Source organism: Aquimarina aggregata, from assembly GCF_001632745.1.
In the GTDB taxonomy this organism is placed as follows: domain Bacteria; phylum Bacteroidota; class Bacteroidia; order Flavobacteriales; family Flavobacteriaceae; genus Aquimarina; species Aquimarina aggregata.
In genome coordinates, this window is the sequence record NZ_LQRT01000035.1 from 173,015 (window position 1) to 230,685 (window position 57,671).

At 31.2% G+C, this 57,671-nt stretch carries 52 protein-coding genes, 1 pseudogene and 1 riboswitch (2 of these 54 running past the window's edge); of the genes and pseudogenes, 24 read left to right on the top strand and 29 right to left on the bottom strand.

Features of this window, described 5'->3' with window-relative positions; all coding sequences use genetic code 11:
- From AWE51_RS19045 to AWE51_RS19080, 8 genes are all read right to left on the bottom strand, one after another.
- On the bottom strand, nucleotides 1-1,055 hold the 5' portion of the coding sequence (locus AWE51_RS19045) for an NAD(P)/FAD-dependent oxidoreductase (RefSeq protein WP_066316844.1). Its footprint begins 1 nt before the window's first position; 1,055 of the gene's 1,056 nt are visible here — the first part of the coding sequence; the start codon lies at nucleotides 1,053-1,055; the stop codon is cut by the window's left edge — 2 of its three bases fall inside, at nucleotides 1-2.
- Entirely contained in the window at nucleotides 1,048-1,644 is a 597-nt protein-coding gene (locus tag AWE51_RS19050; RefSeq protein WP_066316851.1) for a precorrin-2 dehydrogenase/sirohydrochlorin ferrochelatase family protein, read from the bottom strand. The genes AWE51_RS19045 and AWE51_RS19050 overlap by 8 nt, the downstream gene beginning before the upstream one ends.
- A gap of 21 nt (nucleotides 1,645-1,665) precedes the next feature.
- On the bottom strand, nucleotides 1,666-2,439 hold the full coding sequence (gene cobA, locus AWE51_RS19055; protein ID WP_066316853.1) for a uroporphyrinogen-III C-methyltransferase: 774 nt from the start codon (nucleotides 2,437-2,439) through the stop codon (nucleotides 1,666-1,668).
- A 54-nt stretch (nucleotides 2,440-2,493) separates the two neighbouring features.
- The gene (locus AWE51_RS19060; RefSeq protein WP_066316855.1) at nucleotides 2,494-4,584 is read right to left on the bottom strand and encodes a HEPN domain-containing protein; all 2,091 of its coding nucleotides are present in this window, start codon (nucleotides 4,582-4,584) and stop codon (nucleotides 2,494-2,496) included.
- Nucleotides 4,585-4,692: 108 nt separating this feature from the next.
- Nucleotides 4,693-5,940, bottom strand: a complete 1,248-nt coding sequence (locus AWE51_RS19065) for a sulfate adenylyltransferase subunit 1 (RefSeq protein ID WP_066316857.1) — start codon at nucleotides 5,938-5,940, stop codon at nucleotides 4,693-4,695.
- A 100-nt stretch (nucleotides 5,941-6,040) separates the two neighbouring features.
- Nucleotides 6,041-6,979 (bottom strand): sulfate adenylyltransferase subunit CysD, encoded by a 939-nt coding sequence (gene cysD / locus AWE51_RS19070; RefSeq protein WP_066316864.1) that lies wholly within the window; start codon nucleotides 6,977-6,979, stop codon nucleotides 6,041-6,043.
- Nucleotides 6,980-7,023: 44 nt separating this feature from the next.
- Entirely contained in the window at nucleotides 7,024-7,650 is a 627-nt protein-coding gene (locus tag AWE51_RS19075; RefSeq protein WP_066316867.1) for a phosphoadenosine phosphosulfate reductase domain-containing protein, read from the bottom strand.
- A gap of 28 nt (nucleotides 7,651-7,678) precedes the next feature.
- Nucleotides 7,679-7,945, bottom strand: coding sequence for a DUF2061 domain-containing protein (locus AWE51_RS19080; protein ID WP_198403850.1), 267 nt, complete (start codon nucleotides 7,943-7,945; stop codon nucleotides 7,679-7,681).
- Nucleotides 7,946-8,275: 330 nt separating this feature from the next.
- On the opposite strand from AWE51_RS19080, the gene AWE51_RS19085 reads away from it, so the two are divergent.
- Nucleotides 8,276-8,827 (top strand): hypothetical protein, encoded by a 552-nt coding sequence (locus AWE51_RS19085; protein WP_066316869.1) that lies wholly within the window; start codon nucleotides 8,276-8,278, stop codon nucleotides 8,825-8,827.
- Nucleotides 8,828-8,881: 54 nt separating this feature from the next.
- On the opposite strand, the gene AWE51_RS19090 is transcribed toward AWE51_RS19085, so the two are convergent.
- From AWE51_RS19090 to AWE51_RS19115, 6 genes are all read right to left on the bottom strand, one after another.
- On the bottom strand, nucleotides 8,882-10,060 hold the full coding sequence (locus AWE51_RS19090; RefSeq protein ID WP_066316871.1) for a trans-sulfuration enzyme family protein: 1,179 nt from the start codon (nucleotides 10,058-10,060) through the stop codon (nucleotides 8,882-8,884).
- A complete protein-coding gene (locus AWE51_RS19095) occupies nucleotides 10,057-10,482 on the bottom strand; it encodes an OsmC family protein (RefSeq protein ID WP_066316873.1) in 426 nt (141 codons plus the stop codon). Before AWE51_RS19095 ends, AWE51_RS19090 begins: the two co-directional genes overlap by 4 nt.
- Nucleotides 10,483-10,516: 34 nt before the next feature.
- On the bottom strand, nucleotides 10,517-11,698 hold the full coding sequence (locus AWE51_RS19100; protein ID WP_066316874.1) for a cytochrome-c peroxidase: 1,182 nt from the start codon (nucleotides 11,696-11,698) through the stop codon (nucleotides 10,517-10,519).
- A gap of 32 nt (nucleotides 11,699-11,730) precedes the next feature.
- A complete protein-coding gene (thrA, locus tag AWE51_RS19105; protein ID WP_066316876.1) occupies nucleotides 11,731-14,145 on the bottom strand; it encodes a bifunctional aspartate kinase/homoserine dehydrogenase I in 2,415 nt (804 codons plus the stop codon).
- A 12-nt stretch (nucleotides 14,146-14,157) separates the two neighbouring features.
- Nucleotides 14,158-15,120, bottom strand: coding sequence for an alpha/beta fold hydrolase (locus AWE51_RS27045; protein ID WP_066316879.1), 963 nt, complete (start codon nucleotides 15,118-15,120; stop codon nucleotides 14,158-14,160).
- 77 nt (nucleotides 15,121-15,197) lie between these two features.
- A complete protein-coding gene (locus tag AWE51_RS19115; RefSeq protein WP_066316880.1) occupies nucleotides 15,198-16,487 on the bottom strand; it encodes an O-acetylhomoserine aminocarboxypropyltransferase/cysteine synthase family protein in 1,290 nt (429 codons plus the stop codon).
- Between the two features lie 122 nt (nucleotides 16,488-16,609).
- A riboswitch (SAM riboswitch) is annotated at nucleotides 16,610-16,716 on the bottom strand.
- A 337-nt stretch (nucleotides 16,717-17,053) separates the two neighbouring features.
- On the opposite strand from AWE51_RS19115, the gene metK reads away from it, so the two are divergent.
- The 3 genes from metK to AWE51_RS19130 all read left to right on the top strand — a co-directional run bounded on the left by metK (nucleotide 17,054) and on the right by AWE51_RS19130 (nucleotide 19,470).
- The gene (metK, locus tag AWE51_RS19120) at nucleotides 17,054-18,310 is read left to right on the top strand and encodes a methionine adenosyltransferase (RefSeq protein ID WP_066316881.1); all 1,257 of its coding nucleotides are present in this window, start codon (nucleotides 17,054-17,056) and stop codon (nucleotides 18,308-18,310) included.
- Nucleotides 18,311-18,492: 182 nt separating this feature from the next.
- Entirely contained in the window at nucleotides 18,493-18,864 is a 372-nt protein-coding gene (locus AWE51_RS19125) for a hypothetical protein (RefSeq protein WP_066316882.1), read from the top strand.
- A gap of 312 nt (nucleotides 18,865-19,176) precedes the next feature.
- Nucleotides 19,177-19,470 carry a hypothetical protein gene (locus AWE51_RS19130; RefSeq protein WP_066316883.1) on the top strand — a complete coding sequence of 98 codons (294 nt, stop codon included), beginning with the start codon at nucleotides 19,177-19,179 and terminating at the stop codon, nucleotides 19,468-19,470.
- A 37-nt stretch (nucleotides 19,471-19,507) separates the two neighbouring features.
- Here AWE51_RS19130 and AWE51_RS19135 read toward each other — a convergent pair whose 3' ends face one another.
- Nucleotides 19,508-19,930, bottom strand: a complete 423-nt coding sequence (locus AWE51_RS19135) for a DoxX family protein (RefSeq protein ID WP_066317795.1) — start codon at nucleotides 19,928-19,930, stop codon at nucleotides 19,508-19,510.
- An 81-nt stretch (nucleotides 19,931-20,011) separates the two neighbouring features.
- Nucleotides 20,012-21,199: a heparan-alpha-glucosaminide N-acetyltransferase domain-containing protein gene (locus AWE51_RS19140; protein WP_066316888.1), complete on the bottom strand. Its 1,188-nt coding sequence runs from the start codon at nucleotides 21,197-21,199 to the stop codon at nucleotides 20,012-20,014.
- Nucleotides 21,200-21,472: 273 nt separating this feature from the next.
- Here AWE51_RS19140 and AWE51_RS19145 point away from each other — a divergent pair, with 273 nt between their 5' ends.
- Nucleotides 21,473-21,814, top strand: a complete 342-nt coding sequence (locus AWE51_RS19145) for a hypothetical protein (protein ID WP_066316890.1) — start codon at nucleotides 21,473-21,475, stop codon at nucleotides 21,812-21,814.
- A gap of 9 nt (nucleotides 21,815-21,823) precedes the next feature.
- Here AWE51_RS19145 and AWE51_RS27135 read toward each other — a convergent pair.
- The 3 genes and pseudogenes from AWE51_RS27135 to AWE51_RS19160 form a co-directional block, all read right to left on the bottom strand.
- Nucleotides 21,824-22,345 (bottom strand): annotated as a pseudogene (locus tag AWE51_RS27135) (DUF302 domain-containing protein).
- Nucleotides 22,346-22,387: 42 nt separating this feature from the next.
- Entirely contained in the window at nucleotides 22,388-25,132 is a 2,745-nt protein-coding gene (locus tag AWE51_RS19155; RefSeq protein ID WP_066316896.1) for a carboxypeptidase regulatory-like domain-containing protein, read from the bottom strand.
- A 118-nt stretch (nucleotides 25,133-25,250) separates the two neighbouring features.
- Entirely contained in the window at nucleotides 25,251-26,072 is an 822-nt protein-coding gene (locus tag AWE51_RS19160) for a GLPGLI family protein (RefSeq protein WP_066316899.1), read from the bottom strand.
- A 124-nt stretch (nucleotides 26,073-26,196) separates the two neighbouring features.
- Here AWE51_RS19160 and AWE51_RS19165 point away from each other — a divergent pair, with 124 nt between their 5' ends.
- The 4 genes from AWE51_RS19165 to AWE51_RS19180 all read left to right on the top strand — a co-directional run bounded on the left by AWE51_RS19165 (nucleotide 26,197) and on the right by AWE51_RS19180 (nucleotide 29,833).
- A complete protein-coding gene (locus AWE51_RS19165) occupies nucleotides 26,197-27,717 on the top strand; it encodes a sensor histidine kinase (protein WP_066316902.1) in 1,521 nt (506 codons plus the stop codon).
- The gene (locus AWE51_RS19170; RefSeq protein ID WP_066316905.1) at nucleotides 27,710-28,390 is read left to right on the top strand and encodes a response regulator transcription factor; all 681 of its coding nucleotides are present in this window, start codon (nucleotides 27,710-27,712) and stop codon (nucleotides 28,388-28,390) included. Before AWE51_RS19165 ends, AWE51_RS19170 begins: the two co-directional genes overlap by 8 nt.
- A 158-nt stretch (nucleotides 28,391-28,548) precedes the next feature.
- Complete coding sequence (locus AWE51_RS19175) at nucleotides 28,549-29,163, top strand: deoxynucleoside kinase (RefSeq protein WP_066316907.1); 615 nt, start codon at nucleotides 28,549-28,551, stop codon at nucleotides 29,161-29,163.
- A 13-nt stretch (nucleotides 29,164-29,176) separates the two neighbouring features.
- The gene (locus AWE51_RS19180) at nucleotides 29,177-29,833 is read left to right on the top strand and encodes a DUF2461 domain-containing protein (RefSeq protein WP_066316909.1); all 657 of its coding nucleotides are present in this window, start codon (nucleotides 29,177-29,179) and stop codon (nucleotides 29,831-29,833) included.
- 101 nt (nucleotides 29,834-29,934) lie between these two features.
- Here the strand turns inward: AWE51_RS19180 and AWE51_RS19185 are convergent, their stop codons facing one another.
- Together AWE51_RS19185 and AWE51_RS19190 are read right to left on the bottom strand one after the other, a co-directional pair.
- Complete coding sequence (locus AWE51_RS19185) at nucleotides 29,935-30,804, bottom strand: hypothetical protein (protein WP_066316912.1); 870 nt, start codon at nucleotides 30,802-30,804, stop codon at nucleotides 29,935-29,937.
- A 352-nt stretch (nucleotides 30,805-31,156) separates the two neighbouring features.
- Nucleotides 31,157-32,401 carry a 3-deoxy-D-manno-octulosonic acid transferase gene (locus tag AWE51_RS19190; protein WP_066316915.1) on the bottom strand — a complete coding sequence of 415 codons (1,245 nt, stop codon included), beginning with the start codon at nucleotides 32,399-32,401 and terminating at the stop codon, nucleotides 31,157-31,159.
- 191 nt (nucleotides 32,402-32,592) lie between these two features.
- Between AWE51_RS19190 and AWE51_RS19195 the strand changes: the two genes are divergently transcribed.
- Nucleotides 32,593-34,395 (top strand): alpha/beta hydrolase, encoded by a 1,803-nt coding sequence (locus tag AWE51_RS19195; protein WP_066316918.1) that lies wholly within the window; start codon nucleotides 32,593-32,595, stop codon nucleotides 34,393-34,395.
- Between the two features lie 259 nt (nucleotides 34,396-34,654).
- On the opposite strand, the gene AWE51_RS19200 is transcribed toward AWE51_RS19195, so the two are convergent.
- On the bottom strand, nucleotides 34,655-34,957 hold the full coding sequence (locus AWE51_RS19200; protein ID WP_066316920.1) for a hypothetical protein: 303 nt from the start codon (nucleotides 34,955-34,957) through the stop codon (nucleotides 34,655-34,657).
- A 284-nt stretch (nucleotides 34,958-35,241) separates the two neighbouring features.
- On the opposite strand from AWE51_RS19200, the gene AWE51_RS19205 reads away from it, so the two are divergent.
- The 10 genes from AWE51_RS19205 (at nucleotide 35,242) to AWE51_RS19250 (ending at nucleotide 45,857) form a co-directional block, all read left to right on the top strand.
- Nucleotides 35,242-36,408, top strand: coding sequence for a DegT/DnrJ/EryC1/StrS family aminotransferase (locus AWE51_RS19205; RefSeq protein ID WP_066316922.1), 1,167 nt, complete (start codon nucleotides 35,242-35,244; stop codon nucleotides 36,406-36,408).
- A gap of 92 nt (nucleotides 36,409-36,500) precedes the next feature.
- Nucleotides 36,501-39,398 carry a DEAD/DEAH box helicase gene (locus AWE51_RS19210; protein WP_066316924.1) on the top strand — a complete coding sequence of 966 codons (2,898 nt, stop codon included), beginning with the start codon at nucleotides 36,501-36,503 and terminating at the stop codon, nucleotides 39,396-39,398.
- A 79-nt stretch (nucleotides 39,399-39,477) separates the two neighbouring features.
- Complete coding sequence (locus AWE51_RS19215) at nucleotides 39,478-40,755, top strand: metal-dependent hydrolase family protein (protein ID WP_066316926.1); 1,278 nt, start codon at nucleotides 39,478-39,480, stop codon at nucleotides 40,753-40,755.
- A 63-nt stretch (nucleotides 40,756-40,818) separates the two neighbouring features.
- Nucleotides 40,819-41,214 (top strand): RidA family protein, encoded by a 396-nt coding sequence (locus AWE51_RS19220; protein WP_066316929.1) that lies wholly within the window; start codon nucleotides 40,819-40,821, stop codon nucleotides 41,212-41,214.
- A gap of 69 nt (nucleotides 41,215-41,283) precedes the next feature.
- The gene (locus AWE51_RS19225) at nucleotides 41,284-41,739 is read left to right on the top strand and encodes a hypothetical protein (RefSeq protein WP_066316932.1); all 456 of its coding nucleotides are present in this window, start codon (nucleotides 41,284-41,286) and stop codon (nucleotides 41,737-41,739) included.
- A gap of 18 nt (nucleotides 41,740-41,757) precedes the next feature.
- Nucleotides 41,758-42,141, top strand: coding sequence for a VOC family protein (locus AWE51_RS19230; protein ID WP_066316935.1), 384 nt, complete (start codon nucleotides 41,758-41,760; stop codon nucleotides 42,139-42,141).
- Nucleotides 42,142-42,233: 92 nt separating this feature from the next.
- Nucleotides 42,234-43,694 (top strand): serine hydrolase, encoded by a 1,461-nt coding sequence (locus AWE51_RS19235; RefSeq protein ID WP_066316937.1) that lies wholly within the window; start codon nucleotides 42,234-42,236, stop codon nucleotides 43,692-43,694.
- Between the two features lie 90 nt (nucleotides 43,695-43,784).
- Nucleotides 43,785-44,369 carry a GDP-mannose pyrophosphatase NudK gene (gene nudK, locus AWE51_RS19240; protein ID WP_066316938.1) on the top strand — a complete coding sequence of 195 codons (585 nt, stop codon included), beginning with the start codon at nucleotides 43,785-43,787 and terminating at the stop codon, nucleotides 44,367-44,369.
- Between the two features lie 13 nt (nucleotides 44,370-44,382).
- Nucleotides 44,383-44,907 carry an endonuclease V gene (locus tag AWE51_RS19245; protein ID WP_066316939.1) on the top strand — a complete coding sequence of 175 codons (525 nt, stop codon included), beginning with the start codon at nucleotides 44,383-44,385 and terminating at the stop codon, nucleotides 44,905-44,907.
- Nucleotides 44,908-44,969: 62 nt separating this feature from the next.
- Nucleotides 44,970-45,857, top strand: a complete 888-nt coding sequence (locus AWE51_RS19250) for a haloalkane dehalogenase (RefSeq protein WP_066316940.1) — start codon at nucleotides 44,970-44,972, stop codon at nucleotides 45,855-45,857.
- Nucleotides 45,858-46,463: 606 nt separating this feature from the next.
- Here the strand turns inward: AWE51_RS19250 and fabD are convergent.
- From fabD to AWE51_RS26210, 3 genes are all read right to left on the bottom strand, one after another.
- Nucleotides 46,464-47,345: an ACP S-malonyltransferase gene (gene fabD, locus AWE51_RS19255; protein WP_066316945.1), complete on the bottom strand. Its 882-nt coding sequence runs from the start codon at nucleotides 47,343-47,345 to the stop codon at nucleotides 46,464-46,466.
- Between the two features lie 74 nt (nucleotides 47,346-47,419).
- Nucleotides 47,420-48,271, bottom strand: a complete 852-nt coding sequence (locus AWE51_RS19260) for a fructosamine kinase family protein (protein ID WP_082832517.1) — start codon at nucleotides 48,269-48,271, stop codon at nucleotides 47,420-47,422.
- Complete coding sequence (locus AWE51_RS26210; protein WP_082832518.1) at nucleotides 48,271-49,209, bottom strand: dihydrofolate reductase; 939 nt, start codon at nucleotides 49,207-49,209, stop codon at nucleotides 48,271-48,273. The genes AWE51_RS19260 and AWE51_RS26210 overlap by 1 nt, the downstream gene beginning before the upstream one ends.
- Before the next feature lie 65 nt (nucleotides 49,210-49,274).
- On the opposite strand from AWE51_RS26210, the gene AWE51_RS19270 reads away from it, so the two are divergent.
- The 4 genes from AWE51_RS19270 to AWE51_RS19285 all read left to right on the top strand — a co-directional run bounded on the left by AWE51_RS19270 (nucleotide 49,275) and on the right by AWE51_RS19285 (nucleotide 53,834).
- On the top strand, nucleotides 49,275-50,345 hold the full coding sequence (locus AWE51_RS19270; protein WP_066316947.1) for an aminotransferase class V-fold PLP-dependent enzyme: 1,071 nt from the start codon (nucleotides 49,275-49,277) through the stop codon (nucleotides 50,343-50,345).
- Nucleotides 50,346-50,712: 367 nt separating this feature from the next.
- A complete protein-coding gene (locus AWE51_RS19275; protein ID WP_066316950.1) occupies nucleotides 50,713-51,009 on the top strand; it encodes an isoamylase early set domain-containing protein in 297 nt (98 codons plus the stop codon).
- Between the two features lie 916 nt (nucleotides 51,010-51,925).
- The gene (locus AWE51_RS19280; protein ID WP_066316952.1) at nucleotides 51,926-53,200 is read left to right on the top strand and encodes a hypothetical protein; all 1,275 of its coding nucleotides are present in this window, start codon (nucleotides 51,926-51,928) and stop codon (nucleotides 53,198-53,200) included.
- A 232-nt stretch (nucleotides 53,201-53,432) separates the two neighbouring features.
- Entirely contained in the window at nucleotides 53,433-53,834 is a 402-nt protein-coding gene (locus AWE51_RS19285; protein ID WP_066316955.1) for a response regulator, read from the top strand.
- 379 nt (nucleotides 53,835-54,213) lie between these two features.
- Here AWE51_RS19285 and AWE51_RS19290 read toward each other — a convergent pair whose 3' ends face one another.
- The 4 genes from AWE51_RS19290 to AWE51_RS19305 form a co-directional block, all read right to left on the bottom strand.
- Nucleotides 54,214-55,761, bottom strand: coding sequence for a hybrid sensor histidine kinase/response regulator (locus AWE51_RS19290; protein ID WP_066316957.1), 1,548 nt, complete (start codon nucleotides 55,759-55,761; stop codon nucleotides 54,214-54,216).
- Nucleotides 55,762-56,221: 460 nt separating this feature from the next.
- A complete protein-coding gene (locus tag AWE51_RS19295; protein ID WP_066316959.1) occupies nucleotides 56,222-56,626 on the bottom strand; it encodes a response regulator in 405 nt (134 codons plus the stop codon).
- Nucleotides 56,627-57,336: 710 nt separating this feature from the next.
- Nucleotides 57,337-57,618: a DUF427 domain-containing protein gene (locus AWE51_RS19300; RefSeq protein ID WP_066316961.1), complete on the bottom strand. Its 282-nt coding sequence runs from the start codon at nucleotides 57,616-57,618 to the stop codon at nucleotides 57,337-57,339.
- Nucleotides 57,619-57,651: 33 nt separating this feature from the next.
- On the bottom strand, nucleotides 57,652-57,671 hold the end of the coding sequence (locus tag AWE51_RS19305; protein ID WP_066316964.1) for an L-histidine N(alpha)-methyltransferase. 955 nt of this gene lie beyond the right edge of the window; 20 of the gene's 975 nt are visible here — the last part of the coding sequence; its start codon lies off the right edge, out of view; its stop codon occupies nucleotides 57,652-57,654.

Consider the following 57,671-nt stretch of genomic DNA (forward strand, 5'->3'; position numbering starts at 1 on the left):
TATACTATTGCTTTTACTACTTCTTTTTTAGCTTCTTTTTTACTTCCATCAAATCCTTCAACACCACCAACAGTAGTATACTTCATAACGTACTTTTTGTCCGGAAAAATTCTTTGGTATGCACTCTGACACATAATTGCGGCTTCATGAAAACCAGAAAGAATTAATTTAAGCTTTCCTTTATATGTATTCACATCTCCTATTGCATATATCCCTGGGATATTCGTTTGGTAATCGTAAGAGTTATCTACTTTAATTGCATTTTTTTCGATCTCTAGTCCCCAATTTCCTATAGGTCCTAATTTTGGTGATAGACCAAATAAAGGAATAAAGTAATCTGTATCAACATGAATATCACCTTCTGTTTTATGTTTAATCCCAACTCCGGTAACGTGATCATCTCCTTTTAGCTCTTTTACTTCGGCTTCTGTAATTAAGTTTACTTTTCCTAGTTTAGTAAGCTCTGCCACCCGTTCTACAGAATCTAAAGCTCCTCTGAACTCATTTCTTCTGTGCACTAAGGTTACCTCACTAGCTACATCGGCTAAAAATATTGTCCAATCTAGCGCAGAATCACCACCACCAGCTATTACAACTCGTTTATCTCTATAAACTTCAGGATCTCGAATAATATATGCTACTCCTTTATCTTCAAAATCAATAATATTTGGAATAGGCGGTTTACGAGGTTCGAAAGATCCTAATCCACCGGCAATAGCTACTACAGGAGCATTATGCTTAGTACCTTTATTTGTTGTTACTAAAAATGTATCATCTTCAAGTTTTTCGATAGTTTCTGCACGTTCTCCTAAAGTAAAACCAGGTTCAAAAGGCTTAATTTGTTCCATTAAATTATTCACTAAATCTCCAGCTAAAATCTCTGGAAAACCAGGGATATCATAAATTGGTTTTTTAGGATATATTTCAGAACACTGTCCTCCAGGTTGCGGTAAAGCATCTATTAGATGTGTTTTTAACTTGAGTAATCCTGCTTCAAAAACAGTAAATAATCCTGTTGGTCCTGCTCCGATTATTAAAATATCAGTCTTAATCATTTTCAACTTCTTTTTTTCCTATTAATCCTTTAGTAAATTCGTTAAGTGTCTCCACTTTTTCTTCGAAATCACCTTTAATTGTTTTTCTATATTCGTTTAAATTTTTAACTAAATCATCAATATTTTCAGGAACTACTTCCTCAAAAAACTGACGTAGTCTTTTGGCTGTTGTTGGCGACTTTCCGTTAGTCGAAATAGCCACTTTGACATTACCTTTGGTTACAATTCCGCCCATATAAAAATCACAATACGGTGGATTGTCTGCTACATTAACCAGTTTACTTCTTTTCCTGCAGTCTTTATAAACTTTTACATTCACCTCAGGTATATCAGTAGTAGCTATCACAATATGTTTTCCTTTCAAAAAACGTCTATGATACTTCTTTTTAATCATTACAACTCCAAATTTATCTGCTAAAGCGATTGTATCTTTTCTGAACATAGGTGAAACTATGGTCACTTTGGCATCTGGACTTGATTTTAATAAGAACGTAAGTTTTTCTTCTGCGACATTACCCCCTCCTACAATTAGGATTTCAAGGTTTTTGACTTTTAAAAAAACCGGATATAAATTATTTCTCTCTTCCATCTTTATAGCTATCCTGAACTATCAAGATACAATTTCTTCTTTTACTTCTTTGTAAATCGAAGCTAATTTTACTCTTTGCTTCACTACTTCACCTATAACAATTATAGCCGGGGATGATAGTTTTTTCTCTAAAACTACTTTCTCAATAGTCTTTATCGTACCAAATCCAAATTGCTCATTATCTTTGGTTCCGTTTTGTATAATTGCGACTGGAATATCTTCTTTATTTTCGGCTGCAAATATACTAACTATTTCAGATAACTTACTCATTCCCATTAAAATAACCACAGTTGCATTTGATTTAGCTGCCAGGCAAACATCCTGTGATAGTTTATGAGCTTTGGTAGTTCCTGTAATCACCCAAAAACTTTCTGAAAATCCTCTTTTAGTTAATGGTATCCCTTGATATGCAGGTACTGCATAAGAAGATGATATCCCCGGAACCATATATGTTTTTATTCCAAATTCTTGTACATAATCAATTTCTTCTGCTCCTCGTCCAAAAATAAACGGGTCACCGCCTTTTAACCTTACAACGTGTCCATGACTTTTAGCCCTGTTAACTATAAGATCATTGATTTGTTCTTGTTGATAGGCATAACATCCTTTTCGTTTGCCCACAAATATTTTCTCTGCATTAGGAGCATATTGCAGCAATGATTCATTAATGAGCGCATCATACAATACCACATCTGCAGATTCTAAAGCTTTAATTGCCTTTAACGTAATTAAGTCTGGATCTCCTGGTCCAGCTCCAACTACTGTCAATTTAGGTATTTTAATATTTGTTCTCATTCTTTAATCTATCTATTACTCGTTACCTGAAAACTATTCAAGTTGATAAAGATATTACACATTTTCTACTTCAAGAGCTCTAAACGCTTGCACTTTTTGTAAAAATTGCTCTGCTTTTTTGATATAATCTACTGCAAAGTCCTTGCTTGGTGCATTTTTCTGAAGTTGATATATCAAATCAGCAAATGTTCCTTCTAACTTTATTTTACCACTTGCTACAAATTCTTCATCAAACTGACTTATAATTCCTGCATGCGTATTTGTTTTCTTATTTTCTGCAAGTAATAATGCTTTTGCCGAGTTTACAAGAGAGCTATAGGCATGATATATAGCATCAGAATAAATCTCGTTTTCAAAAGAATACTTTGCGTTAGCAATTTTTTCTTCACTTTCTAAAAATAAAGTTGCGATTAAATCAATCACCACTCCAGCACATTCTCCTATTCCTATTGCTTTTACGTATTCTTCTTCTGTACCCCAATCGATAAAGTCTTCTTGAGTCAAGTTTTCTACATTTGATAAATCGGTAAGAAAATCATAAAAATATTTCTCTCCTTTATCTTCATAATACTCTACAAAAGTTTTATCATTTGCATTTGCTTCAAAATCATTTAAAATTCTACGCAATGCTTCAGGTCCTCTTCTACTTGGTATTTTTACAACTTTATCTGCAAAACGTCCTTTACCATCTCCTAAGTTTCCACCTCCTAATAACACTTGTAATGCTGGGGCTACTAATTTATCTTTAGTACGAACAGACATTCCTTGAAAACCGATATTAGCCATATTATGTTGCCCGCAAGCATTCATACATCCACTAATTTTGATTACCAAATCTTCTTTTTCTAAGTATTGAGGGTATTCTGTTTTGATCACGCGTTCTAGTTCTTCTGCAATACCAGTACTACTTGCTATTCCTAAATTACAAGTATCTGTTCCTGGACAAGCTGTGATATCTACTGCTTTGTTATATCCTGCTTCTACAAATCCTAATTTTTCTAATTCTTGATAGAAAAGTGGTACTAAATCTTCTTTTACAAAAGGAATTAAAATATTTTGTCGTAACGATAATCTAATTTCTCCTGCCGCATATTTATCTACGAGATCAGCTAATAACCTAGCTTTATCCGTATAGAAATCTCCTAGTAAAACTTTAATTCCTATCGCTACATACCCTTCTTGTTTCTGTGGAATTACATTTGTGGTTTTCCAGAGGTCAAAAGATTGTTGATTTTTAATTTTTACTACTGGCGCCTCTACAGATACTGGCTTAGAAACTTTATACGCTTCTGCATCTATGGCAACTGTCTTTTGTGCAATTGCTTTTTGCTCTGCTTCTACTAATTCTTTAAATGCTTCTACTCCTATATCTTTTACTAAGAATTTCATTCTTGCCTTAGCTCTACTTTTACGTTCGCCATGACGATCAAACACTCTTAATACTCCTTCCATTAAAGGAATAATTTTATCTGTAGGTAAAAAGCTATACAATTCATCTGCATGTCTTGGTTGTGAACCTAAACCTCCTGCCAGCATTACTTTAAAACCTCTAACTCCATTTTCGATTTTAGCAATAAAGCCTAAATCATGCATATAAGATAAGCCTGTATCTTCTTCGGTTCCTGAAAAGGAAACCTTGAATTTACGTCCCATTTCTTGGGATATAGGATTTCTTAAAAAGAAACGAAATAATGCATCTGCATATGGTGACACATCAAATGGTTCTTTTGGATCTATACCTGCAGTTTCTGAAGCTGTCACATTACGCACCGTATTACCGCAAGCTTCTCTTAAAGTAATATCATCTCTTTCTAATTCTGCCCAAAGTTCTGGAGTTCTATTTAGATCAACATAATGAATCTGAATATCCTGACGTGTTGTGATGTGTAATCTTCCTCTCGAATACTCATCAGACACCTCACTAATTCGTCTCAATTGATTACTTAACACTTTACCATAAGGTAATTTGATACGAATCATTTGTACACCTTCTTGTCGCTGTCCGTAAACACCACGTGCCAGACGAAGACTACGAAATTTCTCTTCATCAATCTTACCCTTATGAAATTGCTCAATTTTATTCGCTAATTCTATAATGTCTTTTTGGACAATTGGGTTTTCTATTTCTGTTCTAAAACTTTGCATCTTTTTTCGTATTTCATTACTTTAAAAAAGCCCATAATTATGACTTTTGTGTAAAGATTTTTTTATTCTAAAATTCCTGTTTTTCTTCCTCTCGACAAAAGACTTTTATCACTCAATAAAGCCCACTCCCGAAGTGTTATTTGTTTGAGAATCTATCAATATAAACGAGCCTGAAGCTTTATTCTTACTATAAGAATCGATAGCTAAAGGTTTGCTTAACTGTATTTGTACTTTTCCTATTTCGTTTAAACTCAATGAATTTTTATCGGTATCCTCTCCAGAAAAATCGGTAGCCACAGTACCACTTATATTTTTAACTTTTGCTAGTATTCGACTACTACCACTTTGGATAAAATAATTTGTCCCTGGATTTAGATTTTTACTATCCATCCAACATACTGTAGCGGTTAATTGTTTTTCTACTCTTGGTTTTTCTGAAGATTTCACAATCATATCTCCTCTACTTACATTTACATCATCTTCTAGAGTTACGGTACATGAACTTCCTCTACCTGCGGTATCAAATTTTTGATCAAAAAAGAAAATCTCTTTTACTTTTGATGTAGTTAATGATGGTAATACTGTCACCTCATCACCTACTGATAAATCTCCTCCATACAATTTACCTGCATACCCTCTAAAGTCATGAAACTCATCTTTCTTAGGTCGTATTACAGTTTGAATTGGAAAACGCACTTCTGCTTTCTCATATACATCTTGTGCATCTAGTTTTTCTAAATGTTCAAGCAATGTCTGCCCTTTATACCAAGGAGTATTTTGAGAAGCATCTACGACATTATCTCCTTGTAAAGCACTTACTGGTATAAATGTTATATTTTGTTCTTTATAATCACTTTTCTCTATTAATTTTTCAAAATCAGCTTTTATAGCTTCATACTTTTCTTGAGAAAAGTCTACTAAATCCATCTTGTTAACTGCAACAATTACATCTTTTACTCGAAGTAAATTATTGATAAAAAAGTGGCGGTATGTCTGTTCTATTACCCCTTTACGTGCATCGACTAAAATAATCGAAGCTTGTGATGTAGAAGCACCGGTAACCATATTTCTTGTATACTCGATATGCCCTGGAGTATCAGCAATTATATAACTTTTTGTTCGCGTTGAAAAGTAGATATGGGCAACATCAATAGTAATACCTTGTTCTCTTTCTGCAACTAATCCATCTGTTGCTAATGAAAAATCAAGATAATCAAAACCATTAGCTTTACTTCTAGTTTCTATCGCCTCTAATTTATCTGTCGTTAATGACTTTGTATCATATAAGATACGACCAATTAAAGTACTTTTTCCGTCATCTACACTTCCTGCAGTTGCTATTTTTAATACGTCCATAGCTATTATTATTTCTCCTTTTGGGAGTAGTATTCTTTATTATTTTTTATCACTATTCTGTATTTCAGTTTTTACTGAAATCAAAAAGAGTATTTTTTTTTTAAAAATATCCTTGTTGTTTACGCTTTTCCATAGCAGCCTCAGATCGTTTATCATCTATACGTGCTCCTCTTTCTGAAATTGTAGATTCTCTAATTTCTTCTACAACTTTGTCGATTGTAATAGCGTCAGAAAGAACAGCTGCTGTACAAGACATATCTCCTACGGTACGAAAACGCACCATTTTTTCTTCTACTACCTCATCATCTTCACGATATACCACATCATCCTCGGCAGACCAAATCATACCATCTCTTACAAAAATCTTACGCTTATGCGCGAAATAGATTGAAGGAATTTCGATATTTTCTTTTTCGATATAACTCCAAACATCTAATTCTGTCCAGTTACTAATTGGAAACACTCTTACGTTTTGTCCTAAATCAATTTTACCATTAAGGTGATCAAACAACTCTGGTCGTTGGTTTTTTTCATCCCATTGTCCAAAATCATCTCTTACAGAAAAAATACGTTCTTTGGCTCTTGCCTTTTCTTCATCTCTTCTGGCTCCACCTATAGCTGCATCAAATTTAAATTCTTCTAATGCATCAAGAAGTGTTGTTGTCTGAAGACTATTTCTACTAGCATATTTTCCTTTTTCTTCTATTACTTTTCCTTGATCTATAGAATCTTGCACATTACGCACTATAAGTTCTACACCTAATTCTTTAGCTAGTCTATCTCTAAATTCTATTGTTTCAGGGAAATTATGACCTGTATCTATATGTAATAATGGAAATGGTATTTTACCCGGATAGAAAGCTTTTTGTGCTAACCTAACCAAAGTAATAGAATCTTTTCCTCCAGAAAAAAGCAATACTGGTTTCTCAAATTGTGCTACTACTTCTCTAAAAATATAAATTGCTTCACTCTCTAAAGGATTTACCGTTAGCTTTTTTATATCTGTCACTTGTTCTTTTATATTTTCTATCACTTCCATGTAACTTCTTTTCTATTGCGTTTTTTGATACTATTTTTTCTTAATTAACTAGTGTGCAATCCACACTCTCTATTTTCTAAGACTTTAGTTGGATCAAAATATTTAAATTCATTAGGTAGTTTATTTTCTTCTAAATAAACGTCTAATTCTGCATCACTATAATAATAGAAAGGACTAACTTTTAAAACCCCATCTTTACCCATACTCAAAATATCCAATGAATCCCTAAGAGCAGTTTGCCCCTTTCTTAAATTTGTAAACCAAACATCTGGTTTGAAATCATTCATAGCTCTCTTGAAAGGTTCTAGTTTTACTTGTTCAGTAAAAACTTTATGTTGAGGATCATCTATATCAGGAATACCCATAACTACATCTCTATGTGCTGTTGTTTGTTTAGGCACATACAGTTGTACATTTAAACTCAACAACTCAATTACTTCCTCAGCATGTCTATATGTATTAGGAGTATTATATCCAGAATCGCACCATATCACAGGCATATCTGACAATCCTTTGGCACAAACATTAAGTATAGCAGCTTCATAAGGTCTGAAATTAGTGGTCACAACAGGATTTTTAGCATTACTAACGGCCCATTGTACAATTTCTAAAGGAGTTTTATCCTTTAGTGTTTTATTTAAGTCTTTTATTGTATTTTCTGTCAAACTCATAATCAAAATTACTTTTCTTTTTAAGCAATTACTTTCCCCATTTTATGCGATTCCATATTCTCTCATGGAAAAAGTACAGAATCATTTTAGTTACAAAATCAATAGACGCAATTGAAGTTGCCAGAGCAATCTCACCAGTAAGAATATATGATACAATTAATGTATCTAATGTTCCTATTACTCTCCAGCTTATCGCCTTAACAATACTACGCAATGGTTTCTCTGAGGATTTATCATCACTGTACGTTGTTTTTCGCGTAGCTACTTTATCTAATATCATTTGATCTACAATCATTTTTTTTAAAAATTCTATTACCCTATCGGAATAGTAGATTATTAAACAAATATATACATATTATCCGTTTATTAGTCCTAAAAAAATCAGAATCTTACTCAATTTGAAAGAATTATGATATTATTAATAAAAACCCTACTTAATTAGTAGATTAATAAGTCATATACGAAAATCATTATTATTATTTAACTTTTAAACAGGATGTAAATCTTAAAAAAACTTTAAAAACAATGTCATATATTTACCAAAACCACTTAGCTGTACGCTATTTAAAACAATATGCTTCTCTTTAGACCGTTGATTTAACATAACCCTAATTATAAAATTATCATGAAAAAATTAGCCCTTTATTTATTCCTTGCCGGTACAATTCCCGCATTGTTTGTTTCATGTAGTAGTGATGATGACAATCCTATAGAAATTAATGAATCCTTTATTCCTGGTGAATGGGACTTAACAGAAACCAAATCTGAAAATGGTAAAGTAACTGGTACTTTTCAAGGTATTCCTGTTAGTGGGGATTATAGTGTAACAGGTAAAGATTATACTGCAAAGGTAAATTTTACTGAATCTACAGTTGCAAACGAACCTAATACACTTACTGGCTCTGGAGGTTTTACACTAGTTGCAGAAGTAACTATACCCACTCAAGATCCTATCTCGGTAGAAAGAAATGTTCCAGAATTTATAGGAGGAGGCGAATGGACTATTGAAAACAACAACCTTAATGTTACTGTTCAAGGAGAAACAGTATCTTATGAAATTACAGCCCTTAGTGCACAGTCTATGACACTTAAAGCAACATTAGATCAAGACGAAACTATAGAAGGAACTACTTTTAGAATAACAGGAGATCAGTTTTTTGTACTAACGAAACAATAACAAAAACTCCGTAAACAATTAAAAAGCAGCAAATATAATTTGCTGCTTTTTTGTTTATAACCGCTCTAAAGCCTGTTCTATATCATGTACAATATCTTCTATATGCTCTAACCCTACAGAGCATCTTACCATCCCATCGGTAATACCCACTACTAATTTGTCCTCTTTAGCTAATTTACTATGAGTTGTAGAAGCAGGATGCGTAACTATGGTTCGAGTATCTCCTAAATTAGCAGATAGTGAGCACATTTTTATGTTATCAAAAAAGTTCTTGCCCCCTTTTACTCCTCCTTTAACCTCAAAAGCCACAATATTTCCTCCTAATTTCATTTGTTTTTTAGCAACGTCATATTGTGGATGAGACTTCAAAAATGGGTACTTTACCCAATTTATCTTAGGGTGCGCTTCTAAAAATTCTGCTAATTTTAATGCATTCTCACAATGCTTATCTACACGTACTGCTAAAGTCTCTAAACTCTTTGATAATGTCCATGCATTAAAAGGTGATAGTGCAGGACCGGTATTCCTAGAAAATAAATAAATCTCTCTAACTAATTCTTTTTTACCGACCGTAACACCTCCTAAAACTCTACCTTGCCCATCAATCAATTTTGTGGCAGAATGAATTACCAAATCTGCTCCAAATTTTATTGGATTCTGTAAATATGGTGTCGCAAAACAATTGTCTATTATTAAAAGAAGATTATGTTTTTTAGCAATTTTACCAAGCAACTCTAGATCTAATACATCTACCCCTGGATTAGTAGGAGATTCTGCATAAATAATCTTGGTATTTGGTTGAATTAAGCTTTCTACCGTATCTATTTCGTCTATTTTAAAATAACTTGTTTCAATATTCCATTTTGGAAAATACTTTGTAAACAATGTATGTGTAGAACCAAACACAGACCTTGCAGAAACAATATGATCACCAGCATCTAATAATGCCGCAAATGTTGAAAAGACTGCTGCCATTCCTGTAGCAAAAGCATAACCGTCTTCTGCTCCTTCTAAAGCGCAAATCTTATCTACAAATTCTGTTGTATTTGGATTACTAAAGCGACTGTAAAGATTTCTATCCTTTTCTTCGGCAAAGGCTGCACGCATCTCTTCCGAATCTTCAAAAACAAATCCTGAAGTTAGGTACATCGGTGTAGAATGCTCTAAAAATTGAGTTTTGTCCGTTTGTGTTCTTACCGCTTGAGTTTCAAAGTTTGCATATTTCTTACTCATAATTCTTTATTATTCAATACCACTTTATATTCTATGGTAGCTGTGGGTTCTAATGTTTTAGAAACAGAACAATATTTTTCGAATGATAGTTGCGCCGCTCTTTTTGCCTTATCTGGTGCTATTTCACCTTCTAGAAACACGGTTACAGCAATACTCTTAAATGGTGTAGCTCCATCAATTTTTTCGCGTGTGCCATCTACTTCTGCTCTATAGTCGGTAATCTCTTGTCTTTGTTTTTTTAGGATAGAAATAACATCAATTGCACTACATCCTGCCACTCCCATAAGAACATACTCCATAGGACTAGGCGCTAAATCATGACCTCCTACTTCTGCTTTACTATCTATATGTGTAATATGCCCTCTCTCATTTTTTAATTCAAAATGATAATCGTTATCTATTCTTTTGAGTTGTACTTTCATTTTTTATTTAATTTTATCGACTATAATTTATTAATTATTGAATATTACCTCCTACCGACAATCCACTAGGAACGCTATCGACTATTTTCTTGTCAAAATCAGTTTCGTTCAAAGTGTTCAAAAAGGAAATGATAGGTGCCATATCCTTCACTTTTATTGTTATTTTTTTCACCAAAGAATCTAATTGATGATCTTCTATATTTGTATTTTGAGATTTACCAAAAGCTATATCTTCATAAAACTCCATTACTTTTTGAAGATTTTCCATACGTCCGTTATGCATATAGGGCGCTGTGAATCTTAAATTTCTTAAACTCGGTGTTCTAAAAGAGAATTGCCTATTAAATCCACTATCTATCTTTTTCAGCTTGTTGTTTTCTTCTAATCCCAATACATGCATTTTATAATCTGAAAACATAGGGCCGCTATGACAGTTAGCACATCCCACTCGTTTGAAGGTTTCGAAACCTTCTTTTTCTGCCATCGAAATCGCATTTTTATTACCTGAGATATATTGATCAAAACGGGAATTATTAGTTACTAATGTTCTTTCAAAAACCGCAATTGCTTTGGATAAGTTAACACTATTAATCGCATTCTTTTCCTCGAAAGCCGTCTCAAACAACTCTTGATACTTTGGTATATTTTTTAATCTATTAATGACTTCCTCCAGGATATCTTCTTCAGAATGCTGAAGACCTCGCATTTCTTCAAGAGCCTTAATTGGCTCTAAAGCTTGTTTTTCTAAACTCGTAACCCGATTGTCCCAAAACATTGGAGCATTTTCAGGATCATAACCATTATTCTCATCAATACCATTATACGCTGTGTTTAGAATCGTATGTGCATTTCTTTTAACAAAAGGAATAGCATTAGGCTTCTTAAAAACACGTTTACTACCAAATCCTTTTCCATTTACACCAATAGACAGATCTCTAAACTCTGCATAGCCATTATTTGGATGATGACACGTTGCGCAGGCAACATCTCTATTACCCGATAATATAGGATCAAAAAACAGTAATTTCCCTAAATAAGCTTTTTCAGGAGTACTTGGATTATCTTTGGGTGATTTTATTGTTTTAGGTAATGCAGAATATGTAAACAATTCCTCTACTTTACCATTATCTACATAATCTACCTTTTCTGCATTAAAACAACTCACAATCAATGTTGTGGCAATACCGAATAAAAAACGAATGTATTTTTTTTGCAAAACGTTGGTATTAGTTCTTTGTATTACTTGAGTTATCTTTTTTCTGTTAAGCGTAAAATATCACCAAATACTCCTCTTGCTGTAACTGCAGAACCTGCACCTGCTCCTTGAATAACTATAGGTTGATCTCCATATGATTCTGTATAAATTTCAAATATAGAGTCGGATCCTTTTACTTGTCCTAACGCACTACTTTGAGGAACTGATATCAATTTTACATCAAGGGTACCTTTTTCTTGCGATAAATCTCCCCAAAGATCGCCAATATATCTTAATACATGATTGGGTTTTTGTTGTTCTTTAACTTTTTGATATACGCTATCTAAAGCTGATAAACTATTTAAGAACTCGGTAGCCTCTCCTTTTCTAAGATTTTCTGGAATAAGATTATGTATATTAACATCAACAAACTCATTACTTAAATCTAATTCTCTTGCAAGTATCAGTAATTTCCTACCTACATCATTACCACATAAATCCTCTCTAGGGTCGGGTTCTGTGAACCCTTTGTCTATAGCCTCCTGTAACACTTCGCTAAACAACCTATCTTCTTGAGAAAAAGTATTAAACAAATAGCTCAAAGAACCTGAAAAAACTCCTTTGATTCTGGTTATATTTTCTCCTGATAAGTGCAATAACTTTATCGTGTCTATTAACGGAAGGCCGGCTCCTACATTGGTTTCATATAAATATTGCTTTTGATTTTGTTCTAAAGCACTTCTTAACTGTTTATAAAAATCAAAACTTAATGTATTAGCTACTTTATTAGACGAAACTAAATCAAATCCATGAGCAATCAAATCAAGATAGTTATTCGTAAAATCCTGACTTGCCGTATTATCAACAGCAATTAAATTTTCGAGATGATTATCATTGGCATAATTAACAATATCTTTTAATTGATATGGCTCGCCCACTTCTTTAACTTTATTTTCCCAATCTACATCTATTCCATTTTTTTCTAAGAGCACTTTTTTCGAATTTGCAACTGCAAAAACGTTAAGTTTTATTTTCTTTCTTTTTTCAATTTGTTTTGCAGACTTTAAAATCTGATCAATTAATGTACCTCCTACCAGACCATGTCCAAATACGGCAAGGTTTATCTTTTTTGAAATTTCAAAAATCTCGCCATGAATAACATTTAAAGCTCTATGCAACTGTGCTTTTTGGACTACCAGACTAACATTTTTACCTGTTACCGTATTATTAAATAATAAAGGGATTATTTGATTTTTGATTAAAGCATTATAAGGCTTATGAAATGTACTAAGGTCCTGCCCGATAATAGAGATTACAGACACTTCTTTTTCAATTGAAATAACGCTAACATCCTGTTTATGAAAATCCGCTTCAAACTCTTGTTCAAGTACTAATTTTGCTTCTTTTGCCTGATCTGCATCAACGATAAATCCAATACCACGTTCTGATGATCCTTGTGAAATAATACTAACACTAATATTTTTATGTGCTAAGGCTCTAAATATTCTTGCATCTACCCCTGCTTTTCCAAGAAGTCCTCTTCCTTCTAAATTTATTAAAGCAACATTTTCTAATACAGACAATGATTTTATCCCCTTTTCACTTGACTTTGAGGTAATCAACGTACCGTCATTCTTATGATCAAATGTATTAAGAATTCGTAATGGAATACCTTTCTCTATTAGTGGAATAATAGTTTTTGCATGTAAAATATTTGCTCCAAAGTATGCCAATTCATTAGCTTCAGAAAATGACAATTTCTCTATTTTTATGGCATCTTGAACTAAATCTGGATTTGCTGTATAAATTCCATCGACATGTGTGAAATTTTGTAATTCATCTGCTTCAAGATAATTTGCCAACAATGATGCAGTATAATTACTACCATTTCTTCCTAAAGTAGTGGTTTCATTCTTAGCGTTTGCAGCAATAAATCCAGTGACTATATTTACAGTAGTACCATTGTGTTTTTTAAAATGATCAATCACATTGTCTTTTGATAACTTATCAAGTGGCTGTGCATCACCAAATTGTGCATCTGTAATAATTAATGATCGGCTATCTGTAAAATTAGCATTGATATTTTTTTCTTGCAAAAGTTGTGTTATCAATTTTGCAGAAAGGACCTCTCCTTGAGACAACACCTGATCCTTTATTCTCTTACTATAATCACCTAAAAGCGAAACACCTTCAAAAAGTTTATCTAAGGTTTCAAATTCATTAACAAAATCAACGTTAACAAAGTCTGATACCTGATACTTCTTAAATGCTTCTAATTGCTCAACATAACTTAAATTATCTTTTGCATTCTCTAGTATATTTTCTAACTCGTCGGTTGTATTACCACGAGCAGAAAGTACTACTGCAATCTGCTCTCCTTTCTTAACCTTATCTTCGATTATATCTACAACTGTAAGAATCCCTTTACCATTAGCAAGTGATTTTCCTCCAAATTTTAAAACCTTCATCTTTCTATACTTTTAAAAAACATCTTTAAGTAACTTACTCAATTGTTCAAATTCTATTAAAAACGCATCATGTCCGTGGACTGAATCAATTATACTATGGGTACTATTTTCTTTTACTTTTTTTAACTCTTGAAATGTTAATGTGTCTTCTGCTGCCGTAAAAAACATATCAGAATTAACGCTTACGATATGTATATTAGATTCTATATTGCGTACCACATCTAAAAAGTCACCTCTTCCTAAAGTAATATCAATATTTGCCAGAATATGATTTAACTCTTTATATGCGGCAATTGTAAACCGTTTTTTGAGTTTCTCTCCATGGTGAAACAACCAACTTTCTATATTAAACATATCTTTTTCATCATTATAACTTCGATTAAACTTTTGTTGAAATGATGATGGTGATCTATAAATTAACATAGCATGTAATCTAGCATCATGAATAGGGTTGTTAGAATTTAGCAAAATTTGTTCCTGAACAAGACAATTAGCTTTTAACCAATCGGTAGATTTCCAATCTGTTGCTATTGGTATTAAATTTTCAATCAAACTAGGCTTAAGGGCTGCCATTTCCCAGGCGATTCCTCCACCTACAGAGCCGCCTATCACGGCATATAAACGTTCTATATTTAATATTTCTAAACCTATTGAAAAAATAGTAGCAATATCTCTAGCATTAAATATTTGATGATTCTGGATCAGATTATCTTCTAAACCGTCATATCCATTTCCTGGAATATTAAACGATAAAACAGTATATCTACTGGTATCAATAAGTTTTTCTTTTCCTATTAAACCATTCCACCAACCGTCTTTTCCACAAACTGTAGAATTACCTGTAAGAGCATGATTTACTAAAACAATTGGAGCACTGTATAATGGTTTCCCAAAAACTTCATACGTTAAAGGAATAGAATTAATTAACTCCCCTCCAGCAGTAGTATAATTTGATATAATAACTTTTTGTAACATAAACGCAGTTAACTAGCAGCTAAAATTCTTGATTAAACTCCTAAATTTCGTCAGAAACCTAAACATCTTAACTTTAATTATTTTACGGTTTCATTGATTTTAGCAAAGGCTTCTTTTAGATCTGTTTTCAAATCTTCAATATCTTCAAGTCCTACAGATAACCTAATCAGGTCTCTATTAACTCCTGTTGATTCTTGCTGTTTTTCATCAAGTTGTTGATGTGTAGTACTTGCCGGATGTATAATTAGCGATTTAGAATCACCAATATTTGCTAATAATGAAAAAATCTTTGTTTCATCTGCGATAGTCTTTGCAGAGTCAAAACCACCTTTAACCCCAAAGGTGATGATACCACTTTGTCCCTTAGGCAAATATTCTTTTGCCAACTCATAGTACTTATTATTCTCTAAGCCTGGATAGTTTATCCAAGTTACCTCATCCTGTTGTTGTAACCACTTTGCTAAGGCAAGAGCATTTTCACTGTGCTTCTTAATTCTAATATCCAGTGTTTCTAATCCTTGCAAAATCTGAAATGCATTAAAGGGGCTTAGTGCAGCACCATGATCTCGCAATCCTTCAATTCTTGCTTTTGCAATAAATGCTGCAGGTCCTAAAGCTTCATGATAAACTAATCCATGGTATCCAGGTGAAGGTTCTGTAAATTCTGGAAATTTACCACTAGACCAATCAAAAGTACCTGCATCAATAATTACCCCTCCTAAAGACGTACCATTACCGCTTATATATTTAGTCAAGGAATGAATTACGATATTAGCTCCGTATTGAATTGGGTTCAATAATGCCGGGGTTGCTACAGTATTATCAACAACCAAAGGTACTTTATAAGCTTTTGCCTGAACAGAAATCGCTTTAAGGTCTAAAACATCAAGTTTTGGATTTCCTAGAGATTCTACAAAGAATACTCGAGTGTTTTCTTTTACCGCATTTGCAAAACCATCTGTATCAGAGGGATCTACAAAAGTTGTTGTAATACCAAATCTTGGAAGAGTAACATTTAAGAGGTTATACGTTCCACCATATAAACTACTTGAAGCAACAATATGGTCGCCTGCTTTTAAAAGAGTAAGCAATGTAGTATTTATAGCGGCAGTTCCCGAAGCGGTTACAACACCACCAATACCTCCTTCTAATGACGCTAAGCGCTGTTCTAAGATATCGTTAGTAGGATTATTTAGTCTTGTATAAATGTATCCAGATTCTGATAAGTTAAAAACATTGGCAGCATGATCTGCATTTTTAAACACATAGGATGTTGTTTGGTAAATAGGGACTGCTCTTGTTCCTGCATTATTTTCTACATTATGTCCCGCATGTAATGCTTCTGTTGCAAATTTTTGAGTACTCATAATTTTCTAATTTAAATTTTAAAACAAAATAAAATTCAAATACATCAATCACTTCATAAGCGAATGGATATAGAAAATTAAAAAGAAAGGAAAACGACAATTACAAAAACTGTAATTGTATCGAGTTATCTTTTCCCGAACAATCGGGTTAGAATTTAGCACCTTCTTTATAAATAAAGGGTTGCTAAGGTTTCACAGGGTCTATTCCCTCCACCTTTCTTAATAACTATCTAAAATATGTATAAGAAACGTTGGAGCAAATCTAATAATTATTTTTAATTCCCACAGCATTTACTCATAAAATTGTGTTTTTCAAAAAAACTATGATTTAATTGCCCTAATCATTGAAAAAAATTAATCATACGTTAAATACTTTTGAATATTCCCTTTTTTTTTACCTTTGCCGAAATATTTTCAGGGAAAGATTTGACTGATTGCAACCCTCAAGCTTCATTATATGTATTTATTATAATGTTTAAAAATGCTAAAGCAGTTCGATTATTTTTTTTTATCGAAAGCTTATTATAGTAATCTCGTCTTACTTCTTCTAGATAAAACAATAAAGAATGGCATATTTATTTACTTCGGAAAGTGTTTCTGAAGGACACCCAGATAAAGTAGCAGATCAAATTAGTGATGCTTTATTAGATAATTTTTTAGCTTTTGACCCTAACTCTAAAGTGGCTTGTGAAACTTTGGTAACTACTGGTCAAGTAGTTTTGGCAGGAGAAGTTAAATCTAAGACCTATCTTGATGTACAGCATATAGCAAGAGATGTGATCAATAAAATAGGATATACTAAAGGTGCTTACCAATTTAGTGGTGATTCTTGTGGTGTAATTTCTTTAATTCATGAGCAATCTCAAGACATTAATCAAGGAGTAGATCGAGAGACAAAAGAAGAACAAGGAGCAGGTGATCAAGGTATGATGTTTGGATATGCAACCAAAGAGACATCAAACTATATGCCTCTTGCGCTTGATATTTCTCATAAAATATTAATAGAATTAGCGAAATTAAGACGTGAAGGTAACGAAATCCCTTACCTACGTCCAGATTCTAAAAGTCAAGTTACTATAGAATATAGTGATGACAATATCCCACAACGAATTGTAGCTATAGTTGTTTCAACACAACATGATGATTTTGATGACAATGATGATGTGATGCTCTCTAAAATTAAGAATGATATTGTTTCTATTTTAATACCGAGAGTAATTGCTCAATTACCAAAATATATTCAAGAATTATTTAATGATGATATTACATATCACATTAATCCTACTGGAAAATTTGTGATTGGTGGTCCTCATGGAGATACAGGCTTAACAGGAAGAAAAATCATTGTTGATACCTATGGTGGTAAAGGTGCTCATGGTGGTGGTGCATTTTCGGGTAAAGATCCGAGTAAAGTTGACCGTTCTGCTGCATATGCTTCAAGACATATTGCAAAAAATATCGTAGCCGCTGGTGTTGCAAGTGAAGCTCTTGTACAAGTATCTTATGCAATAGGCGTTGTAGAACCTACATCTATCTTTGTAGACACTTATGGGACTAGTAATTTAGGATTAACCGATGGTGAAATTGCAGAAAAAGTAGCAGAAATTTTCGATATGCGACCGGCTGCTATTGAAGAACGTCTGAAGCTTAGAAATCCTATTTATGAAGAAACCGCAGCCTATGGCCATATGGGTAAGGAGCCCAAAACGGTAACTAAGGTTTTTGAAAGTCCGTATTCTGGTAAAGTTAAAAAAGAAGTTGAACTTTTTACCTGGGAAAAACTTGATTATGTCGATATTGTAAAAAAAGTGTTTAAAATCTGATTTTTCATTAATTTACCGTAATTTTACAGTCTCAAATTTAAAGATATTCATCTAATTGTTATTTACAAAAATGCAATTAATCGAATACTACAAGAAAGCCTGCGAATACTAAAACGTTAACATTATTATTGCTATTAATAATATCTTTAAAAGCAATAGTTAACTAATAAAAAATTGTAAAAATGAAATTAAAGGTTTTAATAATTATCTTATTACTTTGTTTTTGTAGTGTTTCGTTTGGTCAGGATTATAAAAGTAATCTAACATCGGTTAAAACTATTGATGACCAACTCCTAGAAGAAAAATATGATGCAAATGAAGAAGTAGCTGTTGCTGATAGGTTAGTACTAAAAACTTCTGTCGAAAAGATTTCTGAGAAAGACAAACAATTCTTCTCTAGAAAAGAATGGAGAAAAATTAAAAAACAACTCTTAAAAAACAAAAAAAGAATTTCTAAATCTAAAGAAGCTATTCATACAACCAAAATTATGGATACTGTTTTCATAGAAATCCCAATTAAAAATAATCTTAGATCTAGTTTATCTGGATGGTAAAATAAAATAAGGCAATAAAAACAAAAATCTCTTAAAGCTTTTTAAGAGATTTTTTGTTTTAAAAAACTATCTACACTAGTATAATTGCACTGTACCTATATAATTAGGGTAACATTAGGGGAAAAAACCCCATCACGATTTGGGGCTTTTTAGTAAGAAAATAACCAAAAATCCTTATTACTTTAGCAACTGATTAACAAACACTTAATCTCTAGAATACAAATCTAAAAAAGTAACTCATTGCATTGTCAAAAATTTTAAAAATGTTTCGTTCATTCTAATTAACGACCAGAAGGTCAAAAATCAAAAATTATGAAAATTACTATGACTTTTACATTATTACTGTTGGTTTCATTTTTATCAACCGGACAAAACTATTCTAATGACAATGTAGAAAAAGTACAATCTGAAGAAACCAATTCAAACATCTCCTCTGAAGAACTTTCTTCTACTGATAAAGAATGGGATAAGATCCAAATTCAAATTCAAAAAAACAAAAGAAAATACAGTAAGTCTAAAAACCTTGTGTACGCCAAAATAATGATGGATACTATACATGTTGACGTAACCATATTTAAAGAAAAATCGTCTTTATCAGAATGGTAGAAAAATAATCATTTTTTTTCTTAGATAATGATAATACTTATTGTTCCATTTTTAGATAATAATCTACAGAATGTTTTCCTGAACCATAGAACAAGAAGAAAACACAAATAAGAAAAATAATACTTGCTATAACAAGGTTAGCCGTGTTCATTACACCAATAAAATTAATCAGCACGGCACCAAATAGTAATGGCAATTGTGCCATTACTGACCATCTGGTCAATAATCCAAAAGCGATAAGTATTCCTCCTATTAAATGTGCTGGAGCTACATAGTGAATTATGATCATTGAGCCAGCCAAATTCTGCACTGGTTTGATTAAATCAACTAGTATTTGGCTATTACTTATGAAATTAATTCCTTTTATGAATAAAAACACCCCTAAACTGATTCTTAACAAGTCTAATGGGTAATAGGTATGAGCATTTGCCCATTTATTTAATGATTTTATAGTAGGCATAACATATAAGTATTGATTAAACATCTATAAGATACTGATTTTTAGCATAATAAGAAAAAAAATCAAGAAAAACAAATAGACTTACCTCTTATTATATCTTATTTTTTTATAGCTGCGTACCATGTTATCTTTAATTGTTGCCGAAATATTCGAGAAATTAATAGACGTTTTCTTATAAAAAACTTCTAGCAAATTGTGCAAAAGCAATTTTAACTCTGACTGATACTTAAAATAGCACAACACCAAAGCGCATATACCAATAACAAATAACAGAGCACCCACTAATGCTTCTGTTGGTGCTAAAGCTCGATTAAAAAAGCGATTAAGACCAAATTCGAACCAACTACCATAAAGGATGAAAAAATGCAGAATATAAATTGACAATGTTTTTCCTCCTACTTTAGTAACAACAGGATGCGAAACAAGATTTCTAAGTATTATAAAAACAGCAAAAAGCACACACACATTTCCAAGTCTTATAAATAGAAAATTATTATAGGCTACAGATTTGAAGATCTCTAAGGATGTAATATCATGTAAAGACATTAATAAACTAGACGAAAAATACATCAATACAAAACCGGCAAGAAGATAAACCATTATCGCATATCGATAAAAGTCTTTTTGTTTTAAGTACTTCAAAAATAAAGATGCCATAAAACCACCAAAACACACATATCCAAACCAAGGAAAAATTGTAAAAATAGATCCATTGGTATGTGTAAAATAATTAGCTATAGTTTTTGGTAAAAATTCTAAAATACAAGCTTCATACATAGGCTGTAAAAGAAAAATTACCGTACCAATGACTAAGATCGTATTTTGAAAAAAAACGACTCCATATTTACTAGCAATAAGATAAATTCCAATTAACAATAACAAAGATGTACCAATACACTGAAGTACATCTACATAATAAAATGATGGGTTTACACCACCAGCATATAGAGCGTAAAGACTCAAACGAAGTAAGTACCCCCATAAAATAACTTTAATGGCACGTTTTACACCTTTTAAAACTCGCGGATTATCAATACCTATCGTACCTTGTTTTAATAATAGAAACGTAAAGATGAAGCCCGTTATAGTAAAAAAAGTAGGAGCTGTCATCCCTCTAAAATATTCCCATATATTAAAAATAGTATTATTTGTATCTCGATATTCATCTGCTAAAAGCGTATATACAAAATGTCCTTGAAGCATCATTATAATCGCGAATGCTCTAATTGCATCTAGAAAATGTAATCTGTTATTGGGACTAGTTATCATTTGGGGCCAGTTAGTTATACTATCTCAAAAAACGTTTTTCAGATAATATTATTGCTTAAAAAAAGCGCAAAAATAATCTTTTTAATCTGATTTTAAGTCATTTATACTAATATATTGTTTTTAAAAATCATATCTTATAAAAAACACATAGAGTATTTTATACACAGTTTCGAAAAAGAATAAGTGTATATATAAAAAACAACCTCTAAAAAAGAGGTTGTTTGCTTTGGCATCTTTATTGGTGCCTAAACTGTAAACTTTAAATTATATATTATGAAAAGTGATAGTTATACCAAATTAATTCTAACAGTTATTGCATTATGCCTTGTTATTATTGTCGTTAGGGATATTGACATTATTCCAAAGGCTCATGCAAACGAAGTTTCAAATACAAAATATGGAGTACTTCCTATTAACGAAGATGGATCTATTACCGTTAGACTAAGTAATTCTGATCAAATCGATGTAAATATTAAAAACATAGATACCTATGATAAACTTCGAGTAGATTTAAATGATATAAGTACCCAAGATGAATTGGATATAAATATTGACGAAATAGGTGGACGCTTTGTTTCTAATGGTGGGCCCATCAAAGTAACGTTACAAAACTAAAAAGGCTTGTTATTGCGGATTTATAGCCTTGTTAGTCAAACCATCTAAAGCGCCTTTTATTTTTTGTAATATTTCGTCTTTTCCTTCAACACCATGTCTTTCTTGGAGGTATGTAGGATCGTTATATGAAACTTTTACAACATCATTGTCTTGCCAAACTAAGATTTTTTGTGGTAAATCCAACCCAATAGACTGTGTATTTTACATTAAAGGAGTTCCTAACTTAGGATTTCCGAACATTATTATTCTTGTTGGGTTTAACTCTAATCCAACAGATGCAGCATTTGCCTGATGATTTAACTCTGCAATTATTTTTAGATTAGGATTGTTTGTAATAACCTCAACCAAGGTGTTATATGTTTCTTCAAAACTCTTAGAACTTGTCTTTGTTACGATTCCTTGTCCTTTAGTTACTTCCATTTTATGATTTGAATTTAGTTTTTCAATCTTAGACGTATCTTTTTTGTTTTGATTACACGATGAAATAGTTAACATTATCAAAAGAAATCCAAATACTTTATATATGGCCATATCTATTATTTTATCTGTTTGTCGTAAAAACTAAGATAATAATTACAAATTATATTTTACACTTAATATCCAATATCTGGGCTGAACTGTATACCTAGAAGTGCTATTATATAGCTCATTAAAATTATCTCTATTGATACTATTTGTGTTTAACGCATTTGAGACCGAAAATTTATATTCCCAATTTTTACCTGATTTTTGATAACGTAAATCTAAATCTAAAAAGCTATATTCATTTAGTGTTCTTTGCCCATTACTGTAGTTGTAAAAGCTGTATGAAGATTTTAGCAACAGCCCCTTGGCCATGAGCCAATCTACCCGAGCGAATGGCCTACTTGTATAAAATGTAGTCTCTAATCCATTATTATCATAATCATTCACAGAAATACTATATCCTAAATCAAAGTTTGGTCCTTTCTTAAAATTCGATGACCATTCTGTGCTATATACCTGAGTAAAGCTCACACTCTCACTTGGTCTAGTATTTACAATACTATTAAAACTAGACCAATTTAAATTCACATTAAACTCTCCATTTACTTTTCCTAATGATCGACTAAATTTCCCGTTGATAGAGAATACTTGATCTGCAAAATTTGAATTAACTGATGTACTTACTGTATTAATACCATTAACAGCACTTGTACTTTTAATTGGGTTACGCCTATTAACGTAATTAACACTTGCAAAAATATTGGTATAATTAAATCTATTGAAACTAAAATAATTCAAGGTATAACTATCAAACAAAGCATTTTCTAGGTTACGATTTCCTTGTGTTAATGTATTGTAAGTATTAAAAACATAACCTGACGCTAATCTTTTAATATCTGTATAATCTGCTGTTATTGAATAATTCAATCGTAAACTTGAACTACTCTTCAGTTGAGCCAAAATAAAAAGATCTGGTAATATTTGCCATTCGTTTTGTTCAATTACGGCGCCTAATTGCCTATCTTTTAAATCATAATTATGAAGACTCACCCCTGGATTAATCGTAAAAATTCCTTTAATAAATTTATAATGTAGACTTGTATAAATATCCCTAAAATTATATTTTACATCGTTATTAAATAAATTTGACTCAAAATCATTTCTGTTTGCAGTATCTAAGATTTGAAAAATGTTTGAATCAAAATTTTGATTACTTCTTGTGATCCCGAGTGTAAAATTAAGATTATTCTTTTTGTTTAAGACATAATAATAATCTAATCTTGTATCTAATTTGTTTGTTTTTATACTTCTATCCTGATTAACATTATATCTATCTGATCTCTGTAGCGGATCGAAAACATCTGTATCTGGAGTTAAAGGGTCATTAATCTGGGTAAAGACACCTCTGAAAGGAATTTGATTTCTTATAGCATTATAAAAAGGAGTTTCTTGTTGGAAAAGGTGTTGTATTTCTAAAGAAAAAACATTTTTAGAATTATGCGTGTAATAAGCATTTACATTTTGTTGTAGAGAAAATGGAGTGTTTTCTAAATTTTCATTAATATCTTCTGAAACCCCAGCTCTTGTAGAAAGAAAAATGTTTCTCTGTTCTTGTCTAGAAAGCTTTCCAAAAATATCATAATCTAACCTAAATTTATTATTCGGTTTATAACTAGCACTTAATTTTAACAATCCTAAAGTGTTTCTCTGTTGGGTATTTTCTGAAGTTTCTTCAATAGTATTATCCGTTTCATCTAAAGTATCATCGATATATACTCTGTTTGTATTTGTTACTAAATCAACCTTAGTATCGCTTATGATACTATAACCACTAAGATCTAAAACTTTACTAGCTGTAAGACTAAAATTAGCAGCTCCAAATTTAGTATTAATCTCATTTGCTCGATTATTTTGCAATGTAGTAAAAGCAAGATCATCACCTGAAATAGAAAAGGAGGTTCCTGCTCTTCCAAAATTTCTAAAACCACCAGTAAACCTAAAATAGTCTCTTCTTGTAAACGGAACTTCACCAATATCATTAAAATCGGTAAGAACATTGATACTATAAGACGGGCTATAATAAAATAATTTAGGTTTAACTATATATCGTTCTGTTTCTCCTATTCCTGAGCCTACCGAAATATCGCCAAACCAAAAGTTCTTTTTCCCTTCTTTAAGCTTTATATTAATTGCTATTTGATCCTGAGAATTACTAAGACCTTTCATTTGACTTACATCTTCATAGTTACGAAGTACTTCTACTTTATCCAGCGCATCGGCCGGAATATTATTGGTTGCCAATTTTGAATCTCCATCAAAAAAATCTTTTCCTTCGATCATTACTTTAGAAACCGCCTTACCTTCTACTTCAATTTCTCCTTCATCATTTACTACGATCCCGGGTAGTTTTTTAAGCACATCTCCCAATTTTTTTTCAGTGCCGTTTACAAATGAATCTGTATTATAAACCAAAGTATCACCTTTTATCACAACTGGAATTTCATATACAATCTCTACTTCATCCAAATCATTTTCCTGAGGTTTCATTTCAAAATCAGCAATTATATCTCCGGTTTTCACTTCTATAGACTTAGCTTCTGCATAAAGTCCTATATAACTAACTTTAAGAACATAATTCTTATATTCTGGTACTGAAATTTTATACCTTCCATCAGAATTTGTAATCCCATACCCTACCATCGTATTATCAGATTTTAGATATGCGATTACATTTGCCATCTCTATCAAATTTCCTGTAGAATCTTTAACAACTCCTGAAATCTGTACTTTTTGAGCATTGATGATCTGGGCCATTCCGATAAGGAATACCAGTAGTTGTATTTTCTGATTCATATTTCTGATTGATTCTCTCTACTTTAGAGAGTACTTTAACAGTACTACTGTAGAGGCTTTGAATACTAATTATTTATTCTTGAACACACTATAACTGTATGTGTTTTTGATTTTATAATCACCCTCCTATTCGTATTCTAATACCATCTCCACCACCTCTTCTAGACATATGACTTTCCATTTCTCTAATTTTTTTCTCCATAATACGCTCAAACTCTTGTTCTTTAATTATTTTTCCTTTAGTAGGTTCTTTAATTTCAATTTCTTTCTTGGGATTAAGGACTATTTTAGAACATAATATGTTTTCTTCTCCATCATTGACTTCGAGTATTAAACCTGGTAATCCCCCATAGTTTCCTGGACCATTAGATATTGGAATTTCAGGAGTATACCAGGCAGTAATTGTAACCTCCTCTTCTTTAGGTTCTCCCTTTTCTTCCTCACTTTTCATAGTGCTTAACGTATTTTGAATTCGTCTCATACGTTTTGCAGTTGCCTTATAACACTGGTAAGCACCTATTTTTTTCATTTCATCTTCTAATTTCCAATCTAATTTTTCCAGATCATCCTTTATTAAAAACAGTTTACCCATCATATCTCTTTTATTAGCATATCTTTTCTCTTTTATATTTTTATATAAAACATCAGAAATACCTGATCCAGCCATAATAATAGTCATACCACCCGAAGACTTAGGTGTTTCCAGATTTTGCACCTCTTTATAAACAGATTCAGAGTTCGTAAAACTCAAAGAATATTCTCGCTGAAATTGTTTTTTAAGCATTTCCTGAATTTGTTTTTGCATATCTGCATTCATTTTAGAATCATCTGCATTAAAATCTATCTTGCGATTTGTTTTATATGTTACCACGCCCTGAAAATTTTGAGAACATAAACTCTTACATGTAAATAAGAATATCAATATTAAAACTCGTATCATAACTTTTGTTTTTTTGATTTATACAGTACAAATATGTGAAGTCAATATCAATCTATGAGTTAACCAGTGTTAACGTGTGTTAACCGATTCGTTTTATATAGGATAAGAATCTTACTTTTGGATTATGCGAAAAGGAAGTTACCAGAGTATTATCTATTTTATTGCTAGCGTGATTATGATCACATTAGCAATTCAAGTTTACTGGAATTATAAAAATTATAGAACAGGAAAACAGCAATTAATAAATGAAGTACAAATCAGTCTAGACAATGCTGTTGATGAATACTTCACAGAGCTCGCCAAAGAAAGTACCGTTTTTATAATGACTGATCGTATGTTATCAGAAACGGTAAAGCGTGAAGAAGCTTTTAAAAATCGAAGAATTGCCTTTCAAAACTTTACACGTATAGATTCTTTTGACCTAAATAAAGATGTAAAGATTTCGGTTGTAAAGGACTCGGCAACACAGAACATTCATATCTTAAAAGGTCCTAATTTATCAAAAGAAGAAATCATAAAATGCCAATCCGACCTTATGTCGCATCTTGTAAAACATGAGGAAGATAACAAGTCGTATAATAAAGATAGTATAAATGACGTATTTAAAAGTCTTGCCTCAAAAGCCATTATATCTATTGCACAAGACTCTCTAAATCTTTCAAGAATAGACACATTGGTTTTTAGAGAATTATCTCGAAAAAACATCAATATTGATTATGGTCTTAAGTATACCAACTCCCTTAGAGAAAAAAAAGAGATTAATACACGTATTGTTAAATCTGCGGTTTTACAAACCACATCAAAATCGTCATTTTTACCAGAAATAAGTACATTAGAATTGTTTTTTGTCAATGAAAAATTGACAATTTTTAAGAAGAACTTAGTCGGAATTCTACTATCATTTATATTATTAAGTGCAGTAATCGCAAGCTTATTATTTTTATTACGAATCATAAATAAGCAAAAACAATTGGCAGAATTAAAAAATGACTTGATCAGCAATATAACGCATGAATTTAAAACTCCTATTGCAACCATAAATGCCGCTCTAGAAGGAATTCAAAATTTCAATCCAGAAAATGATCCTGAAAAAACAAAAAAATATGTAGAGATGTCTTCTAATCAACTTTATAAGTTAAACATTATGGTTGAAAAAATTTTAGAAACAGCTACCCTAGATAGTGATAAACTACAATTAGATCTTGAAGATGTGGATATCATATCCTTGATAAAGAGTATCTCACAAAAACACAAAAATAATACACCAAATAAAAGTATAACGTTTACCTCTTCTCACTCAAACATGGTGACGAGTTTAGATGTTTTTCATTTTGAAAACGCTATAAATAATATTATCGATAATGCCATAAAATATGGAGGTAGTATCATAGGCATATCCATAAAAAAGACCAGTAACCACATTACTATAGAAATTACAGATAATGGATCAGAACTTACTAAAGCACATAAAGATAGAATATTCGAAAAATTCTATCGCGTTCCGAAAGGTAATACTCATAACATCAAAGGTTTTGGAATAGGCTTGTTTTATACTAAAATCATTGTTGAAAAACACAAAGGCGTCGTACAACTTATACTAGACAAAGGGCTAACAAACTTCAAAATTACCTTGCCGAATGAATAAAACAATAGAAATAATAGTAGCCGAAGACGAACCATCTTTAGGTCAAATTATTAAAGAAAGTTTAGAGACTAGAAATTTTAACGTTCATCTTGCACAAGATGGTGAAGAAGCATATACGCTTTATAAAACAAAAAGCGCTAAACTTATTGTACTTGACGTTATGATGCCCAAAAAAGACGGTTTCACATTAGCCAAAGAAATTAGAAAAGAAGATGATACAATACCGATTATTTTCTTGACAGCAAAGTCACAAACACATGATGTTGTTGAAGGTTTCATGATAGGGGGGAATGATTATCTCAAAAAACCTTTTAGTATGGAAGAACTAATTGTGAGAATAAATAACCTACTTCATCGTAGCGCCCTGCAAAAAAAGACAGAAATCATTTCTATTGGAATATACACCTTTGACTTTACAAAACAACTACTCTGCCATGATCAACAAACCCAACAATTAACTCATAGAGAAGCTCATTTACTATTTCACTTAGTAAAAAACAAAAATCAAGTATTAGACAGGTCTATGATACTTAAAAAATTGTGGGGTGACGACGATTTTTTTAATGGAAGAAGTATGGATGTTTTCATAAGTAAACTTCGTAAAAAACTAAAACAGGATGACACTATAAAAATTATAAATGTTAGAGGCTATGGTTATAAATTAGTATATTAAATACCTCTATTCGCTTTTAAAACCCTAAATAACTTCTATATATAACACATATCTTATAGAAATTCTTTTCTATCCTTTTTACGTTACTCATAAAATCCACTATATTTACCCCATACTTTAGTATTTAGTTTACAACAGCCCAAGAAAAATAATCGAATATGCATATAGCTATAGCTGGAAACATCGGTGCCGGAAAAACAACTTTGACCCGATTGCTTGCTAAACATTACAGATGGGAAGCTCATTTTGAAGATGTATTAGAAAATCCATATTTAGAAGATTTCTATAATAAAATGGAACGATGGTCCTTCAATCTTCAAATTTACTTTCTAAACAGTCGTTTTAGACAAATCCTTGATATTCGAGAAAGCGGAAAAGATATCATTCAAGATAGAACCATATATGAAGATGCCTATATTTTTGCACCAAATCTTCATGCTATGGGACTGATGACAAATCGTGATTTTGAAAATTATAGATCTCTCTTTGATCTTATGGAAAACGTAGTAGAAGGTCCTGATCTGCTTATATATCTTAGAAGTAGTATTCCTAATCTAGTTGCTCAAATCCATAAACGCGGACGAGAGTATGAAAACACGATTAGTATCGATTATCTAAGTCGATTAAATGAACGTTATGAAGCGTGGGCACACGATTATGATAAAGGCAATCTTCTTATTGTAGATGTTGATAATCTTAATTTTGTAGATAACCCTGAAGATTTAGGTAACATTATTAATCGAATAGATGCAGAGTTAAATGGATTATTCTAAGCTGTAACCTTGTATGGATTTTAATATCTTGTTTGAGTTTCTTCACGATCTTCAAAATAATAACCATAAAGATTGGATGGATGCCAATCGAAAGCAATATCATTCGGTTAGAAATTCATTCGTGAAATGGCTAGACCAAGTAGACGGTAAACTAACGACAATAGACCCAGAGTACTACCCTACCCCTGGCAAAAAGGGTATTAATCGTATAAATAATAATTTACTCTTTCACCCTAACAAACCTGTTTATAAGGATCATTTTGGTGCAGGATTAGATCAACGTACAAAACAAGGAGATTTTTATATACATATTGGCCTATCAGAATGCTTAATAGCTGGTGGCTACTGGAAACCCGACAACAAAATTTTAAATAGTATACGAGAGGCAATAGACTATGATGGAGAAAAATTAATCAATATTCTTAATAAGAAAAGTTTTAAAAATGTATTTGGTGGCTTGTTACCAGATGAAGACAAATTAAAAACAGCTCCTAAAGGCTATTCTTCTGATCATCAACATATAGATTTGTTGCGACATAAAACTTTTGCGGTTATTCACCCTTTAAATAGAGAAGACATTCTCAAAGATGATTTTATGGATAGAGTACTTACTGTTTACAAAGAAATGCTTCCGTTTAGAAGGTATTTGAATCAGGCCGTTACCGTTTAATTTCTGAATAAGATTGCAACATAAACTATTGAAAAAGCGAAAGGCATATGAGTAATACCCTTCGCTTATTATTGGCATCTATACAACCACATCAAAAAGGATTAGTGAAATCTAGTATACGATCTATATGACCCGTTTGATGAAATTCTGGTTCGTACTACTTTTCTTTCTGTATTTGTTGATGTCAAATAATTTGCCCACCATATTCCGTTATCAAAGTCTACTTGATACTTAAGAAACCATTTATAGTCAGACCATGGCCATATCCCATCTTTTTCCCAAGCGTAAAACTGTACACGAACTCTACCACAAATTACATTTGTCCAAGTACGCGTATCATCTAATTCTCTCCAAGCTCCTCCAAAATATGAGCTTCTAGTAAGTGGTGAAGTTCTTGCCCCTTCATCACAAAATTCTATATTCGAAGGCGTAGAAGATACCGGTGCATTACAATACGTATTTCTAAAATTCGTAGCACCAACATTATAACAAGCAGCTTTTTCTGTTAATTCAGCATAGGCATCATCTAGTATTTCAAGATATTCCTCTGACTTTAATACCTGTCGACCAGAAGATTTTAACACATCTTTGTTTGCCGTCATAGCAATTCGATTGGGCACCAATACATTTTGCGCTGTGACTTGAGCAAAAACATCAAAAGCAGTCATCTCTTTATCATTGATCAATCCTTTTTCCTGATTAATCAAGGCTTCTCCGTATAATCGTTCTACGACTACCATCTCATCCTCTTGTCCTAAAGCGATGAAATTAAATTCATGTCCGTCTTTTTGCACTTTGGCTATCGAGCGAAAATCTTGAGAAACTTCTGTAGGAAGTACAGCATCTTTAGTTGGTTCTTCATTAAGTTCTGCTTTTGAATCTCCCTCTATTACTTCTTCCTTTTCACAAGCAATAAACCCTATACTTAGGATAATTGCCATCATCGTCATTTTTAAAAATTGTTTTTTCATAATTAATTTAGTTTTAAAAGTTTGTTTGCCCCCTATGATATTTGGTTGTATCAGATACAACTAATTTTCAAGAGCAAATCTAGACGGCATGCACATAAAGATCAAGGAACAAATCTCCTATTTTAAAAAGGAAAAAACCCTTGATAATGAGGGGTTTAAATTTCAAAAAAAATACCTAAAAGACTATTTAGCAGTACGGTAAAACCGTTTTCTATTCCTTTAAAACATAATATGTTTTGAAATAAGAATTAGTTTTTTATAAAAAAATCGAAAGTATATTCTTTTAGAAAAAAAGATTAATTAGTTCTTGTTAAAACAAGCACAAGGGATAAATTGATTTTAAGAAAAGGGGTTACTTATTAAGTAACTTTTTAAGATAATTAATAATCAAATTAGTAGCTCCAGTATTACTATTAATAAAGTGTCCTGCAATCATCCCAGTCTTTTCTCGAAATTGTTTATCATTAATGAGCTTACTCGTTATCTCACTAAACTCATCAGAACTTGATACAGAAAATAATCCCGCCAATTTTTGAAGTTGTTTTGCTTCTCGAAATTTCTCAAAATTCTTTCCTATTATAATCGGAATTCCAAAAGTAGCAGGTTCTAAAATATTATGAAGTCCACCTGTTCCCATAGCACCGCCAACATATGCGATATCTCCATAGCTATACACTCTAGATAAATATCCGATCGTATCCATAACAAATACCTGATAAGACTTTAAGTCTTTACCATCTTTCTCTGAATATAAAACAGTTTTCTTTTTAACTTTTTCCTGTAATTGCTTCATTGCAGTAGTTTTAAATTCATGAGGAGCAATTATGAAGCATATCTCGTCTGAAGCTGTATTGACAAAATCAACAAAAACAGTTTCGTCTTCTGGCCAGGAACTACCCATCACAATACAAACTTTATTCCCAATAAATTCCTCAATGAAGTCAACTTGATTATCCATTTCGATCTGATGTGAAACCCTATCAAAACGAGTATCCCCACTTAATGTACTATTTGTAAATCCATGTTTAGCAAGTAAACTTTCAGAAATTTTATCTTGCACAAAAAAATGATTTATTGTTTTTAAAGCATTACGCATAAAACCACCATACCATTTAAAAAATGCTTGATCCTCTCTAAAACTAGTCGATATAAAAACCGTTGGGATATTTTGTGTCTTAAGTCTATTTAAAAAATTTGGCCAAAACTCATATTTAACAAATACAGCTAATTCTGGTTGTACAAGCTCTATAAATCGTTTGGCATTAACTTTTGTATCTATTGGTAAGTATATAATAACATCTGCTAGAGTACTGTTTTTTTTTGCCTCATATCCTGAAGGTGAAAAAAAAGTAACCAACAGTTTATGATTTGGATATTGTTTTTTTAAAGATTCCATAACAGGAACTCCCTGTTCATATTCTCCCAAAGAAGCACAATGAAACCATAACACTCTATGATTAACCAACATTTCTTCTTCTAACAATCGAAAAACATGTTTTCTTCCCGATACAAACAATTTCAGTTTAGAACTTAACAAACTAACTACAGGAAGTATCCCATTAAATATTGAGATTAAGATGTTGTACAAAATACCCAAAAATGATGCTTTTTTAATGAGTTGCTAAAATACTGCGCTATTTCCTTTAAAAAAAGACATACCAAATTTAAAAGTCTTCGCTTCTTTTTTTATCAATACAACACAAAAAAGACTAGAAAATAAATTATTATCTATTTTTTGTCTTAAAAAATTAATAATTTAATACAATTATTCACACAAACTCAATATCTATGAAATTAAAAACTACTTTAATTGCTTTATTTTCGTGCGTTCTCGTTTGCGCACAAAACTTTAGAGAAGTTCAACTTCCTACACCCGACAAATTAAACCCATTATTTATTGGTCCACTTGTTAAATCTACTATTCATTATGGTGTTACCCCTCCAAATTACAATGGTAAAGTAATTGTATTCAACCATGGTTACATTGATCTTAACCAAGGGCAATTTCTTTTTGACAATTCGTTTTATCAAGATACTTATAATGAAGGCTATCAAGCTATTTTTGTTGCCACCACCAGAGGCAAAGGCATTTGGGTAAATGGTAAATTATTAGCAGACGCTATTGATATTATAACTGATCGATTTAATGTTCCTGACATCTATTTAGTAGGTCATAGTAATGGCGGTAAAGCAGCAGAAGCTGCAATGTTTCAGTATCAAAAAAACAACAAAGTTACAAAGGCCTTTGCATTGGGTACTCCATTTTGGGGAACGTACCTAGCCGATATCTCTCAAATGCCATGGCTTAATTGGGCATGGAGTCTTACGGGATTAAATGAGGGAGCACGGACCTCAACCACCTATTATTGTAGAGACGTTGTACGTCCATATTTGGATAATCACCCAGATAATCAACCTGAAAAATTTGTAGTATTAGGAGCTTCAGGGTTTTATAAAGGATCAACAATTGCAGCTGCAGCATTCTTACTTACTGGAGGAATACTTTTACCCGTACAAGGAGCAAATGATGGTGTAGCACCTTATACTAGTACACTTAGACCCGGAGCAACTTATGTTTTCAAAAAAAACGACTCAAGAGCTATTTTTGATCATCTAGATGTTGGGTTAGGTCAGTTTAGTTGGCCATATATAAAATCTTATATCGAAAATCGTTCTCAAAAAAATAGCGCTACTTCAAATTCGACTTTATATGACTCCAAAATAGAGAGTGACTATTATATCATATCTTCTGAAAATAAATACGATAAAATTTTACTTGATAAGAATAGTAAATATGCCATGGCAGAAATTTTGCACGAAAAACCATCTAGCGAGTTTAACATTTTTGACAAAAACAATACCAAAATAAAATTTTCAAAAAACCTAAGCCCTGTAAAGCACAAAACGATTATTTCTATTACCGAAAATAACGTCACCATTAAAAGTGATTCAAAATATGCTGCTTTTGTAAAACAAAACAATAGCATAAAAATGTCATTAGATAAAATTAGCCAAAGTAACTATCCTGTCTTAAAAGTAAGTTTTGAAGCAACTAAAAATGATATTAATTTGTTAGTAAATTCAAAAGCACGAGGGGTAATTACTAGAACTAGTAAAATAGACGGCACTCCTGTAAAAAGTGCTCCAGAGATAATCATTTTCGAAAAAAAAGGTGAGCATTATTATTTTGACTCCAAAAATTTAGAAGAAGGTATATATAGTCTGTTTCTAAATGGGGAAAGCGCTGGAAATTTTAAGCGAAGTATTATTTCTGGTTTTGTAGTTGGTGATGTTAAAAACAGTTTAACCAAGACAGTAAATAACACCCCTACTGATAAACCTCAAAAATCAATTAGATTAATTCCTAACTCGGTTAAAAATAACGCCTCACTCTACATTGGAGAACAAAATACAACTAAAAACCTTTTAATTACAATATATGACACAACGGGTAAAACAATTAAAGATTTTAAAAGAAGAATACATCAACATGGTAAAGTAGATATTTCTGAAGATTTAAAGTATCTATCTCCGGGTATTTATCTTTTAAAAGTAAATGATTTTAAAATCATACGATTCCTGAAAAATTAATCGTTTCCCTCCTTAAGCAAAGTATCTTAAATAGCGTTCTGCATAAGATACTTTGCTTTTTGTTTAAAATACCTTTTTAATATTGCATACTTATAAATTAAATGATCTAACATAAAAATACAACCATGCCTATCTGGGAATAAACATGGTTATACAGTAAACAAATTATTATGATTTAAGAGTAATTAGGTAATTTTCTTAAAAAAATAAATCTCTTATACACGCGTAGTTGGTTTTACATGTTAGAGATATATGGATATTAACATCCAAAAAATGGTTTGATTGAATCTGGTAGGAAATCACAAATATTAAAATCGTTATCTCCGTCACCAGTACCATCTTCCGAAGATGAAGAACAACTTGCCGATACTCCTCCATTACACTCAAATGTATCGATAATCTCTCCATTTTGAGAAACTGTTATCACCCCATTAGAAGAAGAAGCTGAGACACTATTTCCTGCATAATTTCGTACCCCGCAATCTGTTGTTACTGTACAATCAGCATTACAAACTCCTACAAAAGCAACTATCATAGCTACTGTTAAAAACTTTTTTTTCATGATTAAAAATTAAATTGATAAAACTGTAATTAAAAAAAGTATATGTTCTATACCTAGGATTTAAATGTAGATCAATACTAAGAATAAAAAGAGGTGACTTTTATTAAATAAGAGTTTGAATGTATGAAGTGACATTTTTAGTGTATGTATTATATTTCTTTACCTATTACTATATATATTATCAATGTCATTTCATTTGTCATGTCGCATTGCTATTTCCTTAAAATCTCATTGGCTATAGTATCAATATTTCGTACTTTCGTGAGGTTACAAGAAACACATCTATGAAGAAAATACAAATGGTTGATCTTAAGGGTCAATACGAGCAAATAAAAGAGCAAGTAGATTCGTCTGTACTTGATGTAATACAGTCGACAGCCTTTATTAATGGACCTGAAGTTCATAATTTTCAAAAAGAATTAGAAGAATACTTAAATATAAAACACGTTATCCCATGTGCAAATGGCACAGATGCCTTACAAATTGCCATGATGGGTTTAGGGCTAAAACCAGGTGACGAAGTGATTACTGCAGATTTTACTTTTGCAGCCACTGTTGAAGTAATTGCTTTATTACAACTAACACCTGTACTGGTAGATGTAGAACCAGACTCTTTTAATATTGATCCAAAAGCCATTAGAAAAGCTATAACTCCAAAAACGAAAGCTATAGTACCAGTTCATTTGTTTGGCCAAGCTGCTAATATGGATGAAATTATGGAAATTGCCAACGAACATAAATTATTTGTTATTGAAGATAATGCACAAGGGATTGGTGCAGATTATAAGTCTCAAGATGGAAAAACTCTAAAAACGGGAACTATAGGCCATATTGCTTCTACTTCATTTTTCCCTTCTAAAAACTTAGGTTGTTATGGGGATGGAGGTGCTATTTTTACTAACAATGATGAATTGGCGCATACCATTCGTGGGATTGTAAATCACGGTATGTATAAGAGGTATCACCACGATGTAGTGGGTGTAAACTCAAGGTTGGATTCTATCCAAGCTGCCGTTCTAAGAGCAAAACTTCCTAATTTAGATCAATATAATAACGCTAGAAGAGCAGCTGCCAGAAAATATAATAAAGCTTTCGAAGGCATTTCTAATATCATCACCCCGCAAATAAAAGGAAATGGTTGTGCAACCAATCATGATACCATTTGCGATACGTGCAATTGTCATGTTTTTCATCAATACACTCTAAAAGTAATAGATGTAGATCGTGATGCTCTTGCGCAACACCTTAATGAAAAAGGCATTCCTTGTGGTGTTTATTACCCTATACCTCTACATAGTCAAAAAGCATATCTTGATGAAAGATATAACGAAGCTGATTTCACTGTTACAAATCAACTAGTAAAAGAAGTTATTTCATTACCCATGCACACAGAATTGGATAATGAACAAATCGACTTTATTACCAAAACTATTATTGACTTTGTAAGTTAAATTCAAATAAAAAAACAAAAGTATAGTATGATTTGAGAGTGTTCTCAGGGCATATTATATTCAATTACTAAACTTAAGCATTAAATATCTAAATGGATTCTTTTCGTATCTGTTATAATCTTACGCCTTACGATTCTCTAGGGCTACCACCTCTTCCTGAAGCATATATTGTATCTGTAAAAGATAATCTTTTAAGCTATGTTGAAAAACAAGCTACATTAAATACCTTAGACAGTTTACATATTAATTATAAGGATTCACCTCATGAGCAAATCCTTGAATTATGTGATGCATTAAAACCAATTGTTTTAGAACAACGATTTCAGCCTAAAAAAAGCAGAAAAAAGTTAAAACTAGCAGCACTATTAGAAAATCAAACGACTAAAGAACTGGTTGTTTCTTTTGTAAATAGAAAACTAGCAACATTTTATATGTTGATTAACGAAAATAAATACCCTATTTGCTATAATGCTAATAGAAAGGATCCTGCTGAAATATACAGAATTCAACATCAAGAAAAAGCATTAGAACCATTACTTAAATTCATCAAAACCGATGATGGAATCGAATACTCTTTCTCACTTAGTGATCATCAAAAAGAATACATTCCTTCTCAACATAACATTGTTATTTTATTAAATGATCCATCATGGATTATTCTCAATAAAAAAATATACCAAATCAGTAATTTAAATGCGAATAAATTAAAACCATTTTTCACAAAAGATGTGATAACTATTGCTCAAAAGCACATCAAAACATATGTTGAAAAAATCATAATTCCGGTGATCAAAAATGTCAATATATCCGCAATTGGTTTTGATGTATCTACCAAAAGTGAAATCACCGCGTACACTATAGAAATCATTCAGGATTTTATCGCCGACAAGTATGTCATAAAAGTAAGTTTTGAATATCAATCTAGTATTTTTGATTGTAATGAAACTAAAAAAACGGCCTCTCAAGTACTATTTGATGAAGGCGGACAACTACAAATTATTCAAACTAAAAGAAACACAGAAGAAGAACAAAAAATCATTGATCTTTTAATAAATAAAGGACTACACCTTAACAATAATCGATTATTAGAAACTTCTTCACAAGATCCTTTTTCTATATTTGAATGGTATCGAGAGTATAAAAATCAACTTACAGAAGATGGCTTCACTTCAATTATCCCGCAAATTGAAGATAAAGATATAGCCTTAGCTTCCTACACTATTGATTTTAAAAACCAAAAAAAAAATGATTGGTTTGATATAAAGGGTATTATTACGATAGGAGATTTTAAAATTCCGTTTTCAAAATTTGTAGATAATATTAAACAAAACAATCGTATTTTTTCTATAGATGATGATACCGTTTTTTTGATTCCAGAATCCTGGATGACTAGATATAAAAAGCTAGCTAATTTTGGCAAAGTAAATGATGATACACTTATTATCAATAAAAGTAATTATACAATACTACAGGAGGTTCTTCCTCCTGAAGAAGTGGATTTAAAACCTGCTACAGAAATTGTATATACCCAATCACCTTTACTTAAAGCTACTTTACGTCCTTATCAAGAAGAAGGGGTACAATGGTTGGTAAAGCACTATAATAATCAACTAGGTGCATGTTTAGCCGATGATATGGGTTTAGGAAAAACATTACAAACTATAGCGATGCTTGTTTTTGCAAAAGAACAACTAAAACTTGTAAAAGGCACAACAAAAAATGTTAGACTAGATCTATTTGATGATCCATTAGAGGTAAAAAAATACCTTAAGGCTCTAATTATATTACCATCATCACTAATATTTAATTGGGCACAAGAAATTTTGAAATTTGCACCACATTTTAGCATTGCAAAATACACTGGAGCGACAAGAAAAGAAATAGTACCATATCTTCAAGATTATGATGTTATTTTAACTACCTATGCCACTGCTGCAAAAGACATTAAGGTTCTTGAAAAAATCAACTTCAATTACTTGATATTAGACGAGAGTCAACAAATTAAAAATAAAGAATCTAAAGTATTTACTGCAATAAATACTATTAATGTTACTCATAAAATATCATTAAGTGGTACCCCCATAGAAAATTCGTTATCTGATCTTTGGTCGCAAATGCAGTTTATTAATCCTGGAATCTTAGGAAGCTTTCCTTTTTTTAAGGAACATTTTAAAATTCCGATAGAAAAGCATAGAAATCAAGATCGTATCGAAGTACTAAAAGGTCTTATCGATCCTTTTATTTTAAGGCGTACCAAAGAACAAGTAGCCAAAGATTTACCCGCTCTTACAGAACAGATCATTTACACCGAAATGTTACCTGCACAAGAAAAACAATATGAATCTGAAAAATCGGCAACCCGCAATGCTTTACTTGGTATAGATACCCAAACTAATAACAAAATTCACATTCTTAACTCATTAAATAAGTTAAGACAATTAGCCAATCACCCAAAATTAGTCTTTTCTAAAACAGAGACAACATCGGGTAAATTTATAGATGTAACCAATTATATTTCCACTCTTGCAAAATCAAATAAAAAAGTACTTGTATTTAGCTCCTTTGTATCTCACCTAGAATTATACACTAACTGGTGTGATCAAGAAAATTTAAGTTACACTGTTTTAACTGGGCAAACTAAAAGTGAAGATCGGGAACAAAATGTAAAAGATTTTCAAGAGAATCAGGATATCTCTGTATTTTTCATCTCACTAAAAGCTGGTGGTGTAGGTCTTAATCTTACCAAAGCTTCATATGTTATCCTATTAGACCCATGGTGGAATCCTTTTATTGAAAAACAAGCAATAGCAAGAGCACACAGAATAGGTCAAACACAACCTGTAACGGTAACACGATTTATTACTAAAAATACTATTGAAGAGAAAATTATACAATTACAACAAAAAAAGAAAGTATTATCAAATGATATTATTGCTACCGATTCGATCCCTGATTATATCGATGAAGATTTAGAAGAATTGTTAAAATAGACCGTAATATCCTTGTGTTTTTGTTAACTCATTCAATTAGGCTATATTTAGCCTAATATAGAATTATACACTTCACACAATGCAAAAGTTACACACTCTTATTTTAATATTCGCTTGTACTTTTTTCTCGCAAGCGCAGGATACGTATTTACAATGCGGAAAAATCATAGATACCAAAGCTGGAAAAATTTTAATTGAAAAAACCATAGTTGTATCGGGAAATAAAATAACAAAAATTCAGGATGGATATACTACCGGTAAAAAAGGAGATACTACTATTGATCTAAAAGGTAAAACGGTAATGCCCGGATTGATTGATATGCATGTTCATTTAGAAGAGGAAACAAACCCTAAAAAATATATACAACGATATACTGATAACGAAGCTGATATTGCTTATAACTCTGTAGAATTTGCCAAAACTACGCTAATGGCAGGATTCACAACCGTAAGAGACCTTGGCGGTAGTGGTGTTAATATCTCACTTAAAAAAGCTATCAGTAAAGGCAGAATAGATGGTCCAAGAGTTTTTACAGCTGGTAAAGCTTTAGCAACCACAGGAGGTCATGCTGATCCCACTAATGGAAGTAAGAGAATTTTAATTGGTGACCCAGGTCCTAAAGAAGGAGTAGTTAACAGTATTGGTGATGCAAAAAAAGCAGTAAGACAACGTTATAAAAATGGCGCAGATCTTATTAAGATAACCGCTACTGGTGGCGTACTTAGTGTAGCTAAAAGTAGTTCAAATCCGCAATTCACTTTAGAAGAAATAAAAGCTATTTGCGAAACCGCAAAAGACTACGGTTTTCATGTTGCTGCACATGCTCATGGTGACGAAGGGATGCAACGTGCTATACTAGGAGGTGTAAAAACTATTGAACATGGTACTCTGATGAGTGAAAAAACCATGGACTTAATGAAACAACACGATGCGTATTTAGTACCAACTATTACAGCCGGAAAAGAGGTTACCGAAAAAGCCGCTATTAAGAATTACTATCCCGCTATTATTGTTCCTAAAGCTCTCGAAATTGGGCCAAAAATTCAAAACACTTTTAGTAAAGCCTATAAAAGAGGGGTCGGAATTGCTTTTGGTACTGATGCTGGAGTATATAAACATGGCCAAAACGCAAAAGAATTTGAATTTATGGTAGAAGCAGGAATGCCAGCTATAGAAGCAATACAAAGCGCTACAACAACCAATGCGAAACTTCTGAATATGCAGGATCAATTAGGACAAATTGCCATTGGTTTTCTAGCCGATATTGTAGCTGTAAATGATGATCCTACCAAAAAAATAAGCACTATGGAAAATATTGTGTTTGTAATGAAAGATGGCAAAGTTTATAAAAAATAATCTATACCAAAACTTATCCTACAAAGAAACTATCTTAAAGCATAATAATGTATACATAAGGATATGAGCGAAAAAAAATATATCACAACGGGAGAAGGACTACCTAATTGGCCCAATCCTATAAGCCATGCTGTTGTGGTTAATAATATGTGTTTTGTAAGCGGTCAATTGGCTGTTGATCCTAATGGCGATTATGTCTCTGGAACCGTTTTAGAAGAAGGCAAATTGGCATTCTCTAACTTTTTTGCAGCTTTAAAAAATGCTGGGTTTACAAAAAACGATGTCGTATTTATTGATATTGCATTTGATGATTTAAAATATTTACCAGAAATAAATAAATTATATATTGCTCTATTCCCTGAAGGTAAAAGACCAGCAAGAACTATATATCAAGCAGAAGCTTTACCTTTTGGTGGAAAAATTAAGATTACAGGAACTGCAGTTAAAGATTTAAGTTAATGGGTTATATCGTATAAATTATATTAAAACTGATTTTAAAATTCAACCTCCAGAAAACATAGATTAATCATGGAAAAAACCTTTAAAATATTTCATTATATAAGTTTTTTACAATATCCATTTTTAATAATTGCACTATATTATTGCTATAAACCAATAATCTTTGATAATCAAAACTTTGTTGAAAGTTATAATTTAGGATTGTTATTTATAGGAATTGGACTTAGTTTTACTTCGCTTGCCGACATAAAAAAAAGAACTAAACTTGGTGACAAAATATTTGGGAATCCAAAAAATGCAAAACTTTGGATTATTTATTTAGGTATACTCGTATTATCAATCTTTTCATTAGCCATTATCACAATGTTTTTTACTAAAAAACCTGAATTAAATCAAATATCTATTGGATTGTTTGTATTGGGTATTGGAACTATTGGATTACTGCGAATGAATCTTGAAATTATCAAAACATATCAGCCAGATTGGGCTAAGCTAAAAAAACATAAAGTATTAGATAAATCATAAATTTTAAAACCTAAAAACATGAGACTAAATGCTGGAATTCTAACCACAAAACTCCAGGAAACAAAATCATTTTATACCGAACACCTAGGGTTTACTATAAAATTTGAGAACGAATTTTATCTCTTATTACATACACCAAACAAAAAAGATACAATTAGTTTTCTTTTACCCAACCATCCCACTCAACACCCTTTTTTTCACCCAGAATTTCAAGGACAAGGAATGTATTTAACGATTGAGGTCGAAAATGTTGATGAGTTTTATCATAATTTACAGAATCAAAATATCGAAATCAAAGTTGACCTAAGAGACGAACCATGGGGTGAAAGACACTTTGCTATTGAAGATCCCAATGGTATCGGAATTGATATCGTAAAATACACAGAACCTCTAGAAAGCTAAATCCATTACTTTCAAAAAATACTTAGTAACATTTTAAAAATAGTTAGACATATAGTTACGCAACAATCATTTAATCAAAAAACCACACGATCATGAAATCTAACTTAAGTCAAACTTCAAAAAGGATATTGTGTATTGGTATCTTCTTTCAATTAATTACAATCTCTATTTCTACAGCACAAACCAAAGTAGATAAGATTGATAAGGTTATGCAACTGTACTCATCATATAACCAATTTAATGGTTCTGTTTTAGTTGCAGAAAAGGGAAAAGTAGTATATAAGAAAGGATTTGGATTAGCTAATATGGAATGGGATATTAAGAACAAACCCGATACTAAACATCGATTGGGTTCAATCACGAAACAATTCACTGCAATGTTAATTCTTCAATTAGTTGAGCAAGGAAAATTAAAATTAGATGTTCCGATCACTACTTATTTACCTAATTACACCAAAGCCACAGGGGATAAAATAACAATTCATCACTTACTTACACATACTTCTGGCATTCCAAATTATACCTCTTTTGCTGGTTTTTTTCAAAATACATCTCGCAATCCATACACCCCAGAAGAATTTGTTAACGTATTTAAAGACTCTACATTACAATTTGTACCTGGTCAAAAATTTGCCTACAGTAATTCAGGATACTTCTTACTAGGATATATCATAGAAAAAGTATCAGGTAAGACTTATGAACAAATGCTGCAAGAAAATATCTTTACTCCATTAAAAATGAACAATACAGGTTATGATCATCACCATACAATTCTAAAAAATAGAGCCGGAGCTTATCAAAAGAATGGAAATTCGTATCTAAATGCTGGATTTCTAGATATGTCTATCCCTTATGCTGCCGGATCAATGTACTCTACCGTAGAAGACCTGTATTTATGGGATCAAGCATTATATACGGATAAATTAATTTCCAAAAAGAGTAAAGAGTTAATGTATACACCTTTTAAAGCAAACTATGGATATGGATGGAGTATTCGGTATCAAAAAATAGGTAAAAGCAATGATAGTATAAAAGTGATAGGTCATGGGGGTGGTATTAATGGCTTTAATACACTTATCTCTAGATATCCATCTGATCAAAATTTTGTTATACTACTCAATAATACGGGAAGAACTAATTTAGGAGAAATGACTACTGCTATCACAAATATTCTTAATAACCTTCCTTATGAAGAGCCTAAAAAATCGCTGGCATTTTCATTACTAGATATCATCAAAAAAAATGGTATCACTTCTGGTCTCGCAGAATTCAAAAAATTAAAAAAATCTGCAATTCATAAAATTGACCAAAGAGAAATGAATAGCGCAGGTTACCAATTATTACGATCAGGGAAAGTTAAAGAAGCAATCGAAATTTTTAAACTTAATGTTGATGCTTTTCCTAAATCTGGAAATGTATATGATAGCTTAGGCGAAGCATACATGACCGATGGAAATAACGAACTTGCAATTGAAAACTACAAAAAATCCGTTGAAATAGATCCAAAAAATAGTAGCGGAGCGGCCATATTAAAAAAACTTCAATCCAAATAGAAAAAAGCTCTATCAGATCTTACACATTTATCCCAGACACCTTTTCTTTTTTGTTTATTTTGTAGTCTAAATGCGATAACACATCAATTCATGTCGAATCAAAACATAAAAATTACCAAAAAAGAAATTTTATCTGATAATTGGTATACACTTCATAAAGTAACTTACGAATATCTAAACAAACAAGGACAATGGGAAACACATCAAAGAGAAGCCTATGATCGAGGAAATGGTGCAGTAATTTTATTATACAATGCCAGTATCAAGAAAATAATCCTAACCAGTCAGTTTAGATTACCCACATATATTAATGGTAATACTAATGGTATGATGATCGAAGCATGTGCTGGATTATTGGATCAAGACAATCCGGAAGATTGTATTAGAAAAGAAACTGAAGAAGAAACTGGATATAAAATAGATAAAGTGCAAAAAGTATTTGAATCTTATATGTCTCCAGGTTCTGTAACAGAAGTATTGTATTTTTTTATAGCTGAATATACTAGTGACATGAAAGTTAGTGAAGGTGGCGGCATTCAAGAAGAGCAAGAAAATATAGAAGTGCTTGAACTAGATTTCGAAAAAGCAATGTCAATGATGTATTCTGGTGAGATAAAAGATGCCAAAACAATTATGTTATTACAATATGCCAAAATCCACAACTTGATATCATAAATTGTTATTAATCATGATTCTAGCCCTAGACACATATTATTATAAAAATAAAGCAAAAACCGTTTGTGTGTGCTTTACTGATATTTCTAATAATCAACCCATACATATTTATTCTGAAATTATAGAAGGTGTTTCGGCATATGAACCCGGAGCTTTTTACAAGAGAGAATTACCCTGTATTCTTAGTATTTTAAAACAAGTTGATCTAAACGAAGTAACCTATATCATTGTAGATAGTTTTGTGATACTTGATGATTCAGGAAAATTTGGACTTGGCGGTCATTTATTTGAGGCTCTTGACAAAAAAATCCCCATTATAGGTGTTGCTAAATCTGGTTTTCATGCCAATAAAAATAATGTTTTAGAACTCTTGCGAGGCGAAAGTAAAAAACCATTATATATTTCTGCTATTGGAATCGAACTACAAACAGCATATATGATGATAAAATCAATGCATGGTGCATACCGAATGCCGACACTATTGCAACTCTTAGACACCAAAACAAAAGAAAATACAAAAGATTTTCTCGAAGGATAATTTTCAGGAAATTACAACTAATACGACCAAATATACAGTCCAATTATTAATCCTTTACAATTATGCAAATCTTAAAGCCAGATTTTACTCGTTTCAAATCAATTACAGATTTTCCTTATGCAGAGAATTTTGTTGATTTCGATACTCTCAAAATGCATTATATAGATGAAGGAAAAGGTGAAACAATTTTAGCATTACATGGAGAACCCACATGGTCATATTTATACAGAAAGTTCATCCCTATTTTAAAAGATTATCGATTTATTGCTCCAGATCTTATTGGTTTTGGTAAGTCTGATAAAATTGTTGGGCGCAAAAATTACAGTTTTGACTTACATTTTAGGTCTTTAGAAAATTTAATTCACAAATTAGATATAAACGATATTACTTTGGTAGTTCAAGATTGGGGAGGTATTCTTGGACTCTGTTTATTAGCAAAGTACCCTGAACGATTTAAAAGAGTAGTAGTACTAAATACTTTTCTACCTGTCGGAAAAAAAATGTCTTTCTTTTTTAAACTTTGGAGAATGTATGCTAAATACCACCCTTCTCTATCGATTGGTACTATCATACGCCAAGCCTCTTATCAAAAGATCCCTGCTGAAGTTATTAAAGCATATGAAGCACCATTCCCCAATCGTAAACATAAGGGTGGTGCAGTAGCTTTTCCTTTGTTGGTTCCCGCTACACCTAATGATCCTGCTGTAAAACCAATACAAAAAGCAAGAGATGTTCTTTCAAAATGGGATAAACCTGCTCTAGTTATGTTTTCAGATAATGACAAAGTATTGGGTGGTCTTCAAAAATTCTTTTATAAGTTGATTCCCACCGCCAATGAGCAACAAAAGATCATAATTAAAGATGCTGGACATTTTTTACAAGAAGAAAAAGGTGAAGAAATAGCAATGTATATTGATAAATTTATAAAAGGTGAGCTCAAAACAAAATAATTAGGATTTTAAGATTATCATAAATTTACTTATTCCCTACCCTTCAGTGCTATAAAAACTATTTCCCCCGCCATATCCCAATAGCCTAAAAACAACTAATAATCAACAAGTTAACACTTTTTTCTGTTTGATATTTCGCACCAATACAATAGGATGAAATATTTTTTCAGAAGAATCTCTTGTAGTTTTGTTTCATCGATTATTAATACATTATTAAATAGCTGGTATCAAACTTAAAACTAATAACTATAAAAAAAACTACTATGAACTTATTTAAAACAAAATTCAGATTTAACTTCAAAAACATTATTAGCATATTATCAGAGCTTCCTAAAGCTTGTAGTTATGCAATACACAGATAAAAAGGAGTATAATAGGGAAAACAATTACACATCACTTTTAAAACTTTTATTATGAACACAAAAATTAAATTAAACTATATAGTGCTGGCTAATATTTGCTTGTTAAGCAGCATAGTTTCAATGATCACATTAATTTTATTACTATTTTAAATTATTATCAAATCAATTTATTTATGAAATACAGCATAAAAAAGCCCCTAAAGGTGATGCACCGTTAGGGGTTAATTTTTACAATCTTGTTCTATTATATTGCTGCTGAAATTGTTTCCATAGATCGATCTACTTTTTTAACAAGTCCAGATAACACTTTACCAGGACCAACCTCTGTAAATGACGTCGCTCCATCATTAATCATATTCTTTATACTTTGAGTCCACTTAACAGGAGCTGTAAGCTGAGCTATCAAATTCTTTTTAATTTCTGAAGGATTCGTAACAGCTGTAGTAGTTACATTTTGGTATACAGGGCAGTTTGGTGTGTTAAAGGTAGTTGCTTCTATTGCCGCTGCCAGTTCTTCTCTTGCCGGTTCCATTAATGGGGAATGAAAAGCACCTCCTACTGGTAAAACCAAAGCTCTTCTTGCCCCTTTTTCTTTCATAACTTCGCATGCTTTTTCAATAGCATCGACCTCGCCTGATATTACCAATTGACCTGGACAATTATAATTAGCCGCTACTACTACTCCATCAATTCCTGCACATACGTTCTCTACAACTTCATCTTCTAACCCCAAAACTGCTGCCATTGTAGATGGTTTTAATTCGCAAGCTTTTTGCATAGCTAATGCTCTTTTGTACACCAATCGCAATGCGTCTTCAAAATCTAAAGTACCATTTGCTACTAATGCCGAAAATTCACCAAGAGAATGTCCTGCAACCATATTTGGTTTAAAATCTTCTCCAAGTACTTTACTAAGTATTACTGAGTGTAAAAAAATAGCAGGTTGTGTTACTTTAGTTTGTTTTAGCTCTTCTGCAGTGCCTTCAAACATAATTTTGGTGATCTCAAAACCTAATATTTCATTGGCTTTTTCAAAAAGTTCTTTGGCTATAGCTGAGTTTTCATATAAATCTAAACCCATTCCTGAAAATTGAGCTCCTTGACCAGGAAAAACATATGCATTCATGTGCTGTTTGTTTAAAATTTTCACAAAAGTAAGGATTCTAAGTTATAAAGTTTCAAAGTACATTGTTAAGGATACTATGAATACATTTTTACAATTGTTTTTACCTGTTGATAATACGAAACACCAAATAAATTGAGATGTACCAATAGGTAATACAATTGCCAAATGGGTTGTCGTATTTTCCAATTTTCTATCAAAGGATAAGTATCATGATATACTTCAAATATACGGTTATCAAATCCACCAAAAAGATGCATCATTGCAATATCCATTTCTCTTGATGCATAAGCAACAGCTGGATCAATAAGACATGGTAGTCCTTCTTCATTTATTATATAATTTCCATTCCACAAATCCCCGTGTACCAAACTCGATTTTTCAGAAGGAATTTCATTTTCTATATTCTTATAAAACATATCCAAACCTAAAAAGGCAAATCCTTTTTGTATCGCCATATTAAACTGTGGTTCTAATCTACTTACGATATAAAAATCAAAGGCTGATTTACACTTAGTATTTTTTTGAGAAAGACTTCCTATATAATTATCCTCTTCAAATCCAAAATACGGTTTAGATTCTCTATGTAGTTGGGCTAATCGTTTTCCAAACTCTTCTGAAAAGTTAGTTGTTTTTTCTCCTTTAGCGATATATGGCATCATTAAAAATGCATCATCACCCAAAGTTCCTACTTGTAACACATCAGGTATTACAAAGCAGTTACAATCCCGTAGTTTTTGCAGTCCAGCAGCCTCTGCCTCAAACAATCCTGGAAATTTAGAATTACTATTAAGCTTAATAACAACTTTTTGATTTTTTGTTATTAATGCATACACAGAATTAATATCTCCTCCAGACAAGAGGTACGATTCTTTAATTTTTTCAGAAAGTAATGTTTCAAAATGGTTTATGTGTTTTGGAGATAACACTATTTTCTTTTGTAAGTCAAATATGTAAATGGGAATTGATGTCTTTCATCTTTATCATGAAACTCTTCTTTAACCAACTCCCAATGTGCAGTATCTATTTCCGGAAAAAATGCATCGGCTTCAAATTCACCATGAACTCGTGTAAGTTCTATACAATCAGAAACTTCCATCCCTAAACGATAAATCTCTCCTCCGCCTATAATAAAAGGTTGTGGATCATTTTTTGCCGCTTCAAGAGCATCTGTTAGACTATTTACAACTACTGCTCCTTCTGCTTGAAAGTCTTTATTACGAGTAATTATAATATGTAATCTATTGGGTAAAAGTTTAGGAAAAGATTCAAATGTTTTACGCCCCATAATTATAGGATGGCCAGTTGTAATCTGTTTAAATCGCTTAAAGTCGTCAGGTAAATGCCATACAAGATCATTATCCTTTCCTAGAGCATTATTTTCTCCTGCAGCTGCAATCATTGTAATCATAGGTTTGGGTCCTTTTAATTCTTCAACAATATCGGATGTTTTTCCTTTAATGAATTCTTCTTTCTTTTTGATCAGTTCTTCTTTGGGATACATCAACTCTATATCTTTTTGAATCAATGCTATTTCTTCTTTTTGTTTAGCGACTAGGCGCTCCATTTGACGATCTGTCCATTCTTGTCCCATAAACTTGCTAAACAACCATACATTGCAAAAGTGTAAAATAAATAGAAACGCCCAACATATAATACCTATTACAAACCAATCAGTACCAAAAAAAGTAACAGTCTTACCAAAACCAAAAACTAAATTTAATACAGCCATAAAAACCGCTCCTATTACAAAAACAACAAAATGCTGAAACAATCTTTTCTTTTGTAATATTCTTTTTCGTGCGTGCTCATAGAGTTCACGTTGTTGCGGATCAATTTGTGGAATTTCTTTTCTTCTTGAAAACATATTAATGCTAACTTAGTATCGGCTAGTAAAGATATAGTTTTTAACAAAAAGCCCTAAAATTACTTATGAAGAATTTAAGAAAAGAATTTCCTGTATTATCACAATATACATATCTCAACACTGCTTCTTCTGGATTACTTTATGATTCATTATTAGATAAAAGACAAGAACATGATTTAGACTTTCTTATTGGTGGGAGTATTTTTAGGAATTCGCAACAAGAATTTTTAAATGGTGTTCGCACAACTATTGCTAATTTTTTTGATGCCTCTGCTAACAATACCATATTAACTCCCAACTTTTCGCTTGCCTTTAATACGCTCTTAAATGGACTTGAAAAAGATAAAAAAGTACTTTTATTAGATCAAGATTACCCTTCAATCAACTTTTCGGTACAAAGCAAAGGTTTTGAAGTTTGTTTTGCAAAAGTAGATGCTAGTCTAGAACAAAATATTGAAAAAGCAATACAGAAAAACAAACCCGATATTTTTGCATTTAGCCTTGTACAATATATAAATGGAATCGCTATAGATCTCGAATTCGTAACAGCACTCAAAACCAAATACCCTGATATTCTATTTGTTGCAGATGCAACACAGTTTTGTGGCACTAAGAATTTCAATTTTAAAGACTCACAAATAGACATTCTTGGATGTAGTGGCTATAAATGGCTATTGGGAGGTTACGGTAATGGTTTTATGTTATTTAAAGATTCTGTATTAGATCACTTAACACCAGTATCCTACAAAAAAACTGCTCTAGAAGTTGACTACGACCCATCATACACTAATCTACAGGCTAGATTTGAATGTGGTCATTTGGATACTTATAACTTTGGAAGCTTAAAAAATTCGTTAGATTTTTTATCTAAAGTTGGGATAAAGACGATTGAACATACAATTCAGGAATTAACCAGTTTTGCCAAAGAAGAATTTACTAAGTTAAATCTTTTAGAGCATTCTGTTTTGCAAAGACAAAAGCACAGTTCTATTTTTAACCTAAATACAAACGAAAAAGTGTTTAACCATCTAAATGAGCGCAACATTGTTACTTCTTTGAGAGGAACAGGGGTTCGAATAAGTTTGCACTTTTACAATACTATTGAAGATCTTGAAGTGCTATTAAAAAATCTATAAAATCAAATCAATTAAACACCTTTATTTTATATTCTAATTCTAACCAAAGGGCGTCTATCTTAAAAAAACTTCATCACAAAACTTAATCTTTACAACTACTTTTAAAAGAACTAAGTTACTATCTACTAAACTAATATAACTCTGATTGTCTTAAAATAGAGGTTTTTGACTTTCTTTAAAAAGTACTCTAAGGTCATACAATGAATGCTATAAAGTTTTTTATCCCTTAACTACATCGTTATCGTCAATATCTTTATGTTAAATGTTAATTAAATTACTGAAAATCTGAAAGTTCAAACTTTTCAGGTTTGAAGTTTTATAGTAACTTAACATCTAATTATTAACCAATATTTAATCTTAAAATAGAATTATGATTACCAAACAATACTTAAAGTCTAAACCAATTTGTAAAGTCACTTTTATTGTTCCTGCCAAAGAAGCTGATAATGTAAGTGTGGCTGGAGAGTTTAATGAATGGGACACTAAAGCTACAGTTCTCAAAAAACTCAAAAACGGAAATTTTAAGGGAACCATTAACCTTCCTAAAGATAATCAGTTTGAATTCAAATATGTTGTAGATGGTGAATGGACAAACGAAGCTGAAGCTGACGGTTATCAATGGAACGATTTTGCATCTGCCGACAATAGTGTACTTGTATTATAAAACATAAATCGTTGGGGTTGTATTGCGCTCTACAACCTCAACATCTTTATTTACAAACTCTTTTTGATTTATACCACCCCTTTGTTTAAATCTACTTGAAAAGACGACACTGATTGTTCTTTTTTAAAATCTTTTCTATGGGTTAGAATTGAATTTATTTTCAAACCCAGTTATGACTATACCATATGTCTAAACATTAAGCTACAAATTGAAATCATTTTAGGTTCATCTAAAATATCTAAACCTAGTTAATTGTAGATTATCTCTTAAACTAATTTTCATTTTTTCTCTATTATAATTTAAAAGCTTTACCATGATTTATTTGAGTCTAATCATAAAAAAATAAAGGTAAAGGCCTAAAAATCAAATTTTAACACATCATTTCATTTAAAATAATTGACTTTAAGCTGGTTATTTGATGTTCTTTTTAAAGTCAATTCGATGAAATACACTCTTTTTCGATTAAAAACACGGTTAAAATGTTAATTTTTCACATTTTAAGCCATAAATTTTAAATATTAAATTTCAAATATTTTCTAAAAAACAAAATTCAATATCTTTAAAATCAATACTTTACAATAACAAGTGTTTTAAACACACATTCCTGAGAGTCAATTTTTTATGGTAAAACAGTACTTTTTTTGTATTTAAAAAGTTTTTGATGCTCGTTATGTGCAATTACATTTGACTATAACAAATTACTAACCACTATTAATGGTTACAAAATGTATAAATAGTGTTTTTGCAACAAACACTTATTAATTAAATTATTGAATAAATGGTAAATACATAATTATAATATTATGATATTCTATGCTATTTAATAATGCAAGATATACATAAAATCTCTAGTTCTTTAAAACAGCTAGAATAAAAAAAACTAAAAACAATTAAGAAAATATTTAAGCTATCAAACATGAAAAAAACCACACTATTCATCTTGTTTTTCTTGTGTATCTCTGGGACATACTGCCAATCAAAACTATATACTTTAAACTTAACATATCCCGATGAAGTTTTAAGTGAGTTCGAATATACACCCGTACTATATGAGGTACATAAAAAAGATTTGACAAATGTTTTTATTGAAAAATCTATGAATAAGAATAATGTATATAACTCATTGCAAAAAAAGATTTTAAATCTAAAAGAAGAAAGTATAACCATACGTAATGCATATGAAAAAGCACTCATCAAGCACAAAAAAACAAATCTAATTAGTGCTTATATTAAAATTTTCGAGAATTCAAATGCTCCTATAGATATTAGAAAAGAGGAGCTGATTAAAGCTCAAAAAATTGCAGATAATTACAATATAGATATTTTCGTATATGCCGACGATAACACTGTACCGGACAAAAAAAATGGTTTAGATATAATAAAGAATAACCCACTTCATTTTAATAATTATCTAAAAAATGAGGTGCTATCAATTACCAAAAATAATCCTAAACCAAAGCCTTACCACAAAACAATTGATCAAAGAATCAATATGTTAAGAAATAAAGCAAAAATGATAAAAAAGAACAAAACAATTGCTTTATTAAAAGATAGAATCGAAAATGAAAAAAGTTTTCTTTTAGGCGATAGAGCAAACTATAACAACTTATCAGGTGTTTTTGAAAAAATAGGAAACTATCAAGTTATTAGTAATGATTATGGTCCGTTTTTTAAAAATGAACTAATTCAAGATAGCATCATTAAAAAATTTAATATACCGAAAAATCATATAGTATTTCAGGAAACTACGACTCTTATTATCCATAGTAAAAGCAAAAAATATTACTTAGTAGCGCATGATCTTTTAAAAAAAGTTAATCATACACCCTATCTAGAACAAGTCGTATATACCAATAAAATCAAAAATAACAATACGGTAAATCAAACAAACACTATAGAATATTCTTTAAAAGAATATGAGTCCATGATCACAGAATGTAAAAAATTGACAATGAAACTCATAGCTCATAAAGAAATTGCTCAAAAAGGCAATATGACTAAAACTCAATTTAAGAACTGGAAAAAAGATCTGGTAGAAGCTAAACTTCTGAATTATCGTATTTACGAATTTACATCGGCATATAAACATTTTAATTACCCTTTAAGTAAATATGTGAATAAAGAAGTCTTAAACAACTACAATTATTTTTCTGAGATACTAACTAACAGCAGTAAACATGTAGCTTTATGATGATTATCTAAAACTCTACATACTAACAATTCAATAAAAAATTTATTTAACCTTTTAAACAAAAAAATATGAAACTATTTTACGGAATTATGATCGTTGATCTAAAAAAAATTAAAGAATTTATCAAAACACTACCAGCGGCTAGTAGTAATGCGATACATCGATAACATTTTTAGTTATTGCATTTATAACAGTTACATCTATTTAACAAATAAGTTAACCCCTAGAAAAAATGAAGAACCCCTTAAAACATATTTTATTAGTCGATGATAGTCCAGCAACTAATTTCTTTAATGAAACAGTAATCAAAAAATGTGATCTAACACAAAATATTAGTGTTGCTCTAAATGGTGCTGAAGCTCTTACTTTTTTTGATGAAACAAAAAGTACATTAAGTACTCCTGAAATCATCTTTTTAGATATTAATATGCCCATTATGAATGGATGGGAATTCTTAGATAATTATAAAAAATTGAACATTAAAAACTCGATTGTGATCCTAATGATTGGATCCAATTTACAACCTAATGACAAAGAAAAACTTAAGAATTACCATTTTATAAAGGGGGATAGTCAAAAAATGTTGAACAAAGAATTTTTGTACAACATCGTTAACGAACACTTTGATTTATAAGAACTACGACTTAATCAGTTACTGAGAAAAAAACAAAACTCTATTACAGTATTATTTCTCATTATTAGTCTATAAATTCAATTAAGATAATTACGCAATGTTTAACCTAAAAAAACGCATAGATATAAAAAAAGTTACACTGTTTTGATCAAGAAGTATAAGTCTATGAATTTTGCCAGACCATCATTTACTGACTAGTAATAACACTATACATTGGCAAATCCTGACGCTACTACAGAAGATATGCATGCAATTTTATCATTACATGCTAACACAAAAGATATCCTAAAAAGACAATTTTATTAATGTTTTTTTAGGGTATCTTTTTTATAATCACAAACCCTTATATGGCAAACACTTAAACATAATCATTAGCATATTAGCTATTATTTTGTGATATCTGTTTATAAATTTTATTAAGGAGATCTTCTTGTGAAAAAGGTTTATTGATAAAGTCATTCATTCCTGATTTAAGGCATTTTTCTTTTTCACCATCAGCATTTTGAGCCGTAAAACCAATTATGGGAGTGTTAGAGATAGTTTTGTCATCATAACTTTCTCGAATTAGGCGGGTCGTTTCATAACCGTTCATTGGAAACATCATAAGATCCATTAGCACAACATCATACTTTCTTTTTTCAATGTACTTAATGGCTTCTTTCCCATTCATTGCGGCATCCACAAAAAACACCCCTTTAGAAATTAATAATTTCATAATTAAAAACTGATTAACCTCTTTATCTTCTACTAATAAAACTCTAAATTTTCTCCCCAAGTCGGGAAGCGTATATTTTTTTCCCTTTCCTTCGTCCTTTTTTTTCTTTAAAATTTTAAATACAAAAGGAAGATTAAGACTAAAGGTACTACCTTCATCAATCTTACTACTAACTTTTATATCTCCACCCATAAGTTCGACTAGGTTCTTAACGATAGTTAAACCTAATCCCGTACCTGTAACTTGTTTATCTTCATGAAAGCGCGTAAATCTATCAAAAACAGACTTAAGATTTTCTGCAGTAATACCTTGTCCCGAATCTGACACAGAAAAATTAATACTCAGGTTACCAGCTCTTTGATAGTTCTGGGTAACTTTTAAACTTATTTTACCCTGTTTTGTATATCGAAATGCATTATTAAGAAGATTAATTAGTATTTGTTGAACTCTAACACGATCACCAATAAGTTCTGATGTAATATTTTCATCCAGGTAAACTTCTAATCCAATATTTTTTTCTTCTGCCAGATATCGATACTTTTTTTCAAGATCACGAATAAGCTTTACAAAATCAAAATTTTCTTTTTTAATTTCGAGTAGACCAGCTTCAATTTTAGAAACATTAAGCATATCGGTAACAATCGCATCAAGTTGTTTACTTTCTCGTTTTATAATGTTAATCAATTCTTCTTGATCAAAATTAAGTGAAGTTTTTTCTAAGATTTCTGTAAAACCAAGGATTCCCGTTAGAGGAGTTTTAATTTGGTGATTAATATTAGCAATAAGACTATTTTTGAATTCTTCTTTTTTTAATAAAAACTCATGTTTCAATTCAAGTTCTTTATTCTTAAAAAGTATATCATTTTTTTGCTGTGCTATTTTCGTAAGTTCTTTATATTTTGAAGTATACTCAAAAATTACAATGATTATTTCTGTAGGATCAAAACAGATGGTTACATCACATACTTTAGTTTCAGATGGTTCTTCAAAATGCACACAAGAAAAAGTGTATTCTTGATTATTTTGATTGGAGTTTTCTAATAAATCATGAATGATTTCAAAAAAAGGATGTGCCTCAAAAATAGAGCTTCCCTCGTTCCAATTAAACAAAATATAATCTGTTTTTTTTATGATTCCGTCAAAAGCAACTACCAAAAATTGCATATTGTTTTGAAATCTTAAACGATATTTTTGACTTAGTGTATCTACCATTTCACTTCAGGTTAGCATTTACGCTATACAAAGTAATATATTATAATATTGAAAAATGTTATTGAATAATTAATGGGATGTCCTAATCCTTTGTTTCTGAATCCTGTCTCTTTTTATATCCTCCTGCACTCTCTAATGCAAATAAATTAAATGTTCGACATTTTTATTATTATAATTCGTTGTGAGTAAACATGTTCTTTGTATGAAGATAATATTTTTCTAATTATTATCCAATTGATTATACTATTCTAAAAACTGTGAATGCCAGCAAGACAAGCTTGATTATAAATTACCTATATCCATATACAAACTTATAGTTTCAACATGAAATATTAATGAAATGCATATTTTAACACTATTTCTAATTGATTAAAAATTTCCGTTTTGTTTTATTATACCATAAGTAAGGTATTGACTATAAATTATCTATAAGCAAAATTGACAATGCGTAAATCAACAATTAGATATCCACAAAATGGGTTTCTAAAACTTTATCTAGTATTGCTGTTGAAAGAGGTTTGCTAATAAAATCATTTACATTATCTATTTCTCTTGATCTTGAAATATCAATAGGATCATTAGATGTTGACAAAATAATAAGTTTATTACCTCGTGTTATACTATTACACAAGCCATTATATTGTTCAATAAATTCCCATCCATTCATACCTGGCATATTAAGATCTAAAAAAATAAGCTGTGGTTTTTTAGTGAAATTTACATTTATTGATTTGAGATAGTCTAATGCAATACTTCCGCTGAGAAAAGTCAAAATATTTTTAAACTTATTGTGTTTAGTGATAATTCTTTTATGTACATATTGTGTAGCCTTATCATCATCTATTAACAATACTGTTTCAACCATATTTTTTTGCCTTTTGAAGTTTATTCTTTGCAAAGTTGAGTAACAATTTTGATTTTTTTATATAGTAGCTGATATTACACATCTATATTTCAGGACGAAAGTTGAAAATATCAGATAAATGGTAAATCTATCTATTTTTACCCTAATACAATAGTACCAAAAGGATAAACAAAATTGGTTTGACTATTTATAGTCTATATATCCAAAATCAATTGGGAATATTATAAACATTCAAGAATATCATAAGTTACTAAAATGATACAATGTCAAATTCGAGTTAAATGAAGGTACCATTGTATTATCGCAGCTCTAATTTTACTAAGGTAATAGCCATAGAAATTAATTCTGAAGGGACCATATGCAGTTTCAAATTCTAATGAAACTGTACATATTATTTCATTTTAAGCAGAGTTTCGCCCTTCTACGAACTTTTTAGGACAAATTTATAAAGTATGCATGAACAGAATCTCTGTAGAAGTAATTGATGAAAAGGTAGTTCAACATATACAGATAGAGATGTTAGCCTACCTAAACTAAAAACTTTCAAGAATCAAATATTTAACTCTTATAAAAAAACAATTATGCAATTAATCGTCTGAACGACAAATAATTACCTAAAATAGCTGTTGTTGTTCTAGAAAGAGATCAAGATGAAAATATTTAATCAAATCTACAATCAAAAAATGTCAAAATCTTATGGTTGTAGTGAACTATTCTACTACTTCAACACCTTTCCAAAAAGCAACATAATTCTTGATTTGTTTTGCCAAATCGCTTGTTTCAGGGTAATACCAAGCTGCATCGGGATTCTTTTCTCCGTTTACCTCTAATGTATAGTAAGACGCTACTCCTTTCCAAGGACAATTGGTATGCGTATCACTTGATTTAAAAAATTCTTTATTTATTGCTTCTGGCGGAAAGTAGTGATTATTTTCTATAACCTTAGTATCATTACTCTCTGCTAGTATTTGACCGTTCCAAATTGCCTTCATCTTTATTATATTTTTATATTTTTAAAATGCTTTTTACTTTGACTTTGTAATTA

Excerpts from the sequence above, each read along its gene's own strand:
- AWE51_RS19050 (WP_066316851.1), bottom strand. The coding sequence starts at position 1,644 with ATGGAAGAGAGAAATAATTTATATCCGGTTTTTTTAAAAGTCAAAAAC.
- cobA (WP_066316853.1), bottom strand. The coding sequence starts at position 2,439 with ATGAGAACAAATATTAAAATACCTAAATTGACAGTAGTTGGAGCTGGA.
- AWE51_RS19060 (WP_066316855.1), bottom strand. The coding sequence starts at position 4,584 with ATGCAAAGTTTTAGAACAGAAATAGAAAACCCAATTGTCCAAAAAGAC.
- AWE51_RS19065 (WP_066316857.1), bottom strand. The coding sequence starts at position 5,940 with ATGGACGTATTAAAAATAGCAACTGCAGGAAGTGTAGATGACGGAAAA.
- cysD (WP_066316864.1), bottom strand. The coding sequence starts at position 6,979 with ATGGAAGTGATAGAAAATATAAAAGAACAAGTGACAGATATAAAAAAG.
- AWE51_RS19075 (WP_066316867.1), bottom strand. The coding sequence starts at position 7,650 with ATGAGTTTGACAGAAAATACAATAAAAGACTTAAATAAAACACTAAAG.
- AWE51_RS19080 (WP_198403850.1), bottom strand. The coding sequence starts at position 7,945 with ATGATTGTAGATCAAATGATATTAGATAAAGTAGCTACGCGAAAAACA.
- AWE51_RS19085 (WP_066316869.1), top strand. The coding sequence starts at position 8,276 with ATGAAAAAATTAGCCCTTTATTTATTCCTTGCCGGTACAATTCCCGCA.
- AWE51_RS19090 (WP_066316871.1), bottom strand. The coding sequence starts at position 10,060 with ATGAGTAAGAAATATGCAAACTTTGAAACTCAAGCGGTAAGAACACAA.
- AWE51_RS19095 (WP_066316873.1), bottom strand. The coding sequence starts at position 10,482 with ATGAAAGTACAACTCAAAAGAATAGATAACGATTATCATTTTGAATTA.
- thrA (WP_066316876.1), bottom strand. The coding sequence starts at position 14,145 with ATGAAGGTTTTAAAATTTGGAGGAAAATCACTTGCTAATGGTAAAGGG.
- AWE51_RS27045 (WP_066316879.1), bottom strand. The coding sequence starts at position 15,120 with ATGTTACAAAAAGTTATTATATCAAATTATACTACTGCTGGAGGGGAG.
- AWE51_RS19115 (WP_066316880.1), bottom strand. The coding sequence starts at position 16,487 with ATGAGTACTCAAAAATTTGCAACAGAAGCATTACATGCGGGACATAAT.
- metK (WP_066316881.1), top strand. The coding sequence starts at position 17,054 with ATGGCATATTTATTTACTTCGGAAAGTGTTTCTGAAGGACACCCAGAT.
- AWE51_RS19125 (WP_066316882.1), top strand. The coding sequence starts at position 18,493 with ATGAAATTAAAGGTTTTAATAATTATCTTATTACTTTGTTTTTGTAGT.
- AWE51_RS19130 (WP_066316883.1), top strand. The coding sequence starts at position 19,177 with ATGAAAATTACTATGACTTTTACATTATTACTGTTGGTTTCATTTTTA.
- AWE51_RS19135 (WP_066317795.1), bottom strand. The coding sequence starts at position 19,930 with ATGCCTACTATAAAATCATTAAATAAATGGGCAAATGCTCATACCTAT.
- AWE51_RS19140 (WP_066316888.1), bottom strand. The coding sequence starts at position 21,199 with ATGATAACTAGTCCCAATAACAGATTACATTTTCTAGATGCAATTAGA.
- AWE51_RS19145 (WP_066316890.1), top strand. The coding sequence starts at position 21,473 with ATGAAAAGTGATAGTTATACCAAATTAATTCTAACAGTTATTGCATTA.
- AWE51_RS19155 (WP_066316896.1), bottom strand. The coding sequence starts at position 25,132 with ATGAATCAGAAAATACAACTACTGGTATTCCTTATCGGAATGGCCCAG.
- AWE51_RS19160 (WP_066316899.1), bottom strand. The coding sequence starts at position 26,072 with ATGATACGAGTTTTAATATTGATATTCTTATTTACATGTAAGAGTTTA.
- AWE51_RS19165 (WP_066316902.1), top strand. The coding sequence starts at position 26,197 with ATGCGAAAAGGAAGTTACCAGAGTATTATCTATTTTATTGCTAGCGTG.
- AWE51_RS19170 (WP_066316905.1), top strand. The coding sequence starts at position 27,710 with ATGAATAAAACAATAGAAATAATAGTAGCCGAAGACGAACCATCTTTA.
- AWE51_RS19175 (WP_066316907.1), top strand. The coding sequence starts at position 28,549 with ATGCATATAGCTATAGCTGGAAACATCGGTGCCGGAAAAACAACTTTG.
- AWE51_RS19180 (WP_066316909.1), top strand. The coding sequence starts at position 29,177 with ATGGATTTTAATATCTTGTTTGAGTTTCTTCACGATCTTCAAAATAAT.
- AWE51_RS19185 (WP_066316912.1), bottom strand. The coding sequence starts at position 30,804 with ATGAAAAAACAATTTTTAAAAATGACGATGATGGCAATTATCCTAAGT.
- AWE51_RS19195 (WP_066316918.1), top strand. The coding sequence starts at position 32,593 with ATGAAATTAAAAACTACTTTAATTGCTTTATTTTCGTGCGTTCTCGTT.
- AWE51_RS19200 (WP_066316920.1), bottom strand. The coding sequence starts at position 34,957 with ATGAAAAAAAAGTTTTTAACAGTAGCTATGATAGTTGCTTTTGTAGGA.
- AWE51_RS19205 (WP_066316922.1), top strand. The coding sequence starts at position 35,242 with ATGAAGAAAATACAAATGGTTGATCTTAAGGGTCAATACGAGCAAATA.
- AWE51_RS19210 (WP_066316924.1), top strand. The coding sequence starts at position 36,501 with ATGGATTCTTTTCGTATCTGTTATAATCTTACGCCTTACGATTCTCTA.
- AWE51_RS19215 (WP_066316926.1), top strand. The coding sequence starts at position 39,478 with ATGCAAAAGTTACACACTCTTATTTTAATATTCGCTTGTACTTTTTTC.
- AWE51_RS19220 (WP_066316929.1), top strand. The coding sequence starts at position 40,819 with ATGAGCGAAAAAAAATATATCACAACGGGAGAAGGACTACCTAATTGG.
- AWE51_RS19225 (WP_066316932.1), top strand. The coding sequence starts at position 41,284 with ATGGAAAAAACCTTTAAAATATTTCATTATATAAGTTTTTTACAATAT.
- AWE51_RS19230 (WP_066316935.1), top strand. The coding sequence starts at position 41,758 with ATGAGACTAAATGCTGGAATTCTAACCACAAAACTCCAGGAAACAAAA.
- AWE51_RS19235 (WP_066316937.1), top strand. The coding sequence starts at position 42,234 with ATGAAATCTAACTTAAGTCAAACTTCAAAAAGGATATTGTGTATTGGT.
- nudK (WP_066316938.1), top strand. The coding sequence starts at position 43,785 with ATGTCGAATCAAAACATAAAAATTACCAAAAAAGAAATTTTATCTGAT.
- AWE51_RS19245 (WP_066316939.1), top strand. The coding sequence starts at position 44,383 with ATGATTCTAGCCCTAGACACATATTATTATAAAAATAAAGCAAAAACC.
- AWE51_RS19250 (WP_066316940.1), top strand. The coding sequence starts at position 44,970 with ATGCAAATCTTAAAGCCAGATTTTACTCGTTTCAAATCAATTACAGAT.
- fabD (WP_066316945.1), bottom strand. The coding sequence starts at position 47,345 with ATGAATGCATATGTTTTTCCTGGTCAAGGAGCTCAATTTTCAGGAATG.
- AWE51_RS26210 (WP_082832518.1), bottom strand. The coding sequence starts at position 49,209 with ATGTTTTCAAGAAGAAAAGAAATTCCACAAATTGATCCGCAACAACGT.
- AWE51_RS19270 (WP_066316947.1), top strand. The coding sequence starts at position 49,275 with ATGAAGAATTTAAGAAAAGAATTTCCTGTATTATCACAATATACATAT.
- AWE51_RS19280 (WP_066316952.1), top strand. The coding sequence starts at position 51,926 with ATGAAAAAAACCACACTATTCATCTTGTTTTTCTTGTGTATCTCTGGG.
- AWE51_RS19285 (WP_066316955.1), top strand. The coding sequence starts at position 53,433 with ATGAAGAACCCCTTAAAACATATTTTATTAGTCGATGATAGTCCAGCA.
- AWE51_RS19290 (WP_066316957.1), bottom strand. The coding sequence starts at position 55,761 with ATGGTAGATACACTAAGTCAAAAATATCGTTTAAGATTTCAAAACAAT.
- AWE51_RS19295 (WP_066316959.1), bottom strand. The coding sequence starts at position 56,626 with ATGGTTGAAACAGTATTGTTAATAGATGATGATAAGGCTACACAATAT.
- AWE51_RS19300 (WP_066316961.1), bottom strand. The coding sequence starts at position 57,618 with ATGAAGGCAATTTGGAACGGTCAAATACTAGCAGAGAGTAATGATACT.